The sequence below is a fragment of the Flavobacterium sp. genome (assembly GCF_044377315.1).
In the GTDB taxonomy this organism is placed as follows: domain Bacteria; phylum Bacteroidota; class Bacteroidia; order Flavobacteriales; family Flavobacteriaceae; genus Flavobacterium.
On record NZ_JBILJG010000011.1, the window covers coordinates 1 to 57,671 of the forward strand.

Here is a 57,671-nt window from a genome sequence, read left to right on the forward strand (position 1 = left end):
TGATACGACCTGTTTGCTCATCGACAATAAGAATTTTATCGTCCATAATTACATACTCCACATCTTTTTCAAAAAGTGTATAGGCTTTTAATAATTGTGTTAAAGTGTGAATACGCTCACTTTTTACGGCAAAATCTTGAAATAATTTTTCTTTTTCTTCGGCTTCGGCATCTTTTTCAAGGTTCATTTTTTCGATACGAGCAATTTCAGAACCGATATCTGGAAGCAAGAAAAAGGTTGAATCGGTATCACCTGAAAGATATTTGATACCATTATCTGTTAATTCAACTTGGTTATTTTTTTCTTCTATAACAAAATATAACGCTTCGTCAACAAGGTGCATATCGCGATTATTGTCTTGCATATATTGGTTTTCTGTTTTTTGAAGTAATTGCTTGATTCCTTCTTCACTCAAAAATTTAATCAAAGCTTTATTTTTTGGCATACTTCTATAAGCTCTCAAAAGGTTGAAACCACCGTCTTTGGTATTTCCTTCTTTGATAAATCGTTTGGCCTCTGTCAAAAATCCGTTGGCGATATTTTTTTGAAGACTTACTAAATATTCAATTTTTGGCTTTAATTCATTGAATTCGTGACGATCACCTTGAGGCACTGGTCCAGAAATAATCAAAGGTGTTCTTGCATCATCAATCAATACAGAATCGACCTCATCGACAATAGCGAAATTGTGTTTTCTTTGCACCAATTCTGATGGTGAATGTGCCATGTTATCCCTTAAGTAATCAAAACCAAACTCATTATTGGTTCCGTAAGTAATATCAGAGTCGTAAGCTTTTTTACGTTCGGCTGTATTTGGCGAATGATTATCTATACAATCAACTGTTAAACCGTGAAATTCGAATAATGGTGCTTTCCATGCGCTGTCACGTTTTGCTAAGTAATCATTTACTGTTACCAAGTGCACACCGTTTCCTGTTAGCGCGTTAAGGTATAATGGCAAAGTTGCCACTAAGGTTTTACCTTCACCTGTCTGCATTTCGGAAATTTTTCCACCGTGTAAAACCATACCTCCAATTAACTGAACATCATAGTGAATCATGTCCCATGTGATTTTTTTTCCAGCAGCATTCCATGTATTTGCCCAGATTGCATCATCGCCCTCCAATTCAACATAGGTTTTAGTTGTAGAAAATTCTCTATCTCTAGGAGTTGCTTTTACTCTAATAGTTGTATTTTCTTTGAAACGTCTTGCGGTTTCTTTTACAACAGCAAATGCTTCAGGTAGAATTTCATTTAAAGTTTTTTCTGAAATTTCGTAGGCATCTTTTTCTAAAGAATCGATTGATGCGTAGATATCTTCTCTTTTGTCGATGTCTTCTATTTGTTCTACTTCAAGTTTAAGAGCTTCAATCTTGTTGTCTTTTTCAGAACGCGCTTGTTTGATTTTATCTTTGAAATACTGCGTTTTAGCTCTTAGTTCGTCATTAGACAATGCAGCTAAAGCCGTTTCAAACGATTTAACTTTAGTAATATTTCCTTGTAGTGCTTTTACATCTTTTTGTGACTTATCGCCCACAAAAACCTTTAGTATGCTATTTATGAAACTCATTTTTTTAGTAATTAGTAACTAGTGATTAGTAACTAGAAAATTGTTAATAGTAATTTATCTAACGAAAAAAGGTTCGTTTTGATAAAAGGTGTACAAAATTAATAAAAAAAAGCCTCTTGAGAGACTTTTCAATGTTGTGTTTGTTTATTTTTTGTTAATATTCATCCTCATTCCAAAGATAATCTTCGTCAGTTGGATAATCTGGCCAAATTTCTTCCATTGATTCATATATTTCGCCTTCGTCTTCTATAGATTGAAGGTTTTCAACAACTTCTAAAGGAGCACCTGCTCTAATAGCGTAGTCTATAAGTTCATCTTTGGTTGCAGGCCACGGTGCATCACTTAAATAAGATGCTAATTCTAATGTCCAATACATCTGCTTTCGATTTTATAATTTATGCAAAAATAAATTTATTACTGAAAAAGTCAAGTAAAAAATGATTTATTTTACGATTAAAATTAAGAACGTGTTTTTTAGTTTTCAGTTTTCAGTCTAAGTGAGCAGTAAATGCTGGCTAAAACTGCTACTAGCTACTTTCTTGGTATCCACTGAACTTCATCAGCTTTTAGGTCGTAAGACAACTTTCGTGCCAATACAAAAAGGTAGTCAGAAAGTCGGTTTAGGTACTTAATTACCATTTCATTTGTAGGTTCTATGTCATTAAGATGCACGGATAAACGCTCGGCTCGACGGCACACACATCTCGCAATATGACAATATGACACAGTTGTATGTCCGCCTGGAAGTACAAAATGTGTCATTGGTGGAAGTGATTCTTCCATTGTATCGATTTGATTTTCTAAAAATTCAATATCGGTTTCTATAATTCCTAGATTTTGCAAACGTTTTTCGCCGCTTTTTAGCGTTTCTTTTTCAGGTGGCGTTGCAAGAATGGCTCCAACTGTAAAAAGTCGGTCTTGTACTTCTACTAAAACATTTTTATAGATGGGATTAACATCTTGGTCGCGAATTAATCCGATATGTGAATTTAATTCGTCAACGGTTCCGTAGCTTTCTATTCTGATATGGTGTTTTGGTACTCTTGTTCCTCCGAAAAGAGCGGTTGTTCCTGTATCGCCGGTTTTGGTATATACTTTCATTTTTTAGTTTAGAAGTTTATGAGTTTATTTTTAAACTGAAATCTTTTTTCAAAGGTAACAAAAATTCAAATGGATTGTCTACTAGCCCTGATCTCGTCATTGTTGGAGCTCTTGTCTCGTTCTCAAAACGAGATAAAGCGACTGACGAGAGCAGGAATTACCATAACAGATAAAGCCCGAACCATTCGCTTCAAAAAAACTATAGATGTTCTTTGTTTGGATTATCACTTTCGATAATTCCGTCTCGTAAACGGATTACTCTGTGGGCGTATTTGGCGATGTCTTCTTCGTGAGTTACTAAGATTACAGTGTTTCCGTTGGCGTGAATATCGCCAAAAAGTTTCATGATTTCGACTGAAGTTTTACTGTCAAGATTTCCTGTTGGTTCGTCGGCTAGAATGATAGATGGTTTGTTGACCAAAGCTCTTGCAACTGCAACACGCTGGCGTTGTCCGCCCGAAAGTTGGTTGGGTTGGTGATCCATACGGTCGTCTAGTCCGACTTGTTTGAGCACTTCGGTTGCGCGGATATTTCTTTCTGATTTGGAATAACCTGCATAAATCATAGGCAATGCAACATTATCGAGTGCAGTTGTTCGTGGCAAAAGATTGAATGTTTGAAAAACAAATCCTATTTCTTTGTTACGGATTTCGGCCAAATCGTCGTCTTGCATTTTGCTGACATCTTTTCCGTTTAGAATATAAGTTCCAGAAGTTGGTGTGTCGAGACAACCTAAAATGTTCATTAATGTTGATTTTCCTGAACCTGATGGTCCCATAAGTGCGACATATTCGCCTTTGTTTATTTGCAAATCAATTCCTTTGAGAACGTATATGGTTTCGCTTCCTAAAACGAAATCTCTTTTGATATTGGTAATGTTTATGAGTGGATTTGCCATTGAAAATTGCTGATTACGATTTTAGCTTATAAAATTACGAAAGAAAGTTTAATTAATAGCATGAAATAACCATTGACCTAAATGATAGCCAAATTTGATTAATACAATAATCCCTAAAATTACTGTAAATGGAATTAAGAACTTGAACGTTTTTGATTTTAAAAAGCTTTGTGTTTCCATGATTTTTAAAATTTACTTTTATAACCTATTAGTAGTAAAAAAATGAATTTGTTACAAACAAAAATGTTAATTATATAAGTTTAAGACATAAATGTATAACATATAAGCCAAGAGTTGTAATTAGTTTTACATCAAATATTTAAACTTACTAATTATGAAAAAGATGTATTAAAAATTGGGTTGTTTTAGATGGTACTATTAGGAATAGTTTCTTGTAAAAACAAAGAAAAAGAATTGGCTAATCAAAGAATTACAGAACTTGAAACTTACGTTGACTCTTTAAAAGCTGCTAATGCAGATGAATTGGAAGCTAACTGGGATAAAATTCAGATGGATTTTGACAGAAAAAATTTAGAGGCATCAGATGCAATAACTAATCTTGACAATGAAACTAAAACTTCATCGCAAGAAAAAATTAATTCATCGACTACAAAATATGACGAATTAAAAGTTAGTGTAACTGCAAAAGCAGAAGTTAAAAAAGCAGCAGCAAAACCAAGTGCAAGTCAATTATTAAGAGATCAATTATTTGGAGCTGGAAAAATTGGAGAAGACATAAGTTTTGCGTGGGTAAATAAAGATAATATTTTGAAAGTTTACGACACCTTTTTTCAATCATACAAAGACAATAAAGGAGATTTTTCGAGAGAAGATTATGATGAAATAAAATTGATGTATGAAGGGTTAGATAACAGAAAAAACACGGTTGAAAAAGAAGGTTTAACAACTGAAGACAATAACAAAATTGCTTCAATTAAATTCAAATTTGGTCCGATGTTTAAAGCTAACAGAATTGGAGCAAAAAGCAGAGAAACTGCCGAAGTTAAAGAGTAAACATAATTGTTAATTCAGGGAAATGGCAATCAGCGATGGTTGTCATTTTTTTTATGTTCTTATCACAAAATGTTCTTTTTCTTGCTCTTTTCTAAAAAATACAATTCCCCATTGAAAAGTATCGATGGTTACTTTAACTTTTGAATGATTTTTGATTATTTCCCAAGCTTCTTCCATATCTTTTGACCAATGAATATCATCGAAAATCCAAACGGCATCGTTGGTTAGTGTTGGCAGTAAAAGTTCAAAATATTCTAAAGTTGCTTTTTTAGAATGGTTGCCGTCGAAGTAGATTAGGTTGTAGGTTGTAGGTTGTAGGTTGTAGGTTTTTAGATGGCTTGAAAATTCGGTATTTATACATTCAACATTATTGATATTGAATTTTTGCAATTGCCATTGACATTGATTAATTGTATTAGGACAACCTTCTAATGTAATAACTTTTGAATTTTTATTTCCTAAGGACATTGCTGAAGTTGCTAAACCTAATGAAGTTCCAATTTCGAGAATGTTTTCAGGCTGAAAATAATTTACAATTCTAAATAATAATTCCGCTCTTTTTGATGAAATTCCAGCGGTTGCGGCAATTTTTGAGATTTGTCTTTTATTGGATTTAAAAACTCTTGAACCGGCACCAAAATCGGTTACTTGGATGGTGTTTTTGTTTAGTAAAAGTGAATTTCTGTAATTCTTTAGAATACCATATTCTGGATATTTTTTTTTATCATAAAAACAGTTGGTCAACAAAGAAAATACGAATGGCGAATGCACTCCGTGTTCGTTTTTGGAGTTGTAAAGGAAGTTTAGATATGATTTTAGTATAGTCACAGTTTTCAGTCACAGTTTTCAGTCACAGTTTTCAGTCTGCAAACTGCGACTGTGACTGAACACTAATTTTTATTCCATTTTTGAAGTCAACTCAAACCAGCGTTCTTCTTTTTCTTCTAGTATTTGAATTACTTTTTGAAGTTCGTTTGCTTTAGTTTCAATATCATTATCAGCAACTTTTCCATCTGAAAATAATTGTTCTATTTGTTTCTTTTGAAATTCTAAATCTTTGATTTCTTTTTCTATTTTATTGAACTCTTTTTGCTCGTTAAAATCTAATCCAGAAGAAATGGTTTTAGTTTTCCAATTAACTTTTTCTTTGTTATCATCTTTGTTTGTAGGCTCAGCCGAATCTTCATACGCTCTAAAATCGGAATAATTTCCTGGAAAATTTTCTATAATTCCGTCGCCTCTAAAAACGAATAAATCGTCCACAATTTTATCCATAAAATAACGGTCGTGCGAAACCACAAGCAAACAGCCTGGAAAATCTAACAAGAAACTTTCTAAAACATTTAAAGTTACAATATCCAAATCATTCGTTGGTTCATCGAGAATTAAGAAATTCGGATTTTGAATCAAAACCGTACATAAGTACAAACGTTTTAATTCGCCACCGCTTAATTTTTCGACAAAATCATATTGTTTTTTACTATCGAAAAGAAAACGTTCTAACAATTGCGAAGCCGAAATCAATTTTCCTTTCATCAACGGAATATATTCACCATATTCTTTTATGATATCAATAACACGTTGTCCAGGTTTTGGGTTAATTCCGCTTTGAGTGTAATAACCAATTTTTATGGTATCGCCAGTAACCACTTTTCCACTATCTAAAGGAATTGTTTGCGTCAATAAGTTCAAAAAAGTTGATTTTCCGGTTCCATTTTTACCAATTATTCCGATGCGTGCGCCACGTTGAAAATCGAAACTGAAATTTTCTAAAATCTTTTTATCTCCAAACTTTTTCGAAATTTTATGTAACTCAATAATCTTGCTTCCAAGCCGTTCCATGTTGATTTCGAGTTCGACTTTATTTTCTTTTCGGCGACTTTCGGCAACTTCTTTTATTTTGTAAAAATCATCTTGACGCGATTTAGACTTAGTTGTTCGCGCTTTTGGTTGTCTTCGCATCCATGCCAATTCTTTTACAAAAAGATTTTGAGCTTTGTCAATACTAGCATTTTCTGAAGCTAAACGTTCTTCCTTTTTCTCCAAATAATACGAGTAATTTCCTTTGTAACTATATAATTTTCCGTTATCTAGCTCGATAATTTCGTTACAAACACGTTCCAAAAAGAAACGGTCGTGCGTTACCATAAACAGCGTAATATTTTCTTTGGCAAAATAACTTTCTAACCATTCAATCATCTCTAAATCAAGGTGATTCGTAGGCTCATCCAAAATCAACAAATCGGGACGATTAATCAAAATTATCGCTAACGAAAGACGTTTTTTCTGTCCGCCCGACATATTTTTAACCTTCAACTTGAAATCTTCCAACTTCAATTTGAATAAAATTTGCTTAAATTGTGTTTCAAAATCCCAAGCATTATGTCTATCCATATCGTCAAAAGCTTTTTGATACGCTTCGGTATCGTCTGGATTTTCTAGTGCTTTTTCGTAACGTGCAATAATGTGCAAAATCTCATTATCAGAAGCAAAAATACTTTCTTCAACCGTTAATTCATCTTGCAATTGTGGCACTTGCGATAGAAACGCCATTTTTATTTCCTTTCTAATCACTACTTGACCAGAATCAGGTTCGTCTTCACCGTTAATAATCTTCATTATACACGTTTTGCCCGAACCATTTTTGGCAATAAAAGCAATTTTTTGATCTTTATTTATTCCAAACGAAATGTCTTTGAACAACGTTCGCTCGCCAAAAGATTTTGATATATTTTCTACAGAAAGGTAATTCATTTTTAATGTGTCAATTAGTCAATGTGACAATTAGTCAATTATTTTGAGGTGCAAAAGTAGGTTATTAAAAACAAATTACGAATTGTTTTTGAGCGAATGGCTCGGGATTTATCAGTTACCTTTTTCCCGCTTTCCGTTCTACTTCGTGCCACTGCAATCGGGGCTATGGAGAAATTGTATTGAACTTTTGCTTTGTTTTTCAAAACACCAAAAAATAAAATTTGTATATTTGACTCGAGCAACTGCGAACAGAGCGAAGCTAATTTCAAAACTATTTTTCATGAGCGAAGATTCAAATAAAAAAGATAAAAAGCTAGACTTGAATAAAGTTGAAGAACCAGCTACAGAATATTCTTTAGAGAAAAAAACCGATGATTCTGCATTGCATCCAGTGTTAGTTCAATTATTGGAAAAATCTATTAAGCAGGCTGAAGCTGGACATGTAATTCCTCATGATGAAGTAATGAAAAGAATGAAAGAACGATTTCCTTTTCTAAAATGAGATATAAATTAGACTGGACATTTCTTGCGGAAGATTCATATTTTGAAGAAATGGAATTTATTCTTTTAAAATGGAATATAAAAGAAGTCATCAAATTTGAAAATTTAGTTTCAATTGAATTAAAAAGACTTCTTGAAAATCCAACTATTGGAAAATTTGAAGAAGGTAAGTATTCATTACTAATTTCTAAACAAACTACTTTATTTTAAAAATTAAAGAGAAAAAAGAAACTATTGAGCTGCTATTGTTTTGGAACAATCAAAAAAATCCTGACGAACTTAAAAAACTTTTATAACCAATATTTTATAATAAATTTCTGTTTCGTTTTTCAAAACACCAAAAAATAAAATTTGTATTTTTGATATTTAAATCAAAATTGAGTGGACAATTCAAAGAGATAAAAATGAAACAAACTCCAGATAATCGACATAAAGATCCAAAAAACTATAAATGGAAAGTGTTTTATTTCAACAAAGAAGACGATAGGATTTTTGTTCCAAAATCTATCGAATGGATGGGAATTACACTAAATTTTGCCAATCCAAAAAGTTATTTAGCTTTACTAGCTATGATTGCATTTTTTGTATTTATTATTTTAATGATTGAGACTAATTAATTATTAGATTTTGAAATATTTTTTTGGAACATTTAGCATTCCGAAACATTCACCTTCTTCTTTTCCTAAATGTTTATGGTGTACTTTGTGAGCTTTTCTTAAACCAACAATATACTTATTTTTGGTTCTTGTAAACAACTTAAATCGTTGGTGAATAATGATATCATGTACAATAAAATAAGCTAATCCGTAGAATAAAATTCCTAATCCGATAAAAAACTTGAAGTTAAGTTCTGGATTGATACCGTTGTAAAACAATAAAATACTTGGAACAGCAAAAATCACAAAAAAGGCATCGTTTTTTTCGAAAATACCTTGGTATTTCGGTTGATGATGATCGGCATGTAAATACCACAAAAAGCCATGCATAACAAACTTATGTGTACACCAAGTGACACCTTCCATTGTTAAAAAAGTGAGCAATGTTATTCCAATAAAAAGTAAAATTTCCATTATAAAGTCATGTTAAGTTGGTATCTAATATACGATTTACTCACTATAAATAATTTACTAAAATCATCAATGCGAATTCTTTTGTTCAAAATTTCTTCGGGTTCAGTCTTTGCAATTTTATTCAACAAATTTCTATAATATTTGTAGGCCGTATAAACTCCAAATTTAGCACTTTTTGGCAATATTTCAATACCAATTAACGCATCTTTAAAATCAGCTTCGATTTCGGCAACTAATTTTATTTTGCAATCATGTGACAAATTCTTTACGTCAATATTTGGAAAATAAACTCTTCCTAAAGTTTCACAATCGTGTTTCAAATCTCGTAAAAAATTGACTTTTTGAAATGCAGAACCCAATTTCATTGCGCTGCTTTTCAATTCATTATATCTATTTCTATCACCTTCAACAAAAACTAGTAAACACATTAAACCTACAACATCAGCCGAACCAAAAATATATTCTTCATATTCTGATTTTGTTAGATATTCGGTTTTGTGTAAATCCATTCGCATACTTTTAAGAAATGGAATTACTAAATCCATCATGTCAAAACGACGCACTACTTCTTGAAAGGCATTTAATACAGGGTTTAAACTTATTTTTCTATCGTAGGCTTTATGAAATTCAATAATAAACTCCGACAATAATTCTTCTTGATCATATCCTTCGAAACTATCTACAATTTCGTCTGCACAACGCACAAAACCATAAATGGCATAAATATCATCCTGAATTTTTGGCGAAAGCATTTTTATAGCCAATGAAAAAGAAGTGCTATAATTTTTAGTAATTCTCTTGCTACAATCTAATGATGATTTGTCAAATAAACTTTTCATATGTTTATATTTTATTTTTAAGCAGTAACATATGGTATCGCTTTATAATTATGAGTGTTTTATTTCAAAAACTTGTTGTTAAAATCGATTTTATATTTTGTACGCTTTAATTATTTTATCACTAGCAATTTTTCCTGAAATTAATGCAGGCGGAACTCCAGGACCAGGAACAGTTAATTGTCCTGTAAAGTAGAGATTTTCAACTTTTTTACTTTCAATTTTTGGTCTTAAAAAAGCCGTTTGGGTTAATATATTCGCCAATCCGTAAGCATTTCCACCATATGAATTATATTGTTCTTTAAAATCATTTACACAAAACGAATCTTTAAAGATAATATTTTTTCTAACAGATTGCTTGGTTAATTTTTCAAATCGATCAATAATCATATCAAAATACTTTTCTCTAAGTGCTGGTGTATCTTCCAAATCTGTTGCCAACGGAATTAGGAAAGTTGCAGCTTCACTTCCATTTGGCGCAAAAGAGTCATCTGTTATTGATGGAAAACTTGCGTAAAAAAGTGGATTTTCAGGCCATTTTTTGGTATCATAAATTTCTTTGGCATGTTGCTCAAAAGCGGCATCAAAAAATAACGTATGATGATTTACATTTTCAATTTTTTTGTCAAAACCAACATAAAAAAGTAACGATGAAGGCGCAAAAGTTTTTTTGCTCCAATAGTTTTCAGAATATTGACGTTGTGAACTGTCTAACAAAGTCTCGGTAAAATGGTAATCGGCACCGCTCAAAACTACACCAGAATCAATTTTTTCCCCATTTACCACCAAACCTGTTGCTTTGTTGTTAGATGTTATAATTTTTTCGACATTAGCATTGGTTTGAAATTTTACGCCAAGTTCAATAGCTAGAGTCTCCATTGCTTCAACCACTTTGTACATTCCGCCTTTTGGATGCCAAGTTCCTAGACCAAAATCGGCATAATTCATAAAATTATAAAAACCAGGGGTATTGGATGGTTTTGCTCCCAAAAACAAAACTGGAAATTCTAATATTTGTTGCAAACGATAATCATTGAATTTTGATTTAACGGTTCTGCTGATGGTTGAGAAAAACTGTGATACTCTTTTTGCAGTTTCTAATGTTACCAATTCGATTATTGAATCACCTGGACGATAAACTAATTCTTTTATAGCAATATCATAATTGGTTTTGGCTTCAGAAATAAATTTTTCTAGTTTTTTTCCGCTACCTTTTTCGATTGATTCAAAGGTGGTTATAATATCGTTTAGATTATCGGCAATATCAATCGAATTATTTTCGCCAAAAAATACTTTATAAGCAGGTGATAGTTTTTCCAGAGTATAATAATCAGAAGGCTTTTTGTTAAAATCAGTGAAAAATTTTTCAAAAACATCTGGCATCCAATACCAAGTTGGCCCAATATCAAAAGTAAATCCGTTGCCTTTGAGTTGACGAGCTCTTCCACCGACCGTGGCGTTTTTTTCGTAAACAGTTACATCAAAACCGGCCTTGGCAAGATAACACGAAGCTGCTAACGAAGAAAAACCAGAACCAATAATTGCTATTTTTTTTGCTTGTTGCATTTACTTTTTTTTATAATTCGTTTACTAAAGAGCTTATGGTTTCAAATTTTCTTATTCTGTTAGAAAGTTTATTTTCAGAAATATTTTCAACCATTCTTCCAATAAACCAAACTTCAGCATTCTCGTTTAAAACTTCATTTTCCATTTGAGTAACATACTCATCAATCTCCTCAGCTTCTGGTTTTACAGTGGTGTAAGCAATAAATGTTATATTATCAAAATTCTTGCAAACATCCTTTAAACTGCCAACTGGAACACTCTCACCTAAATATATTGATTTGTAACCATTGGAAATTATTTCATAATTCAAATATAACAAACCCAGCTCATGTATTTCGTTATCAGGCAAATAAAGAACAAAAACCCTATTCGTTTTAGTCGGTTCAAGGTATTGATTTTTTTCGGTATTGGCAATTATTTTTTGTTTAATTAGATAGGTAATAAAATGTTCGTGAGCAGGTGATATTGTATTTGATTGCCACAACAATCCTAACTCGGTCATTAACGGAATAAAAACTTCGTAAAAAACATCCGCAAATGATTTTTCAGATAATAATTTATCATAAGTTAGGGTAAATTGAACCTGATCAAAGTTCATCATTGCCATTTTAAACTCGCTAATAGCATGATGTTTTGCACTTTTCTTATTGATAATTTCTCTTACTAACTCCGGAATTTTTTCATCAGAATATTTTGAAATGGTTGAGATTTTATAACCATAATTATGAAGCAAAGTTATATTCAAAAGTTTCTGAAGATTATCAGTATCGTACAAACGGATATTGGTATCTGTTCGCATTGGCTTTAATACGTCATACCTTTTTTCCCATATACGGATAGTATGCGCCTTAATGCCTGAAAGGTTTTCGAGGTCTTTGATACTAAAAACAGATTTTATATTGTTCATCTTTTTTAAAAATAAGTTAAACAAAAGTAATTCTTTATTTTGAAATTGTCAAATAAAACAAATTTTTTAACGAACCATTATAAATATTTATATCAACATTTTGGGAAACACCATTGATTTCAGCTTTTCTGTAAACTGCCAAAATTGCCAATCATCCTTAATCCCTTCCACCCAAAAAATATAATTAGCAATCCAAAATGTATAATCCTCAAATTCTTCTTTTAAGAAAATCTTCATACTATTTTTTCGCCTAAATATAGTATTGGTTTTATTGTAATTTTTCAATATCTAAAACTGGTGGAAAATCGCCTTTTTTGAGTTTTACATTTTTGATGAAATTTTTTTCTTGTTTAAGCGATTTTTTGATGGGACGATACTAATGGTAAACTACAAAGGATAATTCAAAGACTGCTACTAAAACAAAAATAATTTTAGCTAAAATAAAACCACTTTTCTTTTTAGGTGTTCGTTTGCGAATTGGATTTTTTCTGGTGGTTTTTGCCATTAATAATTTTAAATCATCTAAAAATTAATTCTTAACCATTAAATTATTAGCAACCGATAATAATACATAAGTAATAATTATCAAAGGAATTGCAAGAAATTGTAAAGTTACAAGCATCGCGATTGAAGCAATCAAAAATCCAATTTGCAGTTTGTATTTTTGGAAACTAAAGTTTTTAATTTTAAGAGAAAATAAAGGAATTTCAGCATTCATAATATATGCACTGATAAACGAAATTGTGATTAAGAACCATTGGTTTTGAATAATTGGTAATAAAAATGAGTGGTTAATTAATGGTAAACTCATTATAAACAGAGTATTGGCTGGTGTTGGTAAACCTATAAATGAGTCTGATTGTCGTGTGTCTATATTAAATTTAGCCAAACGATAGCATGCGCCAAGAGTAATACTAAAACCTAAAAAAGCAATAAATTTAAAATTTGAGTTACTAAAGACAAAATAATGTGCCAACATTTGAAAAACAGCTAATCCAGGCACAACACCACTTGTAACCATATCTGCCAATGAATCAAGTTGCACTCCTAATGGTCCAGCAACACCAAATTTTCTAGCAAAAAAACCATCAAAAAAATCAAAAAAAATACCTAAAGCTACCATCCAAAAAGCAATCTCGAAATTTCTGCCTGCAGTAAAAACAATAGCTATACAACCACAAAATAAGTTGAGAAGCGTTAGTATATTGGGAATATATTTTTTGATATTCATCTTAACTATTTAAAATTATTTATAGTTGACAAATTTAATACAATAACTTGAAGACAAGTGCGTTTTTTATTATAGATTTTTATATGATATTTGTAAAAAATAAAATTACTTGAAAAAACACACCTTTTTATTGCTTCTTTTGGCATTTTTCTCTTCAAATGCGCAATCCGTTCGTAAATATTCAAACGAGTTTATGAATATTGGGGTTGATGCTGCTGCACTTGGCATGGCTAATACAATGGTAGCAAGTACACACGACGTAAATTCGGGTTATTGGAATCCGGCTGGTTTGGTCGATTTGGAAGACAGTCAACTTGGTTTGATGCATGCTAGTTATTTTGCCAATATTGCACAATATGACTATGCTGCTTACGCAAAGCCTATTGACAATTATAGTGCTTGGGGAGTTTCGATGATACGGTTTGGTGTAGATGATATTTTGAACACCACGCAGCTTATTGACAATGAAGGGAATATTGATTACAACAGAATAAGCAAATTTTCGACTGCCGATTATGGTTTTACCTTTTCATATGCTAGAAAAACACGTTTAGAAGGTTTGAATTATGGAGTAAATGCTAAAGTGATTCGAAGAATTATTGGAAAATTTGCCAACTCATGGGGATTTGGTGTTGATGCTGGAATTCAATTTGAACGAAATAATTGGTATTTTGGTTTAATGGTTAGAGACATTACCACCACGTATAACATTTGGAATATAGACGAGGATGAATATGCCAAAATTAAAAATGCAATTCCGGGAGAAAACCAAGAATTGCCAGAAAGTACAGAAATCACAGCTCCAAAAGCACAATTGGGAATGTCAAAAAAATATGAATTTCACAACGAAATGAGTCTTTTGGCTGCTGCCAATTTGAATATGCAATTTACCCAAACAAATGATATAATTTCGAGTGAAATAGTCAGTATTGATCCTGCGATTGGATTTGAAGGTGGTTACCAAGATATGGTTTTCTTGCGAACAGGATTTGGTAATTTTCAAAATTTAACAGAAATTGACGGAAGCAAAAAACTTGGTTTTCAGCCAAATATTGGATTAGGATTCAAATACAAAGGCATTCAGATTGACTATGCCTTGACCGATTTAGGGAACCAAAGTGCGGCTTTGTATTCGAATGTTTTTTCGTTAAAAGTCGATTTAAGTATTTTTAGATAGAATTGTATGTTAAAAAAAACCTTCTTATTTCTTTGCTTTCTTTATTCGGTCGTTACTTTTTCACAAATGGTACCATTGTCTGAAAATGCCAAAATAAGTGTTTTAACTTGTGCAAATGGCGAAGAATTATACACTACTTTCGGTCATACAGCAATACGAATTCAAGATGTTTCCAATAATTTAGATGTTGTTTTCAACTATGGAATGTTTGATTTTAGTGAAGGAAATTTTTATTTAAAATTTGTCAAAGGCGATTTACAATATTATGTTGCTGCAAGTTCTTACGATCAATTTTTGTATGAATATCAATTAGAAAAGCGAGAAGTTATTGAGCAAACGCTGAATCTTTCGCGGCAACAAAAACAAAATTTACTAGAGCTTTTGACTACATCACTTTATTCTGAAGAGAAATATTACACTTATAAATTTATTGATAGAAACTGTACAACAATGGTTGTTGACAAGCTTAATACTGTTTTAGGCGATACTAATCAAATTAAGAAAAGTTCTAATACAGATTTGACATATCGAGAAACTTTATATCCTTATTTTGAAAATTATTTTTGGTATAAATTGGGAATTAATATAATATTTGGACAACGAGTTGATGACAACGCTACACAACTTTTTCTTCCTATAGAATTATTGAATAGCTTGAATAAAATTAGTATTGATGGTAAGCCATTGGTAGCTTCAAATGAAAGTATAGTCAAAGCTGAGCAACCAAATTTTGCATTTAACTTCTTTAATAGTATTTACTTTATTTCGAGTATCTTATTGGTAATTATTTTAATAAACAAGCGAATTTTATTTACTATTTACTTAATTATTTTAGGTTTTTTGGGGATTTTCTTTATTTGGGTTGGAAGTTATTCGCTTCATAAAGAATTGTTATTGAATTACAATATATTGTTGTTCAATCCTATTTTTCTCTTGATTCCTTTTATAAAAAGTGGTAGAATTTTAAGAGGCTTACTGTTAGCAAGTTTTGGAATGTTGTTAGTCTATTTGCTGGTGGTGCTATCAAAACCACATTTGAATTTGGTTTTGCCTTTTATGCTAACTACCGTTTATATTTTGATAAAAAAATGGTTTGGAACCAAGAAATTATTGGCCTCTGTAAAAAACGACCGTACTTAAAGTTTTAATGATAATATTGATATCAATAAAAATACTTCGGTGTTTGATATAATATAAATCATATTGTAATTTTATCAAGCTATCCTCTATTGTTGCTCCGTAAGAATAGTTTACTTGTGCCCAACCAGTAAGCCCTGGTTTTATTACATGACGCGTTTCATAAAAAGGCATTATATCGGCAATTTCTCTAACAAAAACAGGTCGTTCTGGTCTTGGACCAATAACCGCCATATCACCCTTTAAAATATTAATAAACTGTGGAAATTCATCCAATCGAGACTTTCTTAAAAATTTACCAAAAGTTGTTATTCTTTTATCATTTTTCGTACTAAAAACGGCGCCATTTTTTTCCGCATTTTTTATCATTGTTCTGAATTTCAATATTTTGAACACCTTACCATTTTTACCCACTCTTTTTTGGGTATAGAATAACTTCCCTTTATTGCCAAGAAAATTTCCAAGAAAAATTAGTGGTAAAATTAGTATACCAACAGATATTCCAATCAATGAAATAATAATTTCAAAAACACGAGCTACTAATAAATAAAGTTTGTTTTGGTTGCTTCTACTAAAAGGAAAATATCTATAAAAATCTCTAGCTACATATTGCACAGGAATTCTTTGAGTAATACTTTCATAAACCTGTGTATATTCTCTAATTATATAACCATTTTCTAATAAATCAATCAATTGATTATAAAGATTTATGGTAATCCCGTCTGTTTTTTGAGAAGCAATTACGACCTCTGAAATAGAATTTTCTTTTACGAATTCTTCTAAATTTTCTATATTTATATTTTTCACAAAACTTTTTTCAGATTTCATTTTTTCGTTAGAAATATCTGAATTTACATAACCAATAATTTTATAATGAGGATCAGCATTTTCAAGCCCTAAAACTAATTCTTCAAGTTGTTCCTTATCACATATCAAAATTACTTTTTTGACAAATCTATCTGAAGCCAAGTATTTTACATAAAAAAGTCTCCATAAAAAAAGTGCAATTAAAACAGCAAGATAAAAATAGATAATTTGTAAACGGTTATTAGGTAAAGTAGGTGTTAAAATTGGTGTTAACAGATAAATTAAAACAGTAGTTGATGCCGTTAAAATTATACTTTTAATGACTTGAAATTGATTACTTGCTATTTGCAAATTATACATTTCAAATACTTCACCTATTATTGTTAGGTAAAGACCAAGTACAAGTGTCCAGTAAAAATTTTCAGCTGAAATTGTAAAGTATTCGAAGCCAATAAATTTAGACAAAAGAAAAAGGAAAAACAAAACAAAAATTACATCAAAAACTCGAAGAAGAATTTTTCTTTCAGAAATTTCAAAGTGTATCTTTTTATTGCTTTGCATTTATCAAATCTAATTTATTTTGCAAAGAAACAGCTTTTTTAGATTTTTAATGGTTATTTTAAAAGATTATTCCACAACTTTTTTACAGAATTCCAATCGAAAGATTCAACTTTTTTTCTAGCATTTTGCACCCTAATAAAAGTTTCCGACTGATTTTCAAGAGTTCTTATTATTGAATTTGCCATAACTTGAACATCGTTGTCATTTACTAATAAACTATCTTTTTCATTTTCCAATAAATAAGGAATTCCTCCAACGTTTGTTGACACTATTGGTAAACCCATGGCCATTGCTTCCATTACGCTTATTGGTGTATTGTCGATATGTGTTGTATTAATAAAAACATCATAACCATTCGATAATTCGAGCCATTTTTTTTGGGGCAATCCGCCAGTAAAAATTACATTTAAACCAAGATTTTCTGCATATTTTTTGGTAATTTCTAAAGAGCCATCTTTATCTGGACCGACCATGCATAAAGTTGCATTTGAGTAGTTAGATTTAATTAAGTTAAAAACATCAATCGCCATTTTGGGGTTATAAATAGCCGCAAAAGCTCTAACCCATAAAATTTTCGGTTCAAATGAACTTCTCTCTTTGAATTTATAGTTAGAAATTTCAAGAACATTTGGAATATATATTGTACTAACAAAACCATTTTCTAAAAAAGCATTTAGAAGGTATTTTGAAGGAGCAAGGTTATGGTAGGCATTTTCAAAAATCATTTTACTTAAAAAAGGATTTTTTTTTAATCTATTTGGTAAGTTACCTCCATGAAGAATTGGAATGTATTTTGTATTTAAAACTCTTGCCATTTGGCTACAAAAAAAAGCATACCAAAAACTTGATGTACTGTAAGTATCAATAATTATATAGTCAACTTTTTTTGCGTTTCTACAAGTTGAAAAAACCATAAATATTAATCTAAGAAATTGATTTTTTTTATCGGAAGTATAAATCACAGAAAACCCTTCATCTTCAAAAGATTTTCCTAAAGTTTCAATTGTAGTTGCATTGAAACCGTGTTTAGATAGTTTGTTACCTATGTATAGGAGTTTTGGTTTCATTTGTAAAAGTAACTTTTAATAATGATAAGGCATAAATAAATGCTGGAGCTGCTATTCGCATTGCAGCGTGGTTAATTGTTAGAAGCCAAAAAAGATAAAAAGAAAAGAGAAAAATATTTTCTTTATTTTCAAAGAAATGAAGAATTGGCACTAAAAGTAATAGTAACAAACCTAAAACACCTAACAAACCTTGTTCGGCTAACATTCTTGTTAATTCATTGTGAGAAGCGGCAACTATACCTGTCATTTCTTCTCTGTATTCTTTATTTTTACCAATTCCAATTCCTAAAAGTGGATTTTCAAGAAACATTTGAATCTCAGTTTCTGCAATCTTTTCTCTACCTCCAAGTTTGTCTTGTTTTACTCTTCCTAATGCATCTTTATTTTGGTACCTATTTTGAATCATTCCGTTAGTTTGAATAGCAGAATAACTCCAAACCAATATTCCAATAAAAAAAACTAAAGTAAGAACCCTAAACAATATATACTTTACTTTTGAATTAGAATAAAAGTATAAAAAAAGCAACAAAACAAAAGAAGAAGTTAATCCTGTATATACGCCACCTCTAGAAAAGGTAACAATAGCTCTATAAGCCATAAAAATTACAATCAAAAAATTTAGAAATAATAGGCGTTTACTTGGTTTAGAATACAACAAAAAAAGTACAAAAAAAACAAGTATTCCTAAACCCAAAATTGTAGAAATTTGATTTGGCCCAAAACCACCAGAAGTTACAAAGTTTGAATGAGTACCGGTAACTACATCTTTTACACTTGGAGAATAAAAAATCACATAGGTTAAGATTGATACAATTGGTAAGCCAAGTGCGATAAAAACACTTTTTAATTGGTTTAACGACATTTCTTTACCATAACAATAAATTGAGGCTACTGCTAATGTTATAGGTCCTGAAATATTGAAAGCAATCGCTTTTCTGATATTTGTATCGAAATTTAAATTTTGAATTCCTATATATATTCCTGGCACAAAAAGTAAAATAAAAAAAACATATATAATAGCTTTTTTAGAAAATCCCTTGTGTACAATTCCATAAAAAAGAAAAATAATAACTACATACTTTGCAAATTCGTTAAAAACACTTGTTCCCGTCATGCGAAGAAGCACCTCAGCACCGACCACATAACTAGAAAATAGTAATGCTTCGTTATTTTTATCTTTATTCTTATTAATGATAAATGACCCATATAGAAAAATTGATATTGCTATCAAAAAGCCTACTGGTTTAAAAAAAAAGAGCAACAATCCCAGTCCTATATGAGCTAAAATTGCAAGTATGTAAAAATTTTTGGAATTCAAATTGTTTTATAAATTTGGGTTAATTGTTTTAATGTAGCATTTTTAGAAAAAACAAATTCGATATGAGTCTTATTATTTTTTCCAAATTGAGACCTTAATTTTTCATTTTGAATTAGTTTATTCAACGAATTAACAAAATCATCTAAATCATCATATCTTACTAAAAATCCATTTTCATTTGATGTAATTACTTTTGAAACATTACCAACATTTGTAGTAACAACAGGTAAGCTCATCATACCATATTCTAACAAGGCTAAGGGTAAGCCTTCAGAGCTTGAGGTTAAAACTCCAATGGTTGATTGTTCTAAAATATTTTGTATATCGGTGCGACTACCATAAATAAAAACGTGATTTTGCAAATTTGCATGTTTAATTTTGCTTTTAATTTTTTTTGAATAATCATCATTCAAATCATTTCCTACAATATGAAAAGTCCAATCTGGATTTTTCTCGAAAATTTTTTGAGCTATTTCAATTAAAAAAGAGTGATTTTTTTGTGGTCTCAAATTGGCTAAACATATAATTCGTTTTCCAAAACATCCATTTAAAATAGTTGTACGCTGAATTTTGTCGTCAAAAACAACAAAGTTTAACAAGAAAAATATTTTTTGTGTTAATAATTTATCTTCACACCAATGAAATAATTTATCATTTACTACCAAAATAGTAGAAAATAAGATAGAGCAACTTTTTAATAAAAAATATTTTCTGTTTTTAAGTAGTTCACTATTTCCATAATGATCATGCCAAACTATTTTAATTTTGGGCATTATTAATTTTAACAAAACTGCAAAAAAATAAGACGATGAATGAGCATGAAGGATTTCAACTTTATTTTTTTTTAAAAATCTTCTGCCTTCCAAAAGCGCTCCAAAATCAATTATTTTTTTTCTATTTAAAAAAATATAGTTCTCTTTTTGATTAATAAAATTTGACAAATCCCCTTCACATCTAGTAACCATTAACCCTGAGAAATCTATTTCATATGCCAATTCATTAGCTAATGTAACAGCCATCTTTTCTGCTCCACCAGGCTCTAAACTATCTATAAGTTGTATAACTCTATGTTTATATTTTGCTTTAATAATTGAGAATTTATTATTTAATAATTAATTGCAAAGGTACTATCGTTTTTATTATTGAATTACAATTCAATGCTTACTAGTAAAAGTAATCTATTTTTTTTTAAAAGATATTATAAAAAATCTGTCAACCTACTTCTTAAAGAGTCTAATCCAATAACATTTTTTGTATTTCTTTTTCAAATTTATCAATTGTATAGTTTTGCGACCAAGTTGATGCTGCTTTTATCTTATCATTGTATAAATCTTGATTAGAAATTAATTCTTCTATGAGTAAAACATCAACATTAATTTCTTCCTTAAGCAAAAGACCTCTTTTACCATAATCTAACATGTTTGGCACGCAAGAAACACTTGTTGCAATTGGCAAACAACCAAAAAACATTGCCTCTGCAACTGCTTTTGGCCAACCTTCACTTATGGATGGAAGAATCATAAAATGAGAATTATTATAAGCTTCCTTTAAGGTTTTTGCATTATGATTCCCTTTTAGAAAAATTTGGTTTTCTAAATTATTTAATTTTATATAATTAGCTAATTTGTCTCTTTCTATGCCATCCCCATATAGTTCTAAAGTGACATTATGCCCAAGACTTACTAACTTTTCGATAATTTGAATTGCATAAAATGGTCTTTTACCAATAACTAAAGTACCAACAAATAAAAACTTAATCTCATCTGAAAACGATTTATATACAAACTCCATTTTATCACTTTCCTTATAAGTAGCTGTAAAAAAAGGTTTTATATTTTTGGGTTGATTTGCCCATTCACCATAAACTAGAACTTTCATATTTCTAGTCAAAAAGGTGTTAGATAAAATCCAACGTTGAAATTTATAGGAGAATGGCTGTTTTGCTTTTGGATCCCAATTACCAGCATATTTAGCAGTTTTTATTTTTTTAGAAAAGAATATTTGTACAAAACAACCCAATAACCCAATATTTCCTGGACATCTCAAATGTATATGCTCTGCTAGAAAAAAAGCATGTATCATTTTAAACAAAACTACTGGAACAACGAAAATTGTTTTCAAAATATTTGAAAAGTTGATCAATGAAAAATCAGGAATAGAAATTATTTTAATGTTATTGTGACTATATTTTTGATGAATCTCTGTAATTTCAAATTCTTTTAGAGGTGCAACAATAATAATTTTTTCGAAATATTTAATCCAAATATTCATTTCATTAGTATACGGTGCATAAGCATAATATTCATTGTTTTTAAAAACATGAGGGACATGGGTTATAATTAAAAATGACATGTATATTTTTATTTATTAAGTTCCATTATAGTAATAATTCTTTGAATATAGGATTTTGGGTGTAAATTTTTGTTCGCCCAATCAAAATTATTTGATCCAATTTCACTATATCTTTTTTGTTCTATTAGCCATTCTATTTTATCAGGTATTTCATGGTAGCTGTTCCTATCAGATAATTTCAAGAAATTAACATTTTCATCAAATGATTCAACTACAGTGCTAATTGGAGTAGAAATTATTGCTTTTCCAAAGAATGCATATTCGCCAATTTTCCAACCTGGAGTGTCTTTTAAACCATCATCAGCGATTGCTATATCTGAACAAAATAAATTTCTAAAATAAATACTCTTTGTAATGCTCTTTTTATCTAGTAGTAAGTCTGAAGCAATTTTGGAAGAATAGGAATCTGGGTATATGCCTACTAATGAATTTTTATAATATTTTTTTATTAATCTGCAAGTATTAATTCTAAATGCGTTTTGTTTATTTCTTCTTTCTTTCTCTTCTAGAGATGGGTTGTTATCTGGATTCCATAATCGTGTTTGAAAAATAACCCTTCCTTGGTAATCATTATCATTTCTTTTTATTGTAGAAATATCCATTGCCCTATGAGATAAATTAGTAATTTTATTAAAATAATCTAATGCTCTAATGACTTCAACTCTGCTTTTTTGATCCGTTAAAATTTTTCTATCCAAACATTTAATAAAACTTAACGAATTATAAGAATAATTAACTTGAAAATTTAAAGGTAAAATATTGTCAAAAAAATCTTTTTCTAATAAAGAACGTTTAAAATAAAAATCGAAATTTGTTGGTTTTTCAATAAATAATACATCATCAGAATAATCAAAAAAACTATTTTTGTTATTAAAATTTAAAATTACTCCATTATTTATTTTTTTATTCAATTTAACTTCAAATCTATAGTTATTTTGAATACAATAATAGTAGGTAGCATACAGCAACATATTATAATGTGAAACCCAATAGGGTATTTCTAACACAATTTTGTTATTCATAACTAAAATTTATTAAATCATATTTAAAAAAGTAAGTTTAATTATAAATGTAAATCGTTATTTATTATTATTACATTTTCACCTCTAGCTGAAAAAGAATAATCTTCGAACACACTATTAATTGCTTTAAAAAATGATTTTGAACAACCCTTTTCATATCCATCATGAAATTCTATTATGATCATCTTAACTTTTGGCAACCATTCTTTGAAGTTTTCTGAAAAGAGTTTTTTTTCACTAGTTTCAATATCTAATTTTAAAACATCTATATAATCAATTTCATATTTCTTTATTAGCGTATTAATAGAAATTGCATCAACAGTTCCTTCCTTATTATCTTCTTCTACGACCATTCCCCATTTTCCAGAATCATATTTATCATGAATCTTTAATTTTGTATCATGATGCCATAATCCAGTATTTTCATAAAAAATATTACTATAAAAATTAAGATTCTTTTTTAACTGACAAAAATTATCCAAATCAGGTTCTACACAAATTATTTTTGAGTTTGGAAAAATATTTTTAATTTGAATACTAAAAAGCCCAATATTTGCTCCGCCGTCAATAATTGTTTTTGTTTGATTATCAAAAGGTATATTGTATTGAACATCCAAAAAAACTTGTTTAAAAGTTGGCAAATCAGATGTATTTGGCCTCAATGATATAGGATATTTAATTGAAGGTAATTTTATTTTATCAACTTTCCCTGCTATATAGCTTACTGAAAGAATTAAGCCTTTGATAAAGCCGAATCTAATAATAAACTTGATAATTAACTTGAAATTTTTTTTGCTCATCAAATGCATTTTTACTGGTTTTATTTATACAAATCATTTAGGTTTTAAAAAAAACAAACTTACTAATCCATAAATTCTACCCAAACTTTCATAGAAAGCCTCTTTATGGTTTGATGTTGTAAATATATTTAGAATTCTAACATTTAAAAGCAATATTGAAATTATATACCATTTAATTTTATTTATAAATGAAGGATTTGGATATTTTACCCTCCAAACGTACCATCCATTTCTTACCACCATTTTTCCATATTTAAAATAATTTGGTCTTCCCAAAACATCATGAAAATGTGATAATTTAGCATTTGTATTAATAACATTTTTACCAAATTTTAATGCTCTAATACTAAAATCTGCATCTTCATAGAGACCATATCCTTCAAAGTAAGTAGAAAACTTGATTTGATCAACTACTTTTTTTCTAAAAGACATTGACATTCCAATAAGTAAATCAACTTCATACGTTTTTCCAGTTGGCGGATAGCCACAATTTCTACCATGAGAAAATGGAGGCATAATGCCTGAATTAAGTTGAGATTGAAGATTCAACATACTTCTTACTCTATTTCTTAATCCTTCTGGATAGATATAACCATCAAAATAGTAATAATTTATTTTATTATATACAGAATTCGTATTAGCCTTAACCCATCTGTTCTCATTTATGCTAACACCTCCAACACCTATAACATCTTTATTATTACTAAAAGTATTTTTTATTTCATAAAAATAATCCTTTTCGAGCATAGTATCATCATCTAAAAAGCAGACAATGTCAGTAAAATTATTTAAAACAGAAATCCCAAAATTCCTTTGTTTAGTTATTCCTCTTTGATTTTGGTCAACTTTAAAATATTTTAAATTTTTATATTTATTATCTCCAAAAATTTGCTTAGATTCATTATTTAAGGAACCGTCAACTATAATTATTTCGTTTGGGTACAGTATTTGCGATTCGATAGACTGCATTAATTTAAGCAGAGAAATTGGTCGCATGTAGGTACATATTATTAAAGAAAAATGCATTTCCATATTATTTTAAATCAAAAAAAACTAGTAAATCGTTAGAGTAAAAACATTTTTTTTCAACTAATAAATAGTCATATCTATCTTTACCTAATTTGTCTATTATTATTGTTTTCAAGTTTAAATATACAGCTTCTTCAATAACAGAGCTCAAAGGCGAAATAACAATTATGTTAGATGGCAATTGATCATACCAATTAGTGTTATCATGTATTAGATAAGAAATACCATTGTTTTCTAAAATTGTTATAAAATTTGGTTGTAAATTTTTTTGTCTTGGATGCAATCTCAACCTAACTACTAAATCTTTAGGTTTCTGTTCTATAAATTTCAAGAACACTGGATGAAAACCATCAAATTCATAGGATGAAATATACAATATTTCAAATTTAGTAGAATTGCTTCCAAATTCTACATTTACTGTTTTTAATTTTTGATAAATAATATTCTGATTTTTATACAAATTTTGCTCTAAATACCTCTTATCATTTAAGTTTTTATACCAAAACTTATCTATCAATTTTAAATTAGCAACAAAACTATATGGTTGGTAATTAATTACATTTCCATGTTGCACTTCAATTAAAAAAAATTTATTTCTGTTTTTACTTAAACAAAGTGACAAGCCAACTTCATTAGAATAAGATGGAATAAAAACAGAATTTCCTCTTAAAAAACTAGTAAACAAATCATTTACAAACAACCATTCATTAAAATTATTTAATTTTGTTTGTTTACAAAAAAGATTGATTTTGCTTAATAAATTTACAATTATTCCAAAATTGTAGACTTTAACGCCCTCAACTTTAGTAACATATTTATATTTTGAATACGAAATAAATATTTTGTCACTCACTAATTCTGCATTCTTATAAAAATTAATTTTGTACTCTTTATCATGAAAATACAAAAAAGAATCATGGATAAAATATATAGTGGATTTAGAATTATTCTTTATCTTAAAAAGCAAAATAGCTAAATCATAGAAACCTTTTAAACAACTAAACAAATTTATAAAAAACTGATTTTCAGCAACATTTTCAGAAGGCATTTCAATTTTCTGATAATCTTTTACAGAATCAACAATTTGATTTACAAATAAAAGGTTATCATGACTTATTTTTTGTTTTATTACATATTTCATTATTGTCTAATGCTATTTTCTTTCAATATTGAAAAAAGATTGTTTACAAATATTTGTGGTGTATAATTAGAATAATATTTTTCAATAAGTCTTTTATCTATCATTTTAAAATTGCCCTTATAATAATTTTCTATAAAATTATTTATAATTTCAACTGTTTTATCTATATCAAAATCTCTAATCTTAAATCCTAAATCCCCAACTGCTTCTTCAATACCACCAGATTCATAATAAATTATATTTTTACCATACGCCATTGCTTCGATTATTGACAATGGAAAACTATCTATCCTACTAGAAGAATATAATAAATGTGATGCAGAAATTACAAAATAAGCACTTTCAATAGTGCCAACGAATCGGATTCTATCTTGCAGACCGTTATTAGTAATTAAAGTAACACATTTATCAAATAATTCTTTGTCTAAAATGCTTCCGCACCAGATGAACTGTACCCTATCATTTTGTTTACAAACCTTTATTGCAACTTCAACCCAAATATCTGTTCCTTTTATATCTTGAATGCTTCCAACAGTAGTTATAGTAAATTTATCAAAATTTATATTATGTATGTTTTCATTTTTTTTTACACAATTATAAATTATATTTTTGGGCGCCTCTTTATTAAAAAAATCGACAATTTTAGAACAACTTTCTGAAACGTTAAGATGTAAAATTTTGTTATTAGAAAATTTCTTAATTATCTGCTTAGATTCATCTTTGTATTTCGGATTTTCGTTAAATATTTTGAAATAATTTGGCATTTCATGCCAATAAATTGCTTTTTTAATTTTAAATATTGTAGAAAAATTATAAAGGAAAACCCAAAATTTATTATACTCTTTTCTAATGCTTGCTAGTGAATTAAAAATAAAAAAATCAATTGAAAATGGGTTATTTACAACTATTTTAAAAAGACCTATAAATAATTCTAAATAGTTATTACATGAAACAATAATTACTTTTTGAAAAATATTTTGCAATTCAGGCATTGCATGTAGAATTACTTTGTTCATTCCTGCAGTGTTATTGAAATCTCTTGAATTTACTATTATAACTATTTTCATACTATTTAGCTTTTATTTTCAAAGACTCTTTAAGACAAGAAAGGATTTTTTTAATATATTTAAAATCAATTTTTTTATTGTTATTAGCTACTATTTTCTTAAGTCCCAAAATATATTTTCCATTTCTTAAATACATAAACTCTTGGTTATCAACCCAAGATCCTAACCATAAATGAATAGCGTATGTTTCTGATTTTATATAATCCTGGATTTTGTGTTGTTCAAGTTTTTCACTTATTGGAAAGGGATAAAAATAATTTTGAGGAAAAATTTTAATTTTATCAACTTCGATTAAACTGTCAAAATTTGATATTTTGTATTTATCAAAGAACAATGAAGTTATTACTTTTGGAATTGTTATTTCCATAAGCGAATTTCTATAGTTTAATTGATCATATTGCTCAATACACTCTTTAATAAATACATTTTTTTTTTCAGAACCAATAATACTCGCGTTTATAAAAAGAGCGTTTTCAGCTCCAAAAAAAAGAGCATTACTTAATAAATTGTCTAGCTTTTTGACCATCAACATATCTGTATCAAGATAAATACCACCGTATTCATATAGAACTTTTAACCTAATATAATCAGATACAAAAGCCCATTTTTCTTGTTCTAAAAAATAATTTACAAAAGGATGACTTAATTCTGAATTAGTTTCATTCCATTCAATAATTTCATAATCTGGCAAAATCTTTTTCCAACTAGTAAGACAATTTATAATTTCTGATGGCATTCTTTTTTTACCAAACCAACAGTAATGAATTATTTTAGGAATCATTATAACTTTATTTTCTTAATTGATATCGCTATTGTATCATTAAACTCATTGAATAAATAATATCCATAACTAGTTAAGAGTTTTTGAGCTTCAATTCTATCAGAATTTGATAGACTAACGTGTTCATACTTAACTATTTTAGGTTGAAGTTTAATAAAATCTATCATTTTCAACACTTCAAAATCAAATCCTTCCGTGTCAATTTGAAAATAATCTATATTTGCTAAACCATCAACTATATTTAGTAAAGAATCACATTCAACTTGTTCTGAAACAATATCTTGAGACTCTATATTGAGTTTTATATGATGATTTGGATTAAATGAAGCGATACCCTTAACCCAATCTGGATATTTAGATTTTGAACTAGGATTAATTTTATAAATCGGTAGAGACTTCTCAGTTGGATGAATTGCTTTGTTAACTTTGATAATGTCAGGAAATTTTTGATAGTTTAGTACCAATTCATCAAAATATTCTTTAATTGGTTCAATTACAATTCCTTTTGAATCTCTTTCAATTATAAATTCATATAAAAAATCAAAACTAACACCATCATTAGCACCAACCTGAACAAAATAAAAGGGTTTTCCTTTTCTAAAATTTTTTTTTAATACCGATTTAACCTCATGTTTAATTATAAATTTTTTAATAACACTTATTATACTATAAAATACTTTATTATAAATAATCAATAGATTGTTAAATATTTTAATCATTAAAATTTTGTATAAAATTAATATTCTTGTGTACAATTGAATTATAACGTAAATCTAGTTTTCTACCTACTCCAAAAACATCCTCGTCAATCATTTTTATTGTCATTGCATTTTCTAATATTTCATAATTAGGACCTTCATCTCCAAAATACCAATTTAAAATCAATTCTTGATTAGAATATATTGGAAAAAAATCTATTTCGATTTTAACTTTTCCACTACCTTTCTTTATTTTCAAGGTTTGCCCTAAATGAATATTATTCAGACCTATATAATTTAAATCATTACTGTCTTTTATTACAAATCCCAATTCAGCATTAAAAAAATCTCTACTTGCATTATAATAAACTAAAAATTCAACTTTACTACCTGATATTACTTCGTTTGAGATACTACCATTACAATACATTTCGACTTTATTAATTCCAAATTCTTTATCTTTTTTATTAGGATGATTGCTCATTTCAAAAACACCTAAATCGAAAGATAAAATTTGGTTCTTTGAAACATTGTAATATTTTTTTACAACTGATTCAATTAGATTATTTTCATTTATTTGCCCATTTTCAAGTAAAATTCCCTTGCTACATAAACTTTTCACCGCCGCCATGTTATGACTCACAAACAATACAGTTCTTCCTTGTCCTTTAGATATATCACCCATTTTACCAAGACATTTTTTTTGAAATTCTGCGTCACCAACAGCAAGAACTTCATCAACTATTAGAATTTCACTTTCTAAGTGTGCTGCTACAGCAAACGCTAAACGCACATACATACCAGAAGAATATCGTTTAACTGGAGTATCAATATAGCGTTCAACTCCTGAAAAATCGATAATTTCATCGAGTTTTCTAGTGATTTCCATTTTTCTCATTCCAAGTATAGCTCCATTGAGATAAATATTCTCTCTTCCTGATAATTCTGGATGAAATCCAGTACCTACCTCTAATAAACTAGCTATTCTTCCTTTTACTTTTATATGTCCAGTTGTAGGACTTGTAACTCTAGAGAGTAATTTTAATAATGTACTTTTTCCAGCACCATTTTTTCCAATTATACCTATTGCATCTCCCTGATTTACCTCAAAATTAATATCTTTTAAAGACCAAACAATGTCGCTTTCTCCTTTTATGCTTCGGTCATTAGTTTCTCCAATTTTTAAAAAAGGATCTTCTTTGCCTAAAATTTTGGTATTCCAAAATCTGTCAACATCACGAGATAATGTTCCTGTACCAATTTGTCCAATTTGATAGGCTTTAGATAAATTTTCTACTTGTATTGCTACTTTACTCATTATATTGTATCAACAAAGTTTTTCTCTGTTTTATTAAAAATTATAATTCCTAAAATCAAAACAATAATTGTAAAAATTGCTGAATAACCAACCGACCCTAATGTGAATTCTCCTTTACCTAAAAAGGCAAAACGAAAAGCCTCAATAATTCCTGTCATAGGATTTAACTCTATTATTGTTTTATATTTTTCAGGAGCGGCACTTAGTGGGTAAATCACTGTTGTTCCGTACATTAACAATTGAACTCCAAATGTAACTAAAAAAGTTAAATCTCTATATTTAGTTGTCAATGCTGTAATAATCAGTCCGATACCCAATCCTAAAAGTGCCATTAATAAAACTAAAACAGGGAAAAAGAATACCCCATAAGTTAACTGAAAATTAGCTCCTTCAAATCCGAAATACGCCATCATTAGTAATAACAAAAGTAATTGAACACCGAATCGAACTAAATTACTAACTACAATACTTAAGGGCATTATAAGCCTTGGAAAATAAACTTTGCCAAAAATATTAGCATTATCCTTAAAAACAGTACTTGTTTTAGTTAAACAATCAGAAAAATAATTCCAAGCAGTAATTCCAGAAAGGTAAAACAAATAGTGAGGCAAACCATCTGTACTTATTCCAGCTAAGTTACCAAAAACAAATGTAAAAACTATAGTTGTAAAAATAGGTTGAATAAAAAACCAAAGTGGCCCAAGAATTGTTTGTTTATAAAAACTTACAAAGTCTCTCTTCACAAACATAAAAAGCAAATCTCTATAACGCCATATATCACCAAAATTTATATCAAAAAGTGACGAATGCCCTTTTATCACTAAATCCCAATCTTCTTGATTCTTACTACTCATTGATTTATTTCAAAAATATATCCAAAATGTTTATTTCGCAAATATAATGATTTAAGCATTCTTGTGAATTGTTTAACTTATAAAAATAAATTAATAATTCCTTATTTAAACAACAAAAGATATAAATTTGCAAAGTACAAAATTTTAAAAAATTGCTATCCTTTCTAAAACCAAAAACTGTTTTAAAAGACTTAATTCCTGATAATTATGTGGATATTCATTCCCATCTTTTACCTGGGATTGATGATGGTGCAAAAAATATTGAAGAAAGTCAATTCTTGATTTCCGAGTTGAGAAAGATAGGTGTTTCTAAATTTATTACAACTCCACATATTTTTAGTGGTGTTTGGGATAATACAAAAGAAAATATTCTTTCTAATTATAATGCAACTAAGTTATTGTTTTCTGAAAATAAAACAGAAATTAAACTAAATGTGGCTGCAGAATATTTGCTAAATGATCATTTAGTAACATTACTTAACCGAAATGAGATATTAACTTTAAAAGATAATTATGTTTTGGTTGAAATGTCCTATATCAATCCGCCAATTCAGTTATATGATATTATATTTAAGATTCAAATTGCTGGATACATTCCGATTTTAGCGCATCCTGAACGCTATGCTTTTTATCACAAATCAACAGATGAATATAAAAAATTAAAAAAAAGTGGGTGTCTTTTTCAATTAAATTTATTATCAACTGTAGGCTATTATGGTAGTGAAGTTATGAAAACTGCCAACTTATTGTTAACTAGCGGAATGATTGATTATGTTGGGTCTGATGTACATCATAAACAACATATTAATGCTTTTTATAGCAAATTATTGATTAAAGATAGTTTAACATTAGTTGAAGCAATAAACAACAATCACTCATTTAACTTTTAGAGAATTTCTTTAAAAAATTTTTAAACCAAGATTCTTTTTTTACTTCCTGGCCATAGCCGTAGCCGTAACCATATCCGTAACCATATCCGTAACCATATCCGTAGGTTTTACCCCAGTTTGTATCATTAAGCACTATTGCCATATTGGGCAACTTTCTTTCCTTGTAAAAAGATTCAGCAACTTTAACAAATCTTTTATCGAGATAATTTGCACGCATTACATAAATAAAAGCATCAGCATTTTTTGCAATCAACAATGTATCAGTAACCAAACTGACAGGAGCTGTATCAACTACTATGTAATCATATTGTTGTTTTAAAGAATCAAATAATACTGTTAATTTATCATTCATTAACAAATCTACAGGGTTTGGCGGAATTACTCCTGAAGGAAGAATATAAAACTGCTCAAATCCTTCGTTCTTAATTATATAATCTTCAATATCTTCGTTTGATTTGGACAAATAATTAGTCAATCCTTTTGATGGTAATTTTACATACTCATCTAACTTTGGATTTCTAATATCTAAACCTATAAGCAATACTTTTTTTCCAGAAAGAGCAATTGTACTGGCTAAGTTAATTGCCATGAATGTTTTACCTTCTTTGGGAATTGTAGAAGTTACAAAAATTGTTTTAGCTTTATCTTGAACAACATTTGCTAACAAAAACTCAAGATTGGTTCTAACAATTCTAATTGCTTCTGCAGTACTAGAACGACTATTAGTGCTAATAAGCTCTTCATGAGCATCTGATTTAGGAACATCTCCTAAAAATGGGATAGATGTTTTGCCTTCAATGTCTTGACGTGATTTAATTTTAGTGTCCAATAATTGAGACACATAAATTATTCCAATTGGAAGTAGAATTCCAAATGCCAAAGCTATTAAATATACCATATTTTTTACTGGCGAAACTGGTTTATTATTCGCAAGCGCACTATCAATCAATTTAGAATTTGGAGCGGTTACAGCCAATGAAATTGCGATTTCTTCACGCTTTTGCAACAAATATAAATACAAACTCTCTTTAATTTTTTGTTGTCTATCAATTACTCTAAACTCTCTTTCTTGTGTTGGAATTTGCGAAATTTTTCCTCTTAATGAATTGTCTTGCTGTTGCAAATCATTTCTCTTGATAGTTAGAGAAGCTTTTAGCCTTGAAATAGACTCATTAATATTTTTATTAGTTTCATCTATTTTAGAATCAATGTTTTGAATTACTGGATTGTTTATAGTTCCATCTTTTACCAACCTATTTCTTTGCAAAACTAGTTCATTATGCTGCATAATTAATGACAATGAACTTGCATCACCAGGCAAAATATTAGTTGGAACTAGGTCATCCTTTTTCTTTTTATTCATAAAGTCTTGCATAGAAGCAACAACACGCAATTGTGTTTCTGTTTCTATTAATTCTTTTTCAAAAAGTGCCGAATTTTGAATATATAAACCAGCTTCAGAAACTATATCGGTAACATTATTATATTTTTTATATTGCTCAGCATTTTTTTCAACATCGCCTAATTCGACTGATATAATTTTTAAACGATCTTGTATAAAATTTTGAGTTTTTTCTGAAATAAATTTTTTGTCATCGATAGCGTCTTGATTATAAATTTCAACAATAGAATTGATAAAGTCCTCAGCTTTTTCTTTAATAGGATCTGTTATTGCTAGTTCTACAACACTTGAGTTTTTGCTAATTGGTGCAATACTAAGTTTTCCCTTATACCTTTGAACTACGTTTTTTAAACTATTTACTGTTACTTTATAATCATTACTTTTATCTTTATAGAAAACATTTTGATGTTTGTTATATACAACTAAATCAGAATCTAATAATTTAATACTTTCACCAAACTTATGGATTCCTAGAGATTTATCATCTTTAAATAGTTGAAAATCAGTCGCATTTAACAATTTCATTTCAAATATTTTACCACTTTCATAAAACTTTTGATTTTCATTAAAAAAAACAAATTCAAATGGCTTATCCTCATACATTTCAACTTCCTTAACTCTTGCATAAGCATAATATGAAATATTAAAACCTAACTTTTTGATAGCCTTTTCAACTACTGTTCTAGATTTAATTATTTCAATTTCATTATCAACATTACTTTTTAAACCAGTTGTCAATCCTAAGTCTGAAAAAGCTGTTAACTCAGACTGCAAAGCTCCTTTCCTTTCATCTTTGACAAGAATAGTAGATGAAGCTTTGTATAACGGAATAGCGAATCTCAAGTAAACAACTGCTAGCATTAGACAAATTAAAATACTAAAAAGTATCCATTTCCAATATACTAAATATTTATCAAGTTCTTCCTTGACATTAATGTTAGCATCAGCATTTTCTTTTTGTAATGAAGAATGTTCTTTCATTAGTTTCTTGATATTAATAAAATTATTGTTCCCAATAAAGACAAAGCAGATATAGTAGCGGTAATATTAGGTCCAAAGTTAGATGAATTCATCTTTGTTTTATTTGGCTCAACAATAATTACATCATTTTGCGATAAATAATAAAAGGGTGACTGAGTAAAATCAGATTTTGTAATATCTATTCTATTATAACTCTTAGTTCCATATGTTTCTCTTATGAGCAAAATATTATTTCTTTTTCCAAAAATTGTTAAATCTCCGGCCATACTTAAAGCTTCTAAAATTGTGACTCTATCACTTTGAACAGGAAAAGTTCCTGGCTTATTGACTTCTCCTAATACTGACACTTTGTAATTCAGTATTTTAAGATTGACACTTGGGTTTTTAATATGCTTTGAAATTAAATCAGTAAGTTTTTTATTGGCTTCAAGTCTTGATAAACTATCCAATTTAACTTTTCCTAAAACAGGAAAATCAATATAGCCTTCTTTATCAATAAGATATGTTTTGATATTGCCTTGTGTGTCATCAACAGAGTAATTTACTTGAATTTGTGGTAAATTAAATGGGTATGTTACTTCGGGATTTTCGGCAGAAACTATAATGCTCAATAAATCATCTTTTTGAAGTCTAACTTCATAATCAACAGATGAGTTAGTCGTTGCTTGGTTTTCTATGTCATTAAGATAAGCCATATCTTTTCTTGAAGCACATGAAAACAGCGTGACAAGAACTATTGAAAATACAAAAAACCTACTTATTAATTTCATTATATGTTTTTTTAAATTACAAATATACAAAAGGCTTTATAAATCTAGTTATTTTGTATAAACATAAGAATAATCTTTAACCACAATATCTAAAGAGCCGAATACAGAGTTTAGACTTTTGAATTCTGGAACCAAGCCTTTCATTTTTGTAACAATTAATTCTTCATTTGATTCTTTGGCCGACTTTATTATATCATCAATTGCACCACTAACTTCATTAAACTCATCACAAATTTCTTCGGCTATCATGATTTTTTCGTGGTGTGTTGGAAGGTTTTTAGCTTTATCATTCAATAATTCTTCATACAATTTTTCTCCGGGTCTAAGTCCAACAATTTTAATTTCAATATCAACATCTGGTTTAAATCCGGCTAAGCGAATCATTTTTTTAGCTAAATCCATAATTTTAACTGGTTTTCCCATGTCAAAAATATAAATTTCACCACCATTCCCCATAGAACAAGCTTCAAGCACAAGCTGGCAAGCTTCGGGAATAGTCATAAAATAGCGAATTATATCAGGATGTGTTATAGTAATTGGACCTCCTTCTTGAATTTGCTTGGTAAATAATGGCACTACTGAACCATTAGACCCTAAAACGTTTCCAAAACGAGTGGTAATAAATTTGGTTTGATTTTCGGCACCAAGTTTTTTATATTTAAAGTGTTTTGACTGTACATACATTTCTGCAATTCTCTTGCTTGCACCCATTACGCTACTTGGGTTTACTGCCTTATCTGTTGAAACCATAACAAACCGTTCAACACTATATTTATGAGATAAATCGGCAACATTTTTGGTCCCCATTACATTTGTAAAAATAGCTTGAGAAGGATTGTCTTCCATCATAGGGACATGTTTATAGGCAGCTGCGTGATAAACAACATTGGGCGAATACTTTTTGAATACTTTTTCTAAATTCTCTAAATCTCTAATATCAGCAATAATGTTTACAATCTTAACTTTTGTATTTAGGGCAATTAGTTCAAGAGATAAACTATGGAGTGGTGTTTCTGCTTGGTCTAAAATAATTATTTTTTCGGGATTAAAATTTATTACTTGTCTTACAATCTCGCTTCCTATTGAACCTGCAGCTCCAGTAACTAATATAGATTTACCTTTCAATTTACTCGAAATAGCATTTGTATCGAGCACGATTGGTTTTCTTTCAAGTAAATCTTGAATTTCAAAACTTTTAATGCTTTTAGAAATTTCTTTTTGGTCTTCCCAATCAGTTATTAGCGGAATTGTAAAAACTTTAAAATTATTCTCTATACAATCTTCAACAATAGATAACCTTTCATCTTTAGACAATCCTTTATCAGCAATTATTAATGCTTCAATATTTTTCTGACGCATTAATGATGGTATTGTTTTTATAATTGGTAAAATTGGAAGATTTAAAATTCTTTTAGCTGTATTTTGATTATTTTTATCAATGAACCCTTCTAGCAAAAAACGTCCAGGATTTTCTGACTGTAATGCATTCGCTACAGCAATTGCATTATTATCTGATCCATATATAAGAGCTTTGAGTTTTTTAGTATCACTTTTTTCTCGGAAGAATTTTTCAAAAGATTGCTTTACAATTATTCTATAAAAAAACAAAAAACAAAATGACAGAACTGAGTTAATAAATATTCCTGTTGTTAAATAAAGTTTTTGTTTATCAAATAAAATTATAAAAAAGTTTAGCAGAAGAAGTAGAAAAAAAGTTGCAAATTGTGCAAAGAAAATTTTTAAAGCATCTATAAAAGAAGAATGGCGAATAATTCCTGAATACGTTTGGAAAAGCCAGAAGAAAAATATATTTACAACTATATAAAACATCATACCAAAGACAAGGTGTTGCTTCGAAATATAATTGAGTTTTAATCCATCAAAAAGAAAATAGGTAATTATTCCAGACGCAAGTATCAAAACAACGTCAAACATCAATATTATCCATCTTGGTAAATAGCCAAGATTTTTGATATTAAAGCTTAAATTATTTATATCAAAAGCTTTTGAAAACGCTTCTTTAATACTGTTGTTATTTGCTTTCAATTGATTTTTGGTTTGTAAAAAAGTAAAAGTAAAAAAAAATAAGTTCTTAAAAAAATCTTAAAAGTTATTTAAAGCATTTTTAATTCTATCTTTTTCATTTGCATCTATATTTGAACCCGAAGGCAAACACAAACCATTATTAAATAAATTTTCTGAAACATTTCCACCATAGTATGGCGATTCGCTAAATATTGGTTGCAAATGCATCGGTTTCCACAAAGGGCGACTTTCTATATTTTCAGATTCTAAAAGTAAACGTAAATCTTCTCTTGTTTTTCGATTGCATTTTGCAGAATCGATTGTTATGGCTGACAACCAATGATTAGAAAAATAATCGCTAGTTGGTTCAGAAAACAATTTTATTCCTTCTTTATTTTGAAAAGCTTCTTTATAAAAATCGTGCATATTTCTTCTTAATCCAACATGCTTATCAAGAATTTCCATTTGACCACGACCAATTCCGGCACAAATGTTACTCATTCTATAATTGTAACCAATTTCACTATGTTGGTAATGAGGCTCATTATCTCTAGCTTGTGTTGCTAAAAAAATAGCTTTATTTTTTATTTCTTGCGTTTTGGTAACTATTGCTCCACCACCTGAAGTTGTAATTATTTTATTTCCATTAAAAGACAATACACTAATATCACCAAAGGTGCCGCACTTTTGGCCTTTGTATGAACTACCTAATGCTTCTGCACTATCTTCTAGAATTGGAATTTCATATTTATCGGCAATATATCTAATTTCATCAGCTTTATATGGCATTCCGTATAAATGAACGGCAATTATTGCTTTAGGTTTTTTCCCTTTAGAAATTCTATCTTTTATGGCTTCTTCTAGAGCATTTGGACACATATTCCATGTTTCAAGTTCGCTATCAATAAAAACGGGAGTAGCACCTTGATAAACTATTGGATTTGCAGAGGCAGAAAATGTCATACTTTGGCAAATAACTTCATCACCAGCCTTTACATCTAATAGAATTAATCCTAAATGGAGAGCTGCTGTTCCTGAGCTTAAAGCACCTACAAAAACTTCTTGTTCAAGATATTTTTCTATATCTTGTTCAAAACCTATTACATTTGGTCCAAGTGGAGCAACCCAGTTGCTGTCAAAAGCTTCTTTAATATAATTTTGTTCGTTCCCGCCCATATGAGGAGATGAAAGCCAAATTTTTGAATTATTCATTTATCTAAATATTGTTTTTAATATAATCTTCAAATCTATAAAAAAAGAATGATTATAATAATAATCGAGATTCATTTTTACTTTATCTGGAAAAATAACCTCATCATTATATTTCAATGGATTAAACTGTTTTTTTAAAATTTCATCTTCATTAGAATATTTTATACTTGCCAAAGAGGTCAAACCTGGTTTTAGTAATAAAATTTTTTGTTCATCACCTTCCAACTTATCATAATACCCTTTTATATCTGGTCTTGGCCCAACAAAACTCATTTGACCAAATAAAATATTTATTAATTGCGGTAATTCGTCGAATTTTGATTTCCTTAAAAATTTACCAAAAGTAGATATTTCTCCAGTTTTGAGATGAAGTGTTTTTATTTTAATTATTTTAAAAATTTTACCGTACTGACCAACTCTATCTTGAAAAAAAAATCCAAAAGAACCAGTATCTATCGATGCCAAAAGTAAAATAATAATAATTAATATACCTAGTGTCAAAAGTAGAAGGATTGAAAATAATGTATCAAAAAGAGTTTTTATCATTTTTAAATTATACTCGATAAAGAGGAAAAAAATCACTATTTGTATCGACATTCAATTCATTAACTAACTTTTCATATTTTTCATCATCAACTACCATTTTCCATATATTATAAAATCCTCTTTTATCAGAAAAACCAGATTTAAACCTAAACAATGAGTCTTCATCACTACCGCCAACTCCTCCACCCAAATGCAAATAATCTAAATTTAATTGATTTGCTAATAATCTAGCTTCATCTAGTATTAATTTCATCGGAGTTTCTTTAATATATTTTTCTGTGGTACCTGCTAAATGGTATTGCATAATTTTATTTGTTATCGTAAAAATTGCTCCTGCAGAAACTTCCCCATTAAATTTGGCTAACAATAATTTACTTTTAAAACATGGATTTTTTAAAAAGCTATAGAAGTATTTGTAATCAAAAAAATAATTTGAATTAGCATCAACTCTTTGCATAGTTTCATGGTAAATTGACACAAATTTATCAATCTCATCTATAGTTGTGGCTTCAACAACTTCAAATCCTTTTCTTCTCAACTGATTAAGTTCAGACTTATTTGATTTTCTATATTGTTTTTTTTGCTCTTCTAATGTTACTTTTAAATCTATGACAACAGTTTTATTAATATGTTCTACTAAGCCAAAATTAATAAAAAATTTTTCGTTTTGAATAATTGGATGTAGTCTCGAAAAAACACTAATAATATTATTGTTCTTGAAAAAATTTATTAGTTCATTTTGAAATTTCTTTATGACTGACTCATCAATTTCATTAAACAAAAGACTACTTATTGGTCCAGCATATCCATATACTGATGTTATGTCAAAATAGTCACTTTTTTCTATTTTTCTAATTATCAATGGAATAGCAATAAAATCTTTGCCAAACTCATATAAAAACAAAACTGGTCTATTTTTTTTCTCGAGTTGGTTGTAAGACAATGTATGATAAAAATCAAATTCTTTACAATTAGTTACAATGGTTGACCAGTCGAAATTGGTGACTTCAATTATAGAAAATTTATTCATTTTCAAAAAAGCATTTAATTTTTATAGCAATATTTATAGATTCTTGTTCATTGTATCTATAATCTAAATGTACAAACAACATTCTTTTTTCTGTATTTATATCGACATCTAAAAATTGATTTGGCCAAAGTGTTGCTGGAAAAATAGCGTTTTCTATTAGATATGTTCTTAAACCTTGTTTTTGTTTTTCATTATCACAAAGTAGAACAAGACCAAATTCTGAATTACTGTTTTTTTGTTTAGATTGAAAAACTTGAGGAATTGAATTTATTATTTCAAGTGCACTTGAGAAATTTTTTCTCTTCTGAAAAATTATTTTTTCTAAATCTAATTTAAAAAGTATTGCTTTGGCTACTTCAGGCAATCCAACATTGGTGTTTTGGTTTTCAAAAATTTCTTCAGCATTTGCAAATAGACTTCTATAAAGTTCTTTTTCAGAAATTTTATTATTTAAAAATAATGACTTTAAATACATGGCAGTCAGTTTTTGAACTGCAACAACTTCAGAAAAAGCATTAGAATATTCGATTGGCAATTTTAGATTTCTTGGAGAATAACAAAAACCACCAACAGGTATGGGTAATTCTTTTCTGAGAGAACCAAAACAATAATGTGCGGAACTTCCTTTTATTCTTAATAAATCATGAGTATAATCATCTATAATTACTGCTTTTTTTAAATGCTTAAGATTTAATTTTACCATGCCAAAAAAAGAAACATTGATGATTATATTTCTTTCAGAATCTTCTATCTGAATTTGTTTATCTTCCGAATCTATAAAAGGATTGAAATCATAATATTCAATGGTAACATTTAAACATTCAATATAATTTGTTACTTCGTGGCAATAAAAACTAGGTAAATAAACACGTTGCCAATTATTGTTTTTAATACCATTTTTTATTAAATGAAATAAAGCAGCTCTTCCAGAGAAAAAAAGTGAAATTTTTGAGTTATTAAAACAAGAGTCATTAGAGTTTTTTAATAAAAAATCTTCATTGATAAGGAAATCAAAATCTGAGCCAAACTCTTTACTGTTCATTCCAATAATTATTTTCTTTTAATAAATTAAAATAATCTTCCTTATTTATTCCTACTATAACTTGATTCCACCATTTGTTTTTTCTAAAATAGGCATTCTTTTTTTCTCCTTCTATTTTCCAACCACATTTTTTTGTGTAAACACCAATAGAAGCTTCATTATATGCTATCATTGAACCATCTAATCTTTCCAATCCAAGTTCCTCGAAAGCATATTTACTCATTGTCATTATTGTATCAACTCCATAGCCTTTTCCTCGCATATCTTTGTCGCCAAGAAGCATTCCGTGAAAAGCATTTCTATCTTTCCAATTTATAGAAACTAAGTTTGCCATTCCAATTAAGCCTAAATCTTCAGTATCTATAGCAAATCGTTGATTAGTATTATTCATAGATAATGAATTATACCATTTTTCTTGATCTTGACTACTAGAAGGAAAATGCCAACCTCCTAACATATAATTTATCTCTGGGTCATTAGACCATTTTTGAAGCAATTCTAAATCGTCCAATTCAATAGCTCTCAACGTAACCTTTTTTCCTTTAATATTCATCTTTTTTTTGTTTAAAATGATTTGAACTTAAATTTCTGCTTAATCCTATATCGTCAACCTCATCTACTGTTTGTCCATTTACAATTGAACTTGATTTAAAAAGTATTGATTTGAAGGTTAATAATATAATTTTTATATCTAATGCTAGTGAAATATTATCAACATAATAAATATCATTTAGCAATCTTTCACTAAACTTCATTTGATTTCTACCTTTAACTTGAGCTAAACCAGTTATTCCTGGCCTAACATTATGCCTTCTTTTTTGTTCTTCAGAATAGGTAAGTAAATATTCTGGCAATAATGGTCTTGGCCCTATCAAACTCATGTCTCCAATTAAAACATTAAGCAATTGAGGTATTTCATCTAATGAGGTTTTTCTAATAAAAGCTCCAATTTTTGTTAATCGTTCTTCATCAAGAAGTAAATTTCCTTTATCATCAAGGCTATCGTTCATGGTCTTGAACTTAATAATCTTGAAAATTTTTCCTTTTTTACCTGGTCGATTTTGGGTAAAGAAAGGTTTTCCATTATTAGCAAAAAACAATAAAACTGTAACTATAAGAAAAATTGGAGATAAAATAATAACTCCAACTATACTTATCAAAATATCTATAATTCTTTTTATAAAAATTTTATACATTTTCTATAGTGATTGATACTCTTTCAACAATGCATCCCATACAATTTTTTGTTCATATCGACTAACAATCATTTCTCTTGATACTTGTTTCATTTTTTGAAATAGTTCAGAACTTTCAACTATTTTTTTCATTGCTGTAAAAATTGCGTTTTCATCTTTGACAGGTATTATAAATCCATTAATACAATCAATAACAATTTCATTACAACCATTAATATCAGAAACGACACAAGGTAAACCCATTGATCCAGCCTGCATAACAACATTAGGGAAACCTTCTCTATATGATGGAAAAACTAAACAGTTGGAAATAGCAAAATAAGGTCTAACGTCATATTGAAATCCTGTTGAGATAATACCTTTATTAGAGGAAATAGTTTGAAGAGTTTTTATTTCTAATGGATCCAAATCAGACTCATAATTACCAATTAGTAATAACTTTATTAAACTGTTTTCGCTTTGAAATCTTTGAAAAGCTCTAATCAATTCATTAATACCTTTATCTCTTACTAATCTACCCACAAAAATAAAAACAAAATCATCATCATTAATACCTAGCTCTTTTTTGAGTAATACATTTTTTTCTTTTGAAAATAAATTTAAATCAAAATGACTTGTATCTATACCATTAGAACTTCCATTGACAAGAACTTTTAATTTATAATTTTCACAATACTTATTTTGAATAATAATATCATTTAATCCTCTGGAATTAGGATATACCATGGTAGCAGAGTCATAAGTTAGTTTTTCAACAAAATCTAGAACTCTTCTTTTTATTCCCGTTGCTTCTAATAGAGGTAAACCGGCAACGGTATGTAATCTATTGGGAACTTTAGCGAGCTTGGCAGCTAACATACCGACAATGCCTGCTTTTGGTGTATGTGTATGAACAATGAACGGTCTTGTTTTTTTAAAATAAAAGTATAACTGAATAACTGATTTTATATCTCGAAAAGGAGTAATCTTTCGCGTCATTTCAATTGGATACACCTCAATTCCTTCTTTTTGTTGCACTTTTTGGAGATTTACTTTATCCGAAGAAATTCCAATTACATTGAAATAAGAGTTCATAAAACGTAACTGACCTGAAAGTAATTTTTCAAGTGAGATAGGAATAGTTGTTATTCGAATAAGCGTTTTACTCATTAATTTTCAATTTTATTAATTCATAATACCAGATTTTCTGGTATATCTAATATAGATATTTAAAGCTATCCCAAAAGGAATTGCAAGAATTGTCATAACCTTCTTTGGGGACTTTTTTATAAAATTTAAATCTTTTGTAAAAATAGAACATGAAACATAATGAATCGCATTTCTAAATCTCTCTTTGATAGTATAAGCATAAACCATGCGAATTTTACGTTCATGAGCAAATCCGTTTGGATGTTTACGGTATTGTTTTATTATATTTTTACTTGAACCATCTGGCATATATTCAACAATACAAAGCACTTCATGGATAACGCCAAGTGAATAGTCTTGATCAATTAACATATATTTATAGTTCAGCGGAACAAATCTTTCACCTTCAAATATTGGATATTCAGGATATTTTTTGATTACATCGGTTCGATAAACAAATTTTTTATCCCCCACTACATTGTATTTGGATTTCAATTGATAATATTTACATTCTTTCATTTCAGTAGGAAAAGGTGTCCCAACAATAGAAGCATCCTCAAAAGCATCTAATCCTAACAATCCTGCCCAATGAGGTTTTTTATTGTTTTTCCAAAAAGCAATAATTTTTTCAACTGAATCATTTGGCATATAATCATCAGAATCTATGCATACGTTAAGTTCGGTAACTATATTTTTGTAGGCTGTATTGTGAGCGCCATGCATTCCTTGATTATTTTGATAAATGTAATGAATTTCAATTTTATCTTCAAATTTCCAGCCATCAACAAGTTCTTTTGTGTTATCAATTGAACCATCATCAATAATCATCCACGAGAAATCATTACTTGTTTGTGCAACTAAACTCTCGTATAGCTTATGTAAACAGTAAGCTCTGTTATAAGTTGGAGTAAAAACTGTAATTGACTTCATTACACAAAAATATAATTTTTAATCTTCAAAAAAACTATTTACTCAAAATTACATTAAGTAAATATGTAAACATAAAATAAATAAAAATAATTCTTACCATTATTTGATGCTGATTAATAAAAAATTTCATTTTTAGAAAAGGATAAATTATTAGTAAACCCAACATAAACCAAGATAGATAAGCAAATCTATTTGAAAAATTAGCTTTAATAACTAGTATCCAAATGGCATTAGAAAATAGATAAACATTGAAAATTTTTATATAAAATTCATCTTCAAACTTTTTTTTAACTATAAAATACCAACCAGCAAAAACTCCTGTAGCACTATATAAAAGAAAGTCCCATCGGAATCCAATTTTTAAATCAGAAGCATTTAAATCATCACTAAGTTCTCCTAAATATCCTGAAATTCTTTCATTTTCAACTAGTCCTAATCCTAAAAAAAAATTGGTAAAAAAGTCACCTAAAAAAACTGACGCTGGAATTGATAAAATCCAAAACTTTAAATACGTTTCTGGTTTATTATAAAAAGTAACGGCAAAAAAAGCAAAACAAGGAAGCACTAACGACTTGTGTATAAAAAAACTTAAAACGACAAATAGGATTGAGACAGCTTTTTTTTCATTTGAAATTCCATATAAAAAAAAACTTGTTGCAATTCCATTTCTAATTCCGTTTACACCATAAGCCCAGAAAGAAAGCGAAATAACCAACATTAAAAAACAATACTCCCAATATTCTTTAAATATTTTTTTGGAAGCCAAGTACACAGGAATAACATACAAGCAAGCACATACAAAAAAGAACATTTGTGCAGACATTATTTTGGAACTATAAAAAATAAAATATTCGAAAAAAATATCTTTTTCTGAAAAAATTGGTTCTCCTTGCTGGTATTTCTCAAAAGTTAGGTTATAGACTCCCATGTCGCTAAAAACAAAGCTTATAGGTCTTAAACCAATATAAAGAAGAACAAATAAGAAAATTATAAAACCAAAAGTAGGTTTTGTACTAAAATCAGATTTTAAAGATTTTAGAAACAAGAGAATAACAACTAAAAATAGTACGTTAAAATAAACTAAAGAATAATATTCTAATGGAATTAATGTATTCAATTTTTCTTAAATTTTAGTATTGAATCACATACAGCTTTTGTAAACTTTTGTCCGCCAACTTTGTCTAAATGAACGCCATCATACGTTTTGTATTCACTACTATTTTTAGTAAAATCCATATATTGCACTTTATTTTCACTGGCTACTTTAGTAATATCTGAATTAAAATCTTGCCAATACTCTTTTTCTATTGCAACTATTTTATCACTACTTGGCATTCTTACTAAAACAACGGTACCGTGATTTTTGAGAAACTTTATTGTTTGACTTAATTGTTCTATTCTATAATTAGACTTTTTCCATTTACTCTTAAAACCGCCATATAGTTTTATTTGATTTTTTTTCCATTCAGAAAGAGTTGCAGTATCTTTAGGTAAATTATATTCTTCCAGCCACCCATCATTATGTACAATAGAATTTTTGCGTATTACAGCCTTGAAATGAAAGTAATCGTAATTCTTAAAAAAATATTCTATATTGGGATTCATTGCCAAATACTTCATGTTTCCGGGTGGGAAAGATTCTTCAAAATAAATTCCTTTTTCAAAATCATCTTTATCACGTTGTGACAAAATATAAGGATGAACAGACAAAACAAAAAGGCCATTTTTAGTTTTAGCATTTATCTTAGCTTTAATGCCATTTAACAGGCTTTCACCATAAGAAACTTGAGCCAATGTAAAACTGAAATTATACATTGGTAAATCAAAGTCTTTACTCAAATTATCATTAAAAACCGAAGGTTGTAAACCTTGAAAACTCCTTGAATCGCCTATAATAATTGCTGATTGTCTTGGCGATGCACATTTGTTATAAAAATAATCCACATAACCACCATATCGGTGAAGCAAAAACAATATAATACTTGAAATAAGTATTGAAAAAACCAAAAGTCGTACTAAAAATTTTTTCATCTAAAATTGAAAATAAATGAATGAATCGGAACTTGCACCAAAGAATAAAATTAAAACAAAAACTAACAAATAAATTATCCATCTGATAAATGTGTATTTGATAGTTGATAGTTCAAGACCATGCGCTTTTTTTCGTTGAATCCATTCAACAAAAATCAAAATAATGATGTATATAAATGGTTTTAAATCTACTTGAGGAAATCCGTATGCTTTGTAGTTAAAAATTTTAACAACATAAAGCCAAGCTTCTGTCACCGTTTCAGCTCTAAAAAACACCCAAGCAATTGTAGTAAGAATAAAAGTAATTCCTATTTGCACTATTTCTTTTACCGTAGGCAAAACAGAATTCTCAGCAACTATATTGGTGTTATTTCTGTTTAGTTTAAAAATTACCAATGGCAAGATGTAGAGTGCATTAAGTGCTCCCCAAATGATAAATGTCCAATTAGCACCATGCCAAAAACCACTCACTACAAAAATTATTATTGTATTTCTGACTTGCATCCAAATTCCTCCTTTGCTTCCGCCAAGTGGAATGTATAGGTAATCTTTAAACCATGAGGATAGTGATATATGCCAACGTCGCCAAAACTCGGCAATATCTCTAGAAAAATAAGGATAATTAAAGTTACGTAATAATTCAACACCAAATAATCGGGCGGTTCCTAATGCTATATTAGAATATCCAGAAAAATCACCATAAATTTGAAATGCAAAGAAAATAGCTCCTACAAATAACGAACCCGCATTTAATGATTCTTGCTTTTCAAAAACTTCGTTAACAACCGTTGCGCAATTATCTGCAACTACTACTTTCATAAATAAACCCCACAAAATTTGACGCAAACCATCAACTGCTTTGTAGTAATCAAAATGTCTTTCACGTTGTATTTGTGGCAGTAAATGTGTGGCACGTTCTATTGGACCAGCTACAAGCAAAGGGAAAAAACTAACAAAAACAGAATAGTCAACTATATTTTTTTCAGGTTTAATTTTATCGTTATAAATGTCAATCACATATGACAATCCATGAAAAGTATAAAACGAAATTCCAACAGGAAGAATGACCGAAATAGTCCAAAAATTAGCTTGAAAGCCAAAGCCTTCTAACAATTCTTGAAAAGAGCTAATAAAAAAATTATAATATTTAAAAATTCCTAAAAATCCTAAATTAATACCAATACTGAGCCAAAACCAGAATTTTTTTCCATTTTGGGTAGCTGCTTCGTGCATTTTTATACCTGTGAAGTAATCTAAAAAAGTTGAAAACATTAATAGAAACAAAAATCTGTAATCCCAACAAGCATAGAAGAAATAACTCGAAACAAGTAATAAAAGGTTTTGACTTTTACTACTACTTTTCGCTAAAATCCAATAAAGCGCAAAGACAATAGGAAGAAATAATAAGAAGTTAAACGAATTAAAAACCATTTTATAACTATTTAGAGCAAATATATTTATTTTTAAATAATATGAGTAAGAATAGTTGCAAAACTCAGTAAATAGTGATTTTTAATTTTTAACAGACGATACTGAAACAATCATATCACTCCACTGTTTCATCACTTTTTCCTTTGAAAATTTTTGAACATTGTCAGCTGCTTTATCACCAAAATTTATTCTTAATTTTTCATCATTCATCAAAAGTTTGAGTGCTTTTTGGAAATCTTCAATATTGTTTTTTTCAACTAAAATGCCATCAGAATTGTTATTGATTATAAATCTTGGACCGTTGGGACAATCAAAACTCACTATTGGTAAAGAACAAGATTGCGATTCTAATAAAACCATTGGAAAACATTCTTCATAAGATGTTAAAGCAAATACAGATGCTTTCTGCATTTCTTCCTGAATATTGTTTGTTGAAGGCAGAACAAATGCTGTTTCAGTCAAATTATATTCTTCAATTAATTGATTAATTTTTTTTAAAATAGACGAATCTCCATCACCAAATATTTTCAATTTCCACTCAGGAAAATCCGCCGAAATTCCTTTCCAAATTTCAATTAGTTTATCAAATTGTTTAACTGGAGCAATCCTTCCTGCTGCTATAACTGTTTTTTCTCTATTATCCAATTTAAGGGAATTAGGCTTAAAGTCAGTAAAATTTGGAATAACTATTTTATTTTTATTGGTGTAATAACTCTTTTCTGTTTCATTCAACAGAATTAAAGTATCATATTTAGTAAAAATAGTATCTAGCGTTCGTCTTAGAAAACTAGGTTTATAATTATTTCTTGAAGTGTGAAACTCTTTGAGTTTAGGGATTTTTTTTTCAATAATTGGTAAAAAGTATTGGTCTGGAGAATAACTCAATGAAATAATAACATCGGGATTTATCCTTTTAATTTCTCTTTTTAATTTGATAAAATGAGAAATTGATTTAATTAAATTTTTTGGATGAAAATAGCTTATTTCTCGATGATAATTTATTCCTAAATCTTTTGATTTTATTTTTGAATTTAAAAAATAAACTGGTTTATTATTTTTTTGCTCAGTTGTAATAAGGAATACATCATAATTATAAACTTCAATAAAATGATTTAATTTCAGAGATAAAATACGTTCAGCACCACCATGCAAATAAACTTGGTCTGTTAAGTAAAGTATTTTCATTTATTTTTTATTTTTTACTAAACCTAATATATATTCTATTCTTTTGTAGCCAAAAACATTCATCATCTTCATTTTTACAATATTTCGCCAACGCTTTTTATATGGAATCCAAGATTTTGCAAAATGATGAATACAAAATGAATTTTTTGTTAATTCGATTTTTCCGGTCTTATAACTTTTTGGACAAAAGTATTCATTTGGATAAAAGGCAACATAACCAAGGATTTCTTGAAAACTATTGTTCATTTTAAAACCTTTGTCTTTCATGATTTGAGTAATTATAACAGTATTCGAAACGGTATCGAACTCGCCATTTTCTTTTATAAAAGACCTGTTATCATAATATCTTAAAAGCTCTGTTACCCATGTACCGTTTTTTTTACTAGCCATTATTCCAGTTGGTACAAAATCATCATTTTCAAACCCTGAAAAAGCCGGATGATGTAAAAAACTATCCAAAGATTTTAATACTTCAACATCGGTATCCATATAAACACCTCCAAATTCTTTTAGAGCATACAATCTACAAACATCAGATACGAATGCAAATTTTCTGTTTTCGAGCGCTTCTTTTGCAAATTGAAATTCTTCCAATGGAAAATTATCTTCATTCCATTCAACAACTTCATATTCAGGAAGATGTTTTTTCCAAGAGGCTAAACAATCTTGAGCTAGTTTTGGCAATGGATTTCTTCCAAACCAACAATAATGAATTATCTTTGGTATCATAATTTTTGATTTAAAAATTCAAGAATCCTATTGTTTGCATTTCCATCACCATAGGGATTGTGTTGTTTTGCCATATTTTGATATGCCAAATCGTCACTTAACAGCTCATTTGTAGCGTTTGTTATTTTTTCAAAATCGGTTCCAACCAATTTAACAGTTCCAGCATCAACAGCTTCAGGTCTTTCTGTTGTGTCTCTCATCACTAGAACAGGTTTTCCTAATGATGGTGCTTCTTCTTGTACTCCGCCAGAATCTGTAATGATTAGATAAGATTTACTCATAATCCAAACAAAAGAAGGATAATCTAAAGGATCAATTAGATGTATGTTTTTATGTTCTGAGAGCAATCGCATGACAGGTTCTTGAACATTTGGATTTAAATGTACCGGAAAAACAATTTCAACATCATTATGATTGGCAATGTGAGATAATGATTTACATATATTTAAAAATCCTTCTCCAAAATTTTCTCTTCTATGTCCTGTTACTAATATTATTTTTTTTGAAAAATCAACAAATGATTTTATGTCATTTATCTTGTCATTTGTATATCCGCTTTTGAGTTTTTCAACTGTCCAAAGCAGCGAATCAATTACTGTGTTTCCTGTTACCGTAATTGATTCTTTTGAAACATTTTCTGAGAGTAAGTTATTTTCAGAAGTTATAGTTGGAGCAAAATGAAAATCTGCAATTCTTCCTGTAATTTGTCTATTTAACTCCTCAGGAAAAGGGGAAAACTTGTTATATGTTCTTAAACCTGCTTCTACATGAGCAACTTTAACACCTCTATGAAATGATGCTAATGCACAAATACTTGAAGTTGATGTGTCACCATGAACTAAAACAATATCTGGTTTAAATTCATCTAAAACAATATCAAATTTTGAAAAAATCCTGCCACATAATTCATTTAAAGTCTGATTTGGTTTCATTATATTCAAATCAAAATCGGGAATCACTTCAAAAAAATCTAGTACTTGGTCTAGCATTTCTCTGTGTTGAGCAGTTACACAAACTTTTATTTCAAAATTTGATATTTTTAAATGATGTACAAGTGAACACATCTTTATGGCTTCTGGCCTTGTGCCAAAACAAACAAGTATTTTTCTTTTCATTATTTTATTTTGAAATAAAATTTCTACACTTTTCTTTCAGGGGTTCAGCTAGTTGATGATGTTTTTCAAGATTTTTTATGATCGTATCTTTAGAAATTTTTCCATCGAGAGGAAAATTAGCTTTAAATTCTCCTGTTTTTGTATTTACATCTATACGATTAAATAGGTCTAAAATACCATCAAATCGACAAGAGTCAACAAAACTATCAAAACCGTTAACAAAAATAACTGGTGTTCCCATTGCCAGACAAGGTAAAGCACAGTGAATACGAGAAGTGATTACAAGTTTGGCTTTGGCATATTTATGAAGTAAATCTTCTGCCATTTGAAACTTTTCGGCTTCCGTATATTTATTTGCGGGTGGTTCTTGGTTGACATAGATAGCTTTTTTAAGGACTTCTTTATCAATAAAATTGGTAACATGTTTTTTTTGATGCCCTAGTTTGAAAATTTTTCCATTTTGAATACTTCTCAAAAAACGTTTCCAGTTATAGGTTACTTTTTCCCAAGTTGGATAGCTATATAATGGGTCAACAATATAAATCTCGTCATTACGCAATGAATCGTCAACTTTGTAGGTATCTAATGTAAGTGTAAGACAACCTGTAAAATAGGCATCAATTCCCTTAGCTTTTAGCGTATCTGCCGAAAATTGATCTCGACAACCAATAGGTTGATGCTTTTTAAGATAGGTAATCCCTTTTTCATTCAACATTCCAGGAGCCGCAGTATTATTGACATGAAAAGAAACAAATAAAGGTTCTATATCATCTGATGGTACCCAATTGGTATAATTATGAGTAAACCAACCATTCAATATTAATTTTATTTTTTCACCTTTGTAATCAGCAAGTCTTTCTCTATTTAGAAAAGTATCTACTTGAGGCAAATACTGTTTAGCAGCGAGACTTTGAATATTATCTCCTACATTAAAAAACTTTTTATTTTCTTCGTAAGTTAGTAATCCGTATTTCATATTTGTAGATTAAAATTTCCTTCTCAATTTTAAATAAGTGCTAAATATTTTGGGAAATTTATTAATTAAAATATATTTAATTTTTTTAATTTTCGATACAGAAATTAAATCATTATTAACAACTTTACTTATGATTTTCAATGTGTTATCTAATTCTTTTTTTTCTAAATCTGCATTAGAAAAAACAAAACACTTTGCAGATTTAGATTTTTCTAAAATTTCATTCCAAAAAAACTGTGTCCCTTTTGATTTGAATCCTCTTACAACTGTTTTATTAATTAATTTATAAATGGTTTCATCTACCTTAAAGCCGTATTTATTGGGATTATCTCCTGAAAGCATTATAGCAAATATTGTTCTTAAACATTTTTCACATTTTGAACAATTAAGTCCTTCTTTAAGTTCAGAATAACAAACTCTTATTGTAGTTTTTTTATCAAGTTGATTAACAGCTGTAACAATAATATCAACTTTATCTTGGCGTTTTAACTCAAATCCATCATGAAAAACATTTACACCAGACCATTTAATTTGATTATCAATTTCAGGCATAGAACCCCATGGATTAAATTCCATATGAATTGATCTAGTTGAAGCAATATAAATAGTGCTATATTTTTTGATATATGACAACGGAGCAATAACACCAGTTAATGCTAAACCATGTTGAATATTACCCCACCATCCTATATTAGGTAATAACAGATCAACTTTGTATGTATAAAAAGTTCTAAAATTTGATTTAATATATACTTTTTCTAAAGAATTTAAAATTGGTTCATTTTCATTAAATTGCACCACATTATTCCATTGGTATTCATCTTCTAAATCTATATCTGCACCGTGAATTGTAATTAAATTTGGTTCTTTTTGATAAAGTCTAAAAAATGAAGCAAAAGCATCAACACCACCGCTAAAAAGCAGCGCTATTTTTTCTTTAGGAAAATCATTTTTAATTAATTTTTTATATTTTATTTCAGCTTTTTTATTTTGTATGCTTGGATAATTTTTAATGAACTCATTTTTAATATTTAGTAACGCAAAGTAAAAATCTTCATCTATTTCATCAACATAAACGTCAAATCCAGCAAACCAAGCTATAGGCATTACATTAGAAAGAAAAGGAATTATATTTATACTTGAAGGAACTAAAGACACATCCTCATTATACTGAACAAAAAAAGGAAAGTTAGGATTAAAGTATTCACTTATAGCAGTATCATACTCATAATTATATAATATGCGAGTTCCGTTATTAGAAAAGCTACTATTTTTAAGAATCATAACTTTTTAATTTTAAAAAATTTGGAATAACACTTTTTATCATATCTTTTTCGGTTTTATTCATTCCAAATTTAAACATAACAAATGAGAATAAAACTAAAAAAAGGATAATTTTTAGAACAAGATTAATCCAACCTGAACCTGGTATATAATTGATTGCATTACCAATTATCAAAATTACAATAAAAGCAGGAACAATTCTGTTAGACAATTCTTTAAAAAATCTTGGTATTTCAAGTTTTAATATTTTAAAATAGTAAATATTCATGATAATCTGACTAATTAGCCAGCCACCTGTTGAACCAATTACTAAACCAATAATTCCTATGTATTTTACTAAGAAAGCACCGATAATTGTTCCTAGAACGATTAGAGAAATATAAACAAGTGCTTTAAAACTAAATTTGCTTTTTGCTTCAAGTATAGAATTTGCAAAAGATTGCACCAACGGAAGCGTATAAGAAAACATTATTATCAACGCTATTAACCATGAATCAGTAAAAGAATTACCAACCCATAAAAGGACAAACTGTTGGCCAAAAAGCAAAAACCCTCCTAAGATTAGCAATAATACTAAAAGAGAGAACCTTCCTATTCTAATCATCATTGAGGTAAGTTCTACACTTGTTGCTTCTTGCACAGTCATTTTTGTTGCTCTTGGAAGAAAAACACCCGAAATAGCTGTGGAGAATGATCCATAATAAGTTCCTAACATTATACCTACTCCATATACTGCAACGTTTTTTGTACCAGATATGATTCCTAAAATAATCTGTCCTGATTGCCATTGGAATTGACCAACTATAGCAAAAATAAAAATCCAAATTGAATAGGAAAATATTTCTTTTACTAAAGGCATTTCGAGATAATGCAACTTGACTTTTACCTTCAGAAATTTAAAAACATTAAAAGCATTAAGAGCAATAACACAGACATTTACTACTGTATCTAGAACTACTATTCCAACTGCATCACTTCCGTAAAAAAGTATAACAACAACTAATATTGAACGAGTTATATACTTAATTATGTTTAATGCTCTAGGGAACACAAAATGTTCGTAAGCCGAACTTATTGCAGCAAATGCGCCTCCTGGAAGTGTTATTGCCATATTGAAAACCAGAATTGAAAACATCAATTTGGCTTTACTTAGCTCAGAATTGGTAAGATTATTAAAAATAGAATCTAAATTATAATACAATACTATTCCAAGTAAAATTACTATGATAGAAATAAAAAAATAAATTAAGAAAGTGGTTGCCAAAAAGTTTTCTTGACTTCTTATGTCTTCTTTAGCTCTATACTTGGCAACAAAACGAATGATAGTGTTATTTAACCCAAAATCTAAAATACTTATATAAGCAATTACAGAGCCAATTAATGTATATAATCCATATTCAGAATTTCCTAATTTATGAATCATATATGGAGTTAACAACAATCCTATACCATTAGTAATGATTATTGTAAGATAGGATAGAATAGCTCCTTTTTTGAGTTGACTCATTTAGTAGATTTATAATATCTAGTTATATTGCTTTTCGTAATACTTAGCGTATTCGCCAGACGTAACACTATTCAACCATTTTTCGTTGGCTAAATACCAGTCGATAGTTCTTTCTAGACCTTCTTCAAAAGTAACTGATGGCTTCCAGCCAAGTTCTTTATTGATTTTTGAAGCATCGATAGCATAGCGCAAATCGTGCCCTGGTCGGTCTTTTACATATGTAATCAATTCTGCCGATTTTCCTTCTGGCCTGTTTAGTTTTTTGTCCATTATTTGGCATAAAAGTTTTACCAAATCAATGTTTTGCCATTCGTTAAAACCGCCAATATTGTAGGTTTCATGATTTTTTCCTTCATGAAAAACTAAATCAATAGCACGAGCATGATCTTCAACAAAAAGCCAGTCACGTGTATATTTGCCATCACCATAAACTGGCAATGATTTGTTATTAATGATATTATTAATAAAAAGAGGAATTAGTTTTTCAGGAAAATGAAATGGCCCGTAATTATTAGAACAATTGGTTATAACATAGGGCAAACCATACGTTTCGCCATAAGCTCTAACAAAGTGGTCAGAACTTGCTTTAGAAGCAGAATAAGGTGAATTTGGATCGTAAGAAGTAGTTTCTGTAAATAATCCTTCTGCACCCAGCGAACCATAAACCTCATCGGTAGAAATATGGTAGAATCTTTTACCTTCAAAATTATCTTTCCAGATTGTTTTGGCAGCGTTTAAAAGATTCATAGTTCCAATTACATTTGTTTTTACAAACGAAAGTGGATCGGTAATAGAACGGTCAACGTGCGATTCAGCAGCTAGATGAAGTACTCCATCAAATTGATGTTCTTGAAATAAAGCGTTAATAAAAGTTTCATCAACAATATCACCTTTTATGAAAGTGTAATTTGGTTCATTTTGAATATCCTCAATATTTTCAAGATTACCTGCATACGTTAATGCATCAAGATTGAAAATTTGACAATTAGGATATTTTTTTACAAATCTTCTCACAACATGAGAACCTATAAAACCTGCTCCGCCAGTTATAACTATCTTTTTCATTTTTTTATAAATTACCGTCAACGTTTATTTTTAAAACTCCTTTTACATCATATAAAACGGAATTTTCTTTTCTAACTTTTTCTAAATCTAACTCTAAAAATTCTTTGTGCGAAACTCCTAATACTACTGAATCATATTTTCCGCTTGGCAATTTATCTGTTGTAACAAGATTATATTCGTGCAAAACATCGGCAGGGTTTGCCCATGGATCATATATGGTTATATTTACATGGTATTCTTTTAGAGCCTTAATAACATCAACTATTTTAGTGTTACGAACATCAGGGCAATTCTCTTTAAATGTGATTCCTAATAATAATATATCTGCGTTGTTGATTGTAATTCCTTTTTTAATCATTAACTTAATAATTTGAGAAGCTACATATTCGCCCATACTGTCATTTAGCCGTCTTCCAGCCAAAATTATTTCGGGATGATAGCCCAATTCTTGTGCTTTTTGAGCTAAATAATATGGGTCAACACCTATACAGTGACCGCCAACCAAACCTGGTTTAAATGGAAGAAAATTCCATTTTGTTCCAGCAGCTTCCAAAACATCGTGGGTATTTATACCCATGATATTAAATATTTTTGCTAGTTCGTTTACAAAAGCTATATTAATATCACGTTGTGAATTTTCAATTACTTTAGCAGCTTCTGCAACTTTTATTGTTGGTGCAAGATGTGTTCCTGCAATAATTACTGATTTGTATAAATCATCAACTTTTTCACCAATTTCAGGAGTTGACCCAGCGGTAACTTTTAGAATTTTTTCTACCGTATGCTCTTTATCACCTGGATTTATTCGTTCAGGGGAATAGCCTGCAAAAAAATCAACATTAAATTTCAATCCACTAATTTTTTCGAGAACTGGTACGCATTCATCTTCGGTTACACCAGGATAAACAGTTGATTCATAAATAACGATATCGCCTTTTTTGAGCACTTTTCCAACTGTTTCACTTGATTTATAAAGAGGTGTCAAATCTGGACGATTATTTTTATCAACTGGTGTTGGCACAGTAACAACATAGTAATTACAATCTTTAATATCGTCTAAATTTGCACTACAAAACAAGCCTTTTTCGTTAGGAGAATTTACCAAAACAGCTTTTAGAACTTCGTTTTCTACTTCAAAAGTAGTATCTATACCTGAATTTAATTCGTTAATTCTCTTTTGATTAATATCAAAACCAACCACAGAATATTTTGTAGCAAAAAGTCTTGCTAACGGCAAACCAACATATCCTAACCCTATAACTGCTATTTTTGTATTCATTTTTACACTATCAATTATGAACCTATTGCCTGATAAACAAAACCTATTTTTTTGAGTTTATCTCCGTCTAATAAATTTCTTCCATCAAAAACAAAAGCTGGTTTTTGCATTTGATCATAAATTTTATTCCAATCTAGTTGTTTGAACTCATCCCATTCTGTTAAAATAGCTATAGCATGCGCATTATTACAAGCTTCATATGCATCAGAAAAGGAAGTAACAAATTTAGCATTTTCGATGGAATTCCTAGTTTCAAGATAATCTAAATCGGCTAAAACTTGTTTTTGAGAAACTTTTGGATCGTAAACTGCTATTTTGGCATTTTCATTGACTAAATCATTAGCAACATATATTGCAGCAGACTCTCTAGTATCATTAGTATCTTTTTTGAAAGCCCATCCTAAAAATGCAATTTTTTTATCAGAAACTGTATTATATAATGTTTTAACAATATTATTCGCAAATCTTCTTTTTTGATGGTCATTCATTATTATAACTTGTTCCCAATAATCAGCTACTTCGTTCAATCCGAAAGATTTTGAAATATAAACCAAATTCAAAATATCTTTTTGAAAACAAGAACCTCCAAACCCAACAGAAGCTTTTAAGAATTTTGATCCGATTCTGCTATCCATTCCGATTGCTCTTGCCACTTCATTTACATCTGCTCCTGTTTTTTCGCATAGTTCAGACAATGCATTAATTGAAGAAACTCTTTGTGCTAAGTAAGCATTAGCTGTTAGTTTTGACAATTCAGATGACCAAACATTGGTTCTTAAAATTCTTTCTCTTGGCACCCAATGAGCATAAACGTCTTCTAACGCTTGGATTGCTTTTTGTCCTTCAGGAGTAGTATCTCCTCCAATTAAAACTCTATCAGGATTTAATAAATCTTCAACGGCAGTTCCTTCGGCTAAAAATTCAGGGTTGGATAATATTTGAAATTGAACTCCATTCCCGGTATTGTCTAAAATACTTTTTATGGCTTCAGCTGTACGAACTGGCAATGTAGATTTCTCTACTATAATTTTGTCATTTTTAGAAACTCTTGCGATTTGTCGAGCACATAACTCAATGTATTTCAAATCGGCAGCCATTCCTTTTCCGGCCCCATACGTTTTGGTCGGAGTATTAACAGAAATAAATATCAAATCAGCTTCATCAATGCCTTTGTCAACATCTGTTGAGAAAAATAAATTTCTTCCTCTTGCCTCGCCTACAATTTCACTTAACCCAGGCTCGTATATTGGAATATTATTTACGTCTTTATCATTCCATTTAGCTATTCTTTCTTCATTAATATCTACAACTGTAACTGTAATTTCTGGACATTTTTGGGC

The 57,671-nt window shown here is 29.0% G+C and carries 57 protein-coding genes and 1 pseudogene (1 of these 58 running past the window's edge); 7 read left to right on the forward strand and 51 right to left on the reverse strand.

What is annotated here, in order from left to right; all coding sequences use genetic code 11:
- The 5 genes and pseudogenes from secA to ACIQ66_RS04880 all read right to left on the reverse strand — a co-directional run.
- A pseudogene (gene secA / locus ACIQ66_RS04860) lies at nt 1-1,570 on the reverse strand (preprotein translocase subunit SecA); the annotation flags it as partial.
- A 154-nt stretch (nt 1,571-1,724) separates the two neighbouring features.
- Complete coding sequence (locus ACIQ66_RS04865; RefSeq protein WP_022828503.1) at nt 1,725-1,946, reverse strand: DUF2795 domain-containing protein; 222 nt, start codon at nt 1,944-1,946, stop codon at nt 1,725-1,727.
- Between the two features lie 155 nt (nt 1,947-2,101).
- On the reverse strand, nt 2,102-2,671 hold the full coding sequence (locus ACIQ66_RS04870) for a cob(I)yrinic acid a,c-diamide adenosyltransferase (RefSeq protein WP_396211680.1): 570 nt from the start codon (nt 2,669-2,671) through the stop codon (nt 2,102-2,104).
- Between the two features lie 199 nt (nt 2,672-2,870).
- Nucleotides 2,871-3,569, reverse strand: a complete 699-nt coding sequence (locus ACIQ66_RS04875) for an ABC transporter ATP-binding protein (RefSeq protein WP_396211681.1) — start codon at nt 3,567-3,569, stop codon at nt 2,871-2,873.
- 48 nt (nt 3,570-3,617) lie between these two features.
- Nucleotides 3,618-3,749, reverse strand: a complete 132-nt coding sequence (locus tag ACIQ66_RS04880; RefSeq protein WP_396211682.1) for a hypothetical protein — start codon at nt 3,747-3,749, stop codon at nt 3,618-3,620.
- 189 nt (nt 3,750-3,938) lie between these two features.
- Between ACIQ66_RS04880 and ACIQ66_RS04885 the strand changes: the two genes are divergently transcribed.
- Complete coding sequence (locus tag ACIQ66_RS04885) at nt 3,939-4,583, forward strand: hypothetical protein (RefSeq protein ID WP_396211683.1); 645 nt, start codon at nt 3,939-3,941, stop codon at nt 4,581-4,583.
- A 51-nt stretch (nt 4,584-4,634) separates the two neighbouring features.
- Here the strand turns inward: ACIQ66_RS04885 and ACIQ66_RS04890 are convergent, their stop codons facing one another.
- Together ACIQ66_RS04890 and ACIQ66_RS04895 are read right to left on the reverse strand one after the other, a co-directional pair.
- A complete protein-coding gene (locus ACIQ66_RS04890) occupies nt 4,635-5,411 on the reverse strand; it encodes an O-methyltransferase (protein ID WP_396211684.1) in 777 nt (258 codons plus the stop codon).
- 69 nt (nt 5,412-5,480) lie between these two features.
- Nucleotides 5,481-7,337, reverse strand: a complete 1,857-nt coding sequence (locus tag ACIQ66_RS04895; protein ID WP_396211685.1) for an ABC-F family ATP-binding cassette domain-containing protein — start codon at nt 7,335-7,337, stop codon at nt 5,481-5,483.
- A 280-nt stretch (nt 7,338-7,617) separates the two neighbouring features.
- On the opposite strand from ACIQ66_RS04895, the gene ACIQ66_RS04900 reads away from it, so the two are divergent.
- The 3 genes from ACIQ66_RS04900 (at nt 7,618) to ACIQ66_RS04910 (ending at nt 8,455) form a co-directional block, all read left to right on the forward strand.
- On the forward strand, nt 7,618-7,839 hold the full coding sequence (locus ACIQ66_RS04900) for a hypothetical protein (RefSeq protein WP_396211686.1): 222 nt from the start codon (nt 7,618-7,620) through the stop codon (nt 7,837-7,839).
- Entirely contained in the window at nt 7,836-8,048 is a 213-nt protein-coding gene (locus ACIQ66_RS04905; protein ID WP_396211687.1) for a hypothetical protein, read from the forward strand. Before ACIQ66_RS04900 ends, ACIQ66_RS04905 begins: the two co-directional genes overlap by 4 nt.
- 194 nt (nt 8,049-8,242) lie before the next feature.
- Nucleotides 8,243-8,455, forward strand: a complete 213-nt coding sequence (locus tag ACIQ66_RS04910) for a DUF5808 domain-containing protein (RefSeq protein WP_396211688.1) — start codon at nt 8,243-8,245, stop codon at nt 8,453-8,455.
- A 3-nt stretch (nt 8,456-8,458) separates the two neighbouring features.
- Here the strand turns inward: ACIQ66_RS04910 and ACIQ66_RS04915 are convergent, their stop codons facing one another.
- The 7 genes from ACIQ66_RS04915 to ACIQ66_RS04945 all read right to left on the reverse strand — a co-directional run bounded on the left by ACIQ66_RS04915 (nt 8,459) and on the right by ACIQ66_RS04945 (nt 13,448).
- Nucleotides 8,459-8,908, reverse strand: coding sequence for a carotene hydroxylase (locus ACIQ66_RS04915; protein WP_396211689.1), 450 nt, complete (start codon nt 8,906-8,908; stop codon nt 8,459-8,461).
- The gene (locus ACIQ66_RS04920; protein ID WP_396211690.1) at nt 8,908-9,747 is read right to left on the reverse strand and encodes a phytoene/squalene synthase family protein; all 840 of its coding nucleotides are present in this window, start codon (nt 9,745-9,747) and stop codon (nt 8,908-8,910) included. Before ACIQ66_RS04920 ends, ACIQ66_RS04915 begins: the two co-directional genes overlap by 1 nt.
- Before the next feature lie 90 nt (nt 9,748-9,837).
- Nucleotides 9,838-11,310, reverse strand: a complete 1,473-nt coding sequence (locus tag ACIQ66_RS04925) for a phytoene desaturase family protein (RefSeq protein ID WP_396211691.1) — start codon at nt 11,308-11,310, stop codon at nt 9,838-9,840.
- A gap of 10 nt (nt 11,311-11,320) precedes the next feature.
- Complete coding sequence (locus ACIQ66_RS04930) at nt 11,321-12,217, reverse strand: MerR family transcriptional regulator (protein ID WP_396211692.1); 897 nt, start codon at nt 12,215-12,217, stop codon at nt 11,321-11,323.
- Nucleotides 12,218-12,304: 87 nt separating this feature from the next.
- Nucleotides 12,305-12,454, reverse strand: coding sequence for a hypothetical protein (locus ACIQ66_RS04935; RefSeq protein ID WP_396211693.1), 150 nt, complete (start codon nt 12,452-12,454; stop codon nt 12,305-12,307).
- Nucleotides 12,455-12,593: 139 nt separating this feature from the next.
- A complete protein-coding gene (locus tag ACIQ66_RS04940) occupies nt 12,594-12,722 on the reverse strand; it encodes a hypothetical protein (protein ID WP_396211694.1) in 129 nt (42 codons plus the stop codon).
- A gap of 24 nt (nt 12,723-12,746) precedes the next feature.
- The gene (locus tag ACIQ66_RS04945) at nt 12,747-13,448 is read right to left on the reverse strand and encodes a CDP-alcohol phosphatidyltransferase family protein (protein ID WP_396211695.1); all 702 of its coding nucleotides are present in this window, start codon (nt 13,446-13,448) and stop codon (nt 12,747-12,749) included.
- Nucleotides 13,449-13,641: 193 nt separating this feature from the next.
- Here ACIQ66_RS04945 and ACIQ66_RS04950 point away from each other — a divergent pair, with 193 nt between their 5' ends.
- Both ACIQ66_RS04950 and ACIQ66_RS04955 read left to right on the forward strand, forming a co-directional pair.
- Entirely contained in the window at nt 13,642-14,625 is a 984-nt protein-coding gene (locus ACIQ66_RS04950; protein ID WP_396211752.1) for a PorV/PorQ family protein, read from the forward strand.
- 66 nt (nt 14,626-14,691) lie between these two features.
- Nucleotides 14,692-15,765, forward strand: a complete 1,074-nt coding sequence (locus ACIQ66_RS04955) for a DUF4105 domain-containing protein (RefSeq protein WP_396211696.1) — start codon at nt 14,692-14,694, stop codon at nt 15,763-15,765.
- Here the strand turns inward: ACIQ66_RS04955 and ACIQ66_RS04960 are convergent.
- The 14 genes from ACIQ66_RS04960 to ACIQ66_RS05025 all read right to left on the reverse strand — a co-directional run bounded on the left by ACIQ66_RS04960 (nt 15,733) and on the right by ACIQ66_RS05025 (nt 30,577).
- Nucleotides 15,733-17,130, reverse strand: a complete 1,398-nt coding sequence (locus ACIQ66_RS04960; RefSeq protein WP_396211697.1) for an exopolysaccharide biosynthesis polyprenyl glycosylphosphotransferase — start codon at nt 17,128-17,130, stop codon at nt 15,733-15,735. The genes ACIQ66_RS04955 and ACIQ66_RS04960 overlap by 33 nt on opposite strands.
- Before the next feature lie 53 nt (nt 17,131-17,183).
- Entirely contained in the window at nt 17,184-18,197 is a 1,014-nt protein-coding gene (locus tag ACIQ66_RS04965; RefSeq protein WP_396211698.1) for a glycosyltransferase family 4 protein, read from the reverse strand.
- On the reverse strand, nt 18,169-19,428 hold the full coding sequence (locus ACIQ66_RS04970; protein WP_396211700.1) for an O-antigen ligase family protein: 1,260 nt from the start codon (nt 19,426-19,428) through the stop codon (nt 18,169-18,171). Before ACIQ66_RS04970 ends, ACIQ66_RS04965 begins: the two co-directional genes overlap by 29 nt.
- An 83-nt stretch (nt 19,429-19,511) precedes the next feature.
- Nucleotides 19,512-20,606, reverse strand: coding sequence for a glycosyltransferase (locus tag ACIQ66_RS04975; protein ID WP_396211753.1), 1,095 nt, complete (start codon nt 20,604-20,606; stop codon nt 19,512-19,514).
- 142 nt (nt 20,607-20,748) lie between these two features.
- Nucleotides 20,749-21,867, reverse strand: a complete 1,119-nt coding sequence (locus tag ACIQ66_RS04980; RefSeq protein ID WP_396211701.1) for a glycosyltransferase — start codon at nt 21,865-21,867, stop codon at nt 20,749-20,751.
- Nucleotides 21,868-21,875: 8 nt separating this feature from the next.
- Nucleotides 21,876-22,889: a glycosyltransferase gene (locus ACIQ66_RS04985; protein ID WP_396211702.1), complete on the reverse strand. Its 1,014-nt coding sequence runs from the start codon at nt 22,887-22,889 to the stop codon at nt 21,876-21,878.
- A gap of 41 nt (nt 22,890-22,930) precedes the next feature.
- A complete protein-coding gene (locus tag ACIQ66_RS04990; protein WP_396211703.1) occupies nt 22,931-23,689 on the reverse strand; it encodes an FkbM family methyltransferase in 759 nt (252 codons plus the stop codon).
- A 33-nt stretch (nt 23,690-23,722) separates the two neighbouring features.
- Entirely contained in the window at nt 23,723-24,715 is a 993-nt protein-coding gene (locus ACIQ66_RS04995) for a glycosyltransferase family 2 protein (protein WP_396211705.1), read from the reverse strand.
- A 7-nt stretch (nt 24,716-24,722) separates the two neighbouring features.
- A complete protein-coding gene (locus ACIQ66_RS05000) occupies nt 24,723-25,859 on the reverse strand; it encodes a hypothetical protein (protein ID WP_396211706.1) in 1,137 nt (378 codons plus the stop codon).
- On the reverse strand, nt 25,859-26,926 hold the full coding sequence (locus tag ACIQ66_RS05005) for a glycosyltransferase (protein WP_396211707.1): 1,068 nt from the start codon (nt 26,924-26,926) through the stop codon (nt 25,859-25,861). The genes ACIQ66_RS05000 and ACIQ66_RS05005 overlap by 1 nt, the downstream gene beginning before the upstream one ends.
- Before the next feature lies 1 nt (nt 26,927).
- Nucleotides 26,928-27,707: a glycosyltransferase gene (locus ACIQ66_RS05010; protein ID WP_396211708.1), complete on the reverse strand. Its 780-nt coding sequence runs from the start codon at nt 27,705-27,707 to the stop codon at nt 26,928-26,930.
- A complete protein-coding gene (locus tag ACIQ66_RS05015) occupies nt 27,707-28,426 on the reverse strand; it encodes an FkbM family methyltransferase (protein WP_396211709.1) in 720 nt (239 codons plus the stop codon). The genes ACIQ66_RS05010 and ACIQ66_RS05015 overlap by 1 nt, the downstream gene beginning before the upstream one ends.
- Nucleotides 28,419-29,723 carry a polysaccharide ABC transporter ATP-binding protein gene (locus ACIQ66_RS05020; RefSeq protein WP_396211710.1) on the reverse strand — a complete coding sequence of 435 codons (1,305 nt, stop codon included), beginning with the start codon at nt 29,721-29,723 and terminating at the stop codon, nt 28,419-28,421. Before ACIQ66_RS05020 ends, ACIQ66_RS05015 begins: the two co-directional genes overlap by 8 nt.
- On the reverse strand, nt 29,723-30,577 hold the full coding sequence (locus ACIQ66_RS05025) for an ABC transporter permease (RefSeq protein ID WP_396211711.1): 855 nt from the start codon (nt 30,575-30,577) through the stop codon (nt 29,723-29,725). The genes ACIQ66_RS05020 and ACIQ66_RS05025 overlap by 1 nt, the downstream gene beginning before the upstream one ends.
- 152 nt (nt 30,578-30,729) lie before the next feature.
- Here ACIQ66_RS05025 and ACIQ66_RS05030 point away from each other — a divergent pair, with 152 nt between their 5' ends.
- On the forward strand, nt 30,730-31,467 hold the full coding sequence (locus tag ACIQ66_RS05030) for a tyrosine-protein phosphatase (protein WP_396211712.1): 738 nt from the start codon (nt 30,730-30,732) through the stop codon (nt 31,465-31,467).
- Here the strand turns inward: ACIQ66_RS05030 and ACIQ66_RS05035 are convergent.
- From ACIQ66_RS05035 to ACIQ66_RS05145, 23 genes are all read right to left on the reverse strand, one after another.
- Nucleotides 31,457-33,850 carry a GumC family protein gene (locus ACIQ66_RS05035; RefSeq protein ID WP_396211713.1) on the reverse strand — a complete coding sequence of 798 codons (2,394 nt, stop codon included), beginning with the start codon at nt 33,848-33,850 and terminating at the stop codon, nt 31,457-31,459. The genes ACIQ66_RS05030 and ACIQ66_RS05035 overlap by 11 nt on opposite strands.
- Nucleotides 33,850-34,620, reverse strand: a complete 771-nt coding sequence (locus ACIQ66_RS05040) for a polysaccharide biosynthesis/export family protein (RefSeq protein WP_396211714.1) — start codon at nt 34,618-34,620, stop codon at nt 33,850-33,852. The genes ACIQ66_RS05035 and ACIQ66_RS05040 overlap by 1 nt, the downstream gene beginning before the upstream one ends.
- A gap of 48 nt (nt 34,621-34,668) precedes the next feature.
- A complete protein-coding gene (locus ACIQ66_RS05045; RefSeq protein ID WP_396211715.1) occupies nt 34,669-36,666 on the reverse strand; it encodes a polysaccharide biosynthesis protein in 1,998 nt (665 codons plus the stop codon).
- A 57-nt stretch (nt 36,667-36,723) separates the two neighbouring features.
- A complete protein-coding gene (locus ACIQ66_RS05050; RefSeq protein WP_396211716.1) occupies nt 36,724-37,857 on the reverse strand; it encodes a DegT/DnrJ/EryC1/StrS family aminotransferase in 1,134 nt (377 codons plus the stop codon).
- Nucleotides 37,858-38,403: a sugar transferase gene (locus ACIQ66_RS05055; protein WP_396211717.1), complete on the reverse strand. Its 546-nt coding sequence runs from the start codon at nt 38,401-38,403 to the stop codon at nt 37,858-37,860. It abuts the gene before it with no gap.
- A 7-nt stretch (nt 38,404-38,410) separates the two neighbouring features.
- Nucleotides 38,411-39,433 carry a GNAT family N-acetyltransferase gene (locus ACIQ66_RS05060; RefSeq protein WP_396211718.1) on the reverse strand — a complete coding sequence of 341 codons (1,023 nt, stop codon included), beginning with the start codon at nt 39,431-39,433 and terminating at the stop codon, nt 38,411-38,413.
- Nucleotides 39,426-40,475 carry a hypothetical protein gene (locus ACIQ66_RS05065; RefSeq protein WP_396211719.1) on the reverse strand — a complete coding sequence of 350 codons (1,050 nt, stop codon included), beginning with the start codon at nt 40,473-40,475 and terminating at the stop codon, nt 39,426-39,428. The genes ACIQ66_RS05060 and ACIQ66_RS05065 overlap by 8 nt, the downstream gene beginning before the upstream one ends.
- A complete protein-coding gene (locus ACIQ66_RS05070; RefSeq protein WP_396211720.1) occupies nt 40,465-41,028 on the reverse strand; it encodes a GNAT family N-acetyltransferase in 564 nt (187 codons plus the stop codon). The genes ACIQ66_RS05065 and ACIQ66_RS05070 overlap by 11 nt, the downstream gene beginning before the upstream one ends.
- Nucleotides 41,018-41,671 carry a sugar transferase gene (locus ACIQ66_RS05075; protein ID WP_396211721.1) on the reverse strand — a complete coding sequence of 218 codons (654 nt, stop codon included), beginning with the start codon at nt 41,669-41,671 and terminating at the stop codon, nt 41,018-41,020. Before ACIQ66_RS05075 ends, ACIQ66_RS05070 begins: the two co-directional genes overlap by 11 nt.
- Nucleotides 41,672-41,674: 3 nt before the next feature.
- Nucleotides 41,675-42,820, reverse strand: coding sequence for a glycosyltransferase family 4 protein (locus ACIQ66_RS05080; RefSeq protein ID WP_396211722.1), 1,146 nt, complete (start codon nt 42,818-42,820; stop codon nt 41,675-41,677).
- 15 nt (nt 42,821-42,835) lie between these two features.
- Nucleotides 42,836-43,729 carry a glycosyltransferase family 2 protein gene (locus tag ACIQ66_RS05085; protein ID WP_396211723.1) on the reverse strand — a complete coding sequence of 298 codons (894 nt, stop codon included), beginning with the start codon at nt 43,727-43,729 and terminating at the stop codon, nt 42,836-42,838.
- A gap of 34 nt (nt 43,730-43,763) precedes the next feature.
- Nucleotides 43,764-44,846: an EpsG family protein gene (locus tag ACIQ66_RS05090; RefSeq protein WP_396211724.1), complete on the reverse strand. Its 1,083-nt coding sequence runs from the start codon at nt 44,844-44,846 to the stop codon at nt 43,764-43,766.
- The gene (locus tag ACIQ66_RS05095; protein WP_396211725.1) at nt 44,843-45,760 is read right to left on the reverse strand and encodes a hypothetical protein; all 918 of its coding nucleotides are present in this window, start codon (nt 45,758-45,760) and stop codon (nt 44,843-44,845) included. The genes ACIQ66_RS05090 and ACIQ66_RS05095 overlap by 4 nt, the downstream gene beginning before the upstream one ends.
- On the reverse strand, nt 45,761-47,191 hold the full coding sequence (locus ACIQ66_RS05100) for an MBOAT family O-acyltransferase (RefSeq protein WP_396211726.1): 1,431 nt from the start codon (nt 47,189-47,191) through the stop codon (nt 45,761-45,763). It abuts the gene before it with no gap.
- A gap of 81 nt (nt 47,192-47,272) precedes the next feature.
- Nucleotides 47,273-48,376 (reverse strand): glycosyltransferase family 4 protein, encoded by a 1,104-nt coding sequence (locus ACIQ66_RS05105; RefSeq protein ID WP_396211727.1) that lies wholly within the window; start codon nt 48,374-48,376, stop codon nt 47,273-47,275.
- Nucleotides 48,377-49,105 carry a glycosyltransferase family 32 protein gene (locus tag ACIQ66_RS05110; RefSeq protein WP_396211728.1) on the reverse strand — a complete coding sequence of 243 codons (729 nt, stop codon included), beginning with the start codon at nt 49,103-49,105 and terminating at the stop codon, nt 48,377-48,379. It lies immediately after the preceding gene.
- Nucleotides 49,102-50,220, reverse strand: coding sequence for a non-hydrolyzing UDP-N-acetylglucosamine 2-epimerase (gene wecB, locus ACIQ66_RS05115; RefSeq protein ID WP_396211729.1), 1,119 nt, complete (start codon nt 50,218-50,220; stop codon nt 49,102-49,104). Before wecB ends, ACIQ66_RS05110 begins: the two co-directional genes overlap by 4 nt.
- A 4-nt stretch (nt 50,221-50,224) precedes the next feature.
- Complete coding sequence (locus ACIQ66_RS05120) at nt 50,225-51,196, reverse strand: polysaccharide pyruvyl transferase family protein (protein ID WP_396211730.1); 972 nt, start codon at nt 51,194-51,196, stop codon at nt 50,225-50,227.
- A gap of 9 nt (nt 51,197-51,205) precedes the next feature.
- Nucleotides 51,206-52,480: a hypothetical protein gene (locus tag ACIQ66_RS05125; protein WP_396211731.1), complete on the reverse strand. Its 1,275-nt coding sequence runs from the start codon at nt 52,478-52,480 to the stop codon at nt 51,206-51,208.
- Nucleotides 52,470-53,987, reverse strand: a complete 1,518-nt coding sequence (locus tag ACIQ66_RS05130) for a lipopolysaccharide biosynthesis protein (RefSeq protein WP_396211732.1) — start codon at nt 53,985-53,987, stop codon at nt 52,470-52,472. Before ACIQ66_RS05130 ends, ACIQ66_RS05125 begins: the two co-directional genes overlap by 11 nt.
- An 18-nt stretch (nt 53,988-54,005) precedes the next feature.
- Nucleotides 54,006-55,052 carry a dTDP-glucose 4,6-dehydratase gene (gene rfbB / locus ACIQ66_RS05135; protein WP_396211733.1) on the reverse strand — a complete coding sequence of 349 codons (1,047 nt, stop codon included), beginning with the start codon at nt 55,050-55,052 and terminating at the stop codon, nt 54,006-54,008.
- A gap of 4 nt (nt 55,053-55,056) precedes the next feature.
- Nucleotides 55,057-56,331 (reverse strand): nucleotide sugar dehydrogenase, encoded by a 1,275-nt coding sequence (locus ACIQ66_RS05140; RefSeq protein ID WP_396211734.1) that lies wholly within the window; start codon nt 56,329-56,331, stop codon nt 55,057-55,059.
- Between the two features lie 14 nt (nt 56,332-56,345).
- Nucleotides 56,346-57,671: the 3' portion of a UDP-glucose 6-dehydrogenase gene (locus ACIQ66_RS05145; protein ID WP_396211735.1), read on the reverse strand. 66 nt of this gene lie beyond the right edge of the window; the window shows 1,326 of its 1,392 coding nt (coding positions 67-1,392); the start codon falls outside the window, past its right edge — the gene reads right to left on this strand; its stop codon occupies nt 56,346-56,348.

What these genes read in the sequence shown, in the direction of transcription:
- ACIQ66_RS05000 (WP_396211706.1), bottom strand. Translation starts at nt 25,859, where the DNA reads ATGAAATATGTAATAAAACAAAAAATAAGTCATGATAACCTTTTATTT.
- ACIQ66_RS04865 (WP_022828503.1), bottom strand. Translation starts at nt 1,946, where the DNA reads ATGTATTGGACATTAGAATTAGCATCTTATTTAAGTGATGCACCGTGG.
- ACIQ66_RS05075 (WP_396211721.1), bottom strand. Translation starts at nt 41,671, where the DNA reads ATGTATAAAATTTTTATAAAAAGAATTATAGATATTTTGATAAGTATA.
- ACIQ66_RS05105 (WP_396211727.1), bottom strand. Translation starts at nt 48,376, where the DNA reads ATGAAAATACTTTACTTAACAGACCAAGTTTATTTGCATGGTGGTGCT.
- ACIQ66_RS05055 (WP_396211717.1), bottom strand. Translation starts at nt 38,403, where the DNA reads ATGATAAAAACTCTTTTTGATACATTATTTTCAATCCTTCTACTTTTG.
- ACIQ66_RS05025 (WP_396211711.1), bottom strand. Translation starts at nt 30,577, where the DNA reads ATGAGTAGTAAGAATCAAGAAGATTGGGATTTAGTGATAAAAGGGCAT.
- ACIQ66_RS04870 (WP_396211680.1), bottom strand. Translation starts at nt 2,671, where the DNA reads ATGAAAGTATATACCAAAACCGGCGATACAGGAACAACCGCTCTTTTC.
- ACIQ66_RS04945 (WP_396211695.1), bottom strand. Translation starts at nt 13,448, where the DNA reads ATGAATATCAAAAAATATATTCCCAATATACTAACGCTTCTCAACTTA.
- ACIQ66_RS05100 (WP_396211726.1), bottom strand. Translation starts at nt 47,191, where the DNA reads ATGGTTTTTAATTCGTTTAACTTCTTATTATTTCTTCCTATTGTCTTT.
- ACIQ66_RS04885 (WP_396211683.1), top strand. Translation starts at nt 3,939, where the DNA reads ATGGTACTATTAGGAATAGTTTCTTGTAAAAACAAAGAAAAAGAATTG.
- ACIQ66_RS04980 (WP_396211701.1), bottom strand. Translation starts at nt 21,867, where the DNA reads ATGTCATTTTTAATTATAACCCATGTCCCTCATGTTTTTAAAAACAAT.
- ACIQ66_RS04935 (WP_396211693.1), bottom strand. Translation starts at nt 12,454, where the DNA reads ATGAAGATTTTCTTAAAAGAAGAATTTGAGGATTATACATTTTGGATT.
- ACIQ66_RS04965 (WP_396211698.1), bottom strand. Translation starts at nt 18,197, where the DNA reads ATGAAACCAAAACTCCTATACATAGGTAACAAACTATCTAAACACGGT.
- ACIQ66_RS04955 (WP_396211696.1), top strand. Translation starts at nt 14,692, where the DNA reads ATGGTACCATTGTCTGAAAATGCCAAAATAAGTGTTTTAACTTGTGCA.
- ACIQ66_RS04950 (WP_396211752.1), top strand. Translation starts at nt 13,642, where the DNA reads ATGAATATTGGGGTTGATGCTGCTGCACTTGGCATGGCTAATACAATG.
- ACIQ66_RS05130 (WP_396211732.1), bottom strand. Translation starts at nt 53,987, where the DNA reads ATGAGTCAACTCAAAAAAGGAGCTATTCTATCCTATCTTACAATAATC.
- ACIQ66_RS05140 (WP_396211734.1), bottom strand. Translation starts at nt 56,331, where the DNA reads ATGAATACAAAAATAGCAGTTATAGGGTTAGGATATGTTGGTTTGCCG.
- ACIQ66_RS05070 (WP_396211720.1), bottom strand. Translation starts at nt 41,028, where the DNA reads ATGAATATTAAAGGAAAAAAGGTTACGTTGAGAGCTATTGAATTGGAC.
- ACIQ66_RS04930 (WP_396211692.1), bottom strand. Translation starts at nt 12,217, where the DNA reads ATGAACAATATAAAATCTGTTTTTAGTATCAAAGACCTCGAAAACCTT.
- ACIQ66_RS05080 (WP_396211722.1), bottom strand. Translation starts at nt 42,820, where the DNA reads ATGAGTAAAACGCTTATTCGAATAACAACTATTCCTATCTCACTTGAA.
- ACIQ66_RS04925 (WP_396211691.1), bottom strand. Translation starts at nt 11,310, where the DNA reads ATGCAACAAGCAAAAAAAATAGCAATTATTGGTTCTGGTTTTTCTTCG.
- ACIQ66_RS05015 (WP_396211709.1), bottom strand. Translation starts at nt 28,426, where the DNA reads ATGATTAAAATATTTAACAATCTATTGATTATTTATAATAAAGTATTT.
- ACIQ66_RS05110 (WP_396211728.1), bottom strand. Translation starts at nt 49,105, where the DNA reads ATGATACCAAAGATAATTCATTATTGTTGGTTTGGAAGAAATCCATTG.
- ACIQ66_RS04875 (WP_396211681.1), bottom strand. Translation starts at nt 3,569, where the DNA reads ATGGCAAATCCACTCATAAACATTACCAATATCAAAAGAGATTTCGTT.
- ACIQ66_RS04900 (WP_396211686.1), top strand. Translation starts at nt 7,618, where the DNA reads ATGAGCGAAGATTCAAATAAAAAAGATAAAAAGCTAGACTTGAATAAA.
- ACIQ66_RS04920 (WP_396211690.1), bottom strand. Translation starts at nt 9,747, where the DNA reads ATGAAAAGTTTATTTGACAAATCATCATTAGATTGTAGCAAGAGAATT.
- ACIQ66_RS05095 (WP_396211725.1), bottom strand. Translation starts at nt 45,760, where the DNA reads ATGAAAAAATTTTTAGTACGACTTTTGGTTTTTTCAATACTTATTTCA.
- ACIQ66_RS04960 (WP_396211697.1), bottom strand. Translation starts at nt 17,130, where the DNA reads ATGCAAAGCAATAAAAAGATACACTTTGAAATTTCTGAAAGAAAAATT.
- wecB (WP_396211729.1), bottom strand. Translation starts at nt 50,220, where the DNA reads ATGAAAAGAAAAATACTTGTTTGTTTTGGCACAAGGCCAGAAGCCATA.
- ACIQ66_RS04910 (WP_396211688.1), top strand. Translation starts at nt 8,243, where the DNA reads ATGAAACAAACTCCAGATAATCGACATAAAGATCCAAAAAACTATAAA.
- ACIQ66_RS05010 (WP_396211708.1), bottom strand. Translation starts at nt 27,707, where the DNA reads ATGATTCCTAAAATAATTCATTACTGTTGGTTTGGTAAAAAAAGAATG.
- ACIQ66_RS04915 (WP_396211689.1), bottom strand. Translation starts at nt 8,908, where the DNA reads ATGGAAATTTTACTTTTTATTGGAATAACATTGCTCACTTTTTTAACA.
- ACIQ66_RS05065 (WP_396211719.1), bottom strand. Translation starts at nt 40,475, where the DNA reads ATGAACAGTAAAGAGTTTGGCTCAGATTTTGATTTCCTTATCAATGAA.
- ACIQ66_RS04905 (WP_396211687.1), top strand. Translation starts at nt 7,836, where the DNA reads ATGAGATATAAATTAGACTGGACATTTCTTGCGGAAGATTCATATTTT.
- ACIQ66_RS04895 (WP_396211685.1), bottom strand. Translation starts at nt 7,337, where the DNA reads ATGAATTACCTTTCTGTAGAAAATATATCAAAATCTTTTGGCGAGCGA.
- ACIQ66_RS05005 (WP_396211707.1), bottom strand. Translation starts at nt 26,926, where the DNA reads ATGAAAATAGTTATAATAGTAAATTCAAGAGATTTCAATAACACTGCA.
- ACIQ66_RS04995 (WP_396211705.1), bottom strand. Translation starts at nt 24,715, where the DNA reads ATGCATTTTTCTTTAATAATATGTACCTACATGCGACCAATTTCTCTG.
- ACIQ66_RS04990 (WP_396211703.1), bottom strand. Translation starts at nt 23,689, where the DNA reads ATGAGCAAAAAAAATTTCAAGTTAATTATCAAGTTTATTATTAGATTC.
- ACIQ66_RS05120 (WP_396211730.1), bottom strand. Translation starts at nt 51,196, where the DNA reads ATGAAATACGGATTACTAACTTACGAAGAAAATAAAAAGTTTTTTAAT.
- ACIQ66_RS05125 (WP_396211731.1), bottom strand. Translation starts at nt 52,480, where the DNA reads ATGATTCTTAAAAATAGTAGCTTTTCTAATAACGGAACTCGCATATTA.
- ACIQ66_RS05020 (WP_396211710.1), bottom strand. Translation starts at nt 29,723, where the DNA reads ATGAGTAAAGTAGCAATACAAGTAGAAAATTTATCTAAAGCCTATCAA.
- ACIQ66_RS04940 (WP_396211694.1), bottom strand. Translation starts at nt 12,722, where the DNA reads ATGGCAAAAACCACCAGAAAAAATCCAATTCGCAAACGAACACCTAAA.
- ACIQ66_RS05050 (WP_396211716.1), bottom strand. Translation starts at nt 37,857, where the DNA reads ATGAATAATTCAAAAATTTGGCTTTCATCTCCTCATATGGGCGGGAAC.
- ACIQ66_RS05035 (WP_396211713.1), bottom strand. Translation starts at nt 33,850, where the DNA reads ATGAAAGAACATTCTTCATTACAAAAAGAAAATGCTGATGCTAACATT.
- ACIQ66_RS05060 (WP_396211718.1), bottom strand. Translation starts at nt 39,433, where the DNA reads ATGAATAAATTTTCTATAATTGAAGTCACCAATTTCGACTGGTCAACC.
- ACIQ66_RS05085 (WP_396211723.1), bottom strand. Translation starts at nt 43,729, where the DNA reads ATGAAGTCAATTACAGTTTTTACTCCAACTTATAACAGAGCTTACTGT.
- rfbB (WP_396211733.1), bottom strand. Translation starts at nt 55,052, where the DNA reads ATGAAAAAGATAGTTATAACTGGCGGAGCAGGTTTTATAGGTTCTCAT.
- ACIQ66_RS04985 (WP_396211702.1), bottom strand. Translation starts at nt 22,889, where the DNA reads ATGAATAACAAAATTGTGTTAGAAATACCCTATTGGGTTTCACATTAT.
- ACIQ66_RS05040 (WP_396211714.1), bottom strand. Translation starts at nt 34,620, where the DNA reads ATGAAATTAATAAGTAGGTTTTTTGTATTTTCAATAGTTCTTGTCACG.
- ACIQ66_RS04880 (WP_396211682.1), bottom strand. Translation starts at nt 3,749, where the DNA reads ATGGAAACACAAAGCTTTTTAAAATCAAAAACGTTCAAGTTCTTAATT.